The following is a 44,466-nucleotide window of genomic DNA, read 5'->3' on the forward strand; positions in this document are numbered from 1 at the left end:
CACGCAGCCAGTCGGGGCTCGATCAGTGCCCAGCGGGCGTCGGAGAGGTCGGAGGGGTAGCTGCGGCGTTCGGTCATGCCTCCGGCGTACGCTGGTACAACGGGGCCTGGTGGACGTGGTGTCCGTCGATTTCGTGATGAAAGTGAATCAGACACGATCGAGGGGCGATAAGCGCTCATAGTCGGGCAGGTGCGGGTGGCGGCGTCTCCGGCATTTCACCTGGATCGGACAGCGCCAGCTATCACCGTCATTATGCGAAACGCCCGTCCCGCCATCTATCTGAACGAGACGTCCAGTCAGCCGCTATCCAATCCAACTCGGGTACTGCCTGGTGGCCCCGAAACGACACCTCGAAAGCTGGATCCACGACATGACCGAGCCCGAGTTCCTCCGCTTCCAGAGTGTGGTCCGCAGGGTGGCGCTCGCCGTGGCCGCCACCGTGCCGACCGAACGGATGTACTCGCTGAGCCTGGGCAGTCAGCAGGGCAACGCGCATCTGCACTGGCATCTCGCCGCGTTGCCACCCGGCGTGCCGTACGACCGGCAACAGTTCCATGCCGTCATGGCGGAGAACGGCGTCCTGCCGGTCGACGACGCGTCCCAGAGGGAGCTGGCGCAACGCGTTCGACGACATCGGTAGTCCGCGCGCTATCCGATCATCAGGGCCGGTGGGATCTCGGTGGAGCTGCTGTGGTTGCTGACCGCGTACCGGCCGGGCAGCAGGCGCAGGTCGGTGTGCAGTGGATAGCTGATCCAGCCGTCGACCGGGACGTCGCTGACGATCGTCCCGTCCACCGGGTTCAGGGTGTGCAGCACGCCGAGGTAGGTCAACGCCACGAACCGGCCGGCGTCGGCGGCCGCGCCGATGACCTGGTCCGGTAGTTCGGTGTCCCACAGGCGGCGACCGTCGGCCAGGGCGAACGCCGCCACCCGGTTCTCCTCGGAGCCGCCCGCGGGCCGGACCGGGATGATCAGGGTGTCGCCGACGACGGCCAGGGCGCGGACTCGGGCGCCCGGGCTGGGGATGAAACCGGGATAGGGGCCGGGAACCTGGGCGGGGCCGACGTCCAGGTCCGGCTGGGACAGTGGGATGGCGGCCCGCCGGTTGCCCTGCGCGTCGAAGGACAGCACCGCGTCGGCGGTCCGGGTGCCGTCGTCGGTGGTCCGCACGACCAGGGGTGTCGTGGACAGCACCACGGTGGTCTTGGTGTTGCCGGCCCGGCTCACCAGGGCGTCGTCGGGGTGCATCCGCAGCGGCGCCTGGAACCGCACCCGCCCGGACGCCGGCTCGGCCATCACGAGCCGGGCGGCGTCCGCGGCGCAGGCGGAGATCAGCACCGCGTCGTTGCCGGCGGCGGTCACCGAATAGGCCGCACAGGTGGCCGGGGCCGCCTTGCGCCACCGGAGCCGGTTGTCGCGCAGGCTGACCGCCGTGAACCCGGTCCCCTCCTTGAACACGACGGTGTTCCCGGCGATGCCGACCTCGTCGTCGACGGCTCCCGCCGAGGTTCCGCTGTCGCCGACGGACCGGGTCCGCCGCCACAGGGTCTTGCCGGTGGCCAGGTCGACGGCGACGAGGGTGTTGCAGATCAGCCCGTTCTCGTCGGCGCCGAGCCCGATGACGCCGACGCCGTCGGAGACGCCGCGGCTCATCGTGCACACCTCCTGCCGGTCGGGCGCCGGGAAAGTCCACCGTTCCCGGCCGGTGGCCACGTCGTAGGCGGTGGCCTGGTCCTCGCGGACGCGGATCAGCGTGTCGCCGTGCACCCAGGTTCCGGCGGCGTACACGTCGGACGGCCGGTCCGGGCCGGCTTGCCACTGGACGGCCAGGTTGCGGCCCGGCGGAGGAGGGCCGGGCGCACGCGCGATCAGCACGGTGGCGGTCACCACCAGGGTGACCGTCGCGACGGCCGCGAGGAGTTTCCAGGGCCGCCGTCGGCGAGCCGGTGCGGCCGAGGCGAGGGCCACGTCGGCCGGGAGCGGTCGCGGGCCGGCGCGCCGCCCGGCCACGGTACGTGCGGCGAGGCCGGCCGAGATCGCGTCGAGGTCCCCGTACCGGGAAACGCCGGTGACCGCGAGTGTCAGCTCGGCGTGGTCGCCGCCGCCGATCAGCCCGGCAGCGAGATCGCGGTCCAGGCGGGCGGCGAGCCGGGCCCGGTCCGCCTCGGTGACGAACAGCCGCTCCCGCTCGAACGGCGGCCCGGCGACGCCGTCCATCGCCTTCTTCAGCTGCCGGTAGGTGACCGCCTCGGCGACCTTGGTGAGGCGTCGCTCGTGCTCGCCGGCGGTCAGCACGCCGTCGGCGAGGGCGTCGCCGAGCCAGGTGACCGCGTCGCGGCGGTCCGCGGCCCGCACGCGCAGCCGGTTGGTCCAGTCCCGGACGCCGGGCCGGTCCGGCAGATCGGCCACCAGCCCGGCCAGGATCTGCGGATCCTCGGCGCGCTCCGCCGTGCCGGTGCGGGTCTCGTGGTCGGCGGCGTCGAGGCGGCCCTCGGCCAGGGCGAGGTCGAGCAGATCGGTGGTGTGCTGCCGGTCGGCGTGCGAGGCGCGCGGGAGGTCGGTCACGGCCGTCGATGCTAGAAGATCCACACCAGCGGGGTACGGGGTCAGGTCCGCTGGTTGCGGCGGTACACCACCCGCCACGTCTCGGTGTCGTCGGCGGGGCCGTCGGACCAGGGCGGGATCTCGCCGCCGGCGGCCGCGGTGAGGAAGCTGTCCGGCTGGAGCAGGCCGTCCTGCCAGGTGGCGAGCTGCCGGGTGAGGGTCTGGTGGGTGAGGGGGTGCCACTCCCACAGCCAGGAGATCATGTCGTCGGCGCGTTGCTGTTCGCGGCCCGGCGCGACCTTGGCGAACAGGTGGGTGAACTCGGCGAACGCCTCCGGGTCGCCGAACTGGGCGGTCATGGCGACGGCCTGGGCGCCGAGGACGACGGCGGTCCGTTCGGCGAGGCGGGACCGGTTGACCGTGGTTTCCGGGACGCCGGCGCGGGACAGCAGCGTCGCGTACAGGTCGGGGTGCAGGGCCGGGATGGTGCGCGGCCGGTGGGCGACGATCAGCTGGTTGATCCGTTTGGCGAGGGCCTCGGCCTCGGACCGGTTCTCGAAGTGCAGCCGCAGGCTCATCCGGTCGAGCACCAGCACCGAGTAGTGCTTGCCGTGCTCGACGGCGGCGCCGGGGACCTCGGCGATCGGGGTCTCCCGGACCAGGATCTCGCCGCCGCGGGTCATGGTGAGCAGCCGGTCCTCGGTGACCACGATGGTCCAGAGGCATTCGAGGTCGTCGACGGTCACGGCCACGATCCGCTCCCCCGGCCGTACTGCTTTGTGGACGCCGTCCTGACCTTTGGCGAGGGCTCTGCGGGCGCGGCGGTGGCTGGTGGCGAGCACGTCGGCGAGGGCCGGATCCAGCTCGGCGGTTCGGAACAGTCCCACGAGGCCTCCAGTACGTGAGTGGCATTCCTCGTGTACTGGCGGACGGGCGTGTCTGCTCACCGGAGAATCGGCGGGCCGGGCGCGGACGCGACTCTAGGGTGGGCCGATGGGGATCGCCCATGTGTTGATGCACAGTCCGTCGGTGGGGCCGCTGACCTGGGCTCCGGTCGCTGAGCGGCTGCCCGGGGCGATCGTTCCGTCGCTGCTGCACGTCGGTGGGGAGGGGCCGCCGTTCTGGCCCGCCGTCGTGAGCGCTGTGGCGGACGCGGTGCGGCGGCTGCCCGAGGACGACGAGGTGGTTCTGGTCGCGCACAGCAACGCCGGGCTGTTCGTGCCGGTGGTCGTGGGCGCGCTCACCCGTACCGTGAGGGGTTGTGTCTTCGTCGACGCGGCGCTGCCCGCCCGGTCAAGCGTGACCGAGGTCGCCTCGCCGGAGTTCCTGGAGGTCTTGCGAAGCAAGGCCGACGCGGAGGGCGTGCTGCCGGCGTGGACCGGCTGGTGGGACGAGGCGGACGTGGCGCCGCTGTTCCCCGATCCGGTGACCCGGCGCATGGTGGAGAAAGAGCAGCCGCGGTTGCCGTTGAGCTACTACGAGCAGCGGATCCCGGTTCCCGACGGGTGGGATCGGCGGCCGTGCGGGTATGTGCTGTTCGACGAGGCCTACGAGGACGCCGCGGCGGACGCTCGTGAGCGGGGCTGGCCGGTCGAGCATCTGCCCGGGCTGCACCTGCACCAGCTGGTGGATCCGGACGGGGTGGTGGCGGCGATCGGCCGGCTGTCACATTCGGCGTAGCGGTGGTGCTTCCCTGATGTGAAGCAGTTGTCGATCGAGCGGGAGGGCGCGGTGCCGGCCTCCGTGCGTACCGATCTCGAACACGTGTTCCGCACCGCGTACCCCAAGGTGGTCGGGGTGGCGGCCCGGGTGCTGGGGTCGCGGGACGAGGCCGAGGATGTCGCCCAGGAGGCGTTCCTGGCGTTCGGGCGCAGCAGCGTCCCGGCGGGTGAGGCGGTGGGCTGGCTGTGTGTGGCGGCCGCCCACACCGCGCTGAATCATCTGCGTTCCGGGCGCCGGCGGGCCTCCCGGGAGGAGGCCGCCGCTGACGGTGGCCACTCCGCCGCGCCGGATGTCGCCGACGCGGTGGTCACCCTCGACGAGCGCCGGAGGGTACGCGCGGCGCTGTCCCGCCTTCCCCGTAAGCAGGCGATCGCCCTGGTGTTGCGGCACAGCGGCCTGAGTTACGCCGAGGTCGCGGCCGCTCTCGAACTCTCCCCCGGCAGCGTGGGCACCACCGTGCGGCGCGCCGAATCCGCTCTTCGTAAGGAGTTGGGTCATGCCTCACCCGAGTGACGGTCTGCTGCGCCGTCTCGCCGACGAGCCGGACGGGGTCGCCGACGCCGACCGCGAGCATGTGACGTCGTGTGAACGGTGCCGGTCCCGTCTCGTCGAGGCGGAGGCCGACGCTCTGCTGGTCGAGTCTGCGCTGCGGTTCGATGTGGAGCCGGACGTGGACGCGGCCTGGGATCGCCTGGTCACCGCGGCGCCGGTGGCCGCGCCGGTACGTGACCGGCGCAGGTTCGCGGTGCGCAGCCCGTTCGTCGCCGTGGTCGGGGTGGTGGCGCTGCTGGGCGGGGCTTCGGCGGCCGCGGCCGGGGACTGGTTCCAGATCTTCAGGACTGAGCAGATCGCGCCGGTGACCGTGGAGCAGGCTGATCTTGTCGCGTTGCCGGATTTGTCAGACTATGGCGTTACGACCGTGGCGGAACGGCCGAATGTCCGAAACGTCGAAGGAGCCGGCGAGGCACGCCGGATCACCGGACTTCCCACTCCTCTGGTCAAGGAACTGCCGCGCGGCGTGACCGGGCAGCCGAGGTTCGTGGTGGGCGATCGGATAAAAGGGATTTTCACCTTCGACCGGGACAAGGCGGAGGCAGCTCTCGGCCAACCGCTCCCCGAACCGCCCGCCGGACTGGAGAACAGTCAGTTCAGCCTCACCGCCGGCCCCGGCATCGCCGCCGTCTGGTCCGAGGCCCGCGGCGTACCGGCCTTGATCGTCGGCCGGGTGAAAGCGCCGACCGGCTACTCGACCGGGGTGCCGTTCGAGACCGGCCTCGACTACCTGCTCACCCTGCCCGGCCTGCCCGCGACGGTCGCCGACCAGTTGCGCGGTTTCCAGAACGCCACCACCCTGCCGCTGCTGGTGAGGTCGGCGACGCAGGTCAGCTTCACCACCGACGTCAACGGCACCCCGGCGACCGTGCTGGCCAGCCGGGACGGGGCCGTCTCCACGGTGGTCTGGGTGGAGAAGGGGCACGTCAACGCGGTCGGCGGCACGCTCAGCAGCGACGAGGTCCTCGAGGTGGCCCGGAACCTGCGGTGGAAGCAGTGACCGACTCCCCCGCGGTGTGGGCCTCCCACCTGCGCAAACGCTACCGGAAGCGGGTCGCGGTGGACGGTGTGTCGTTCACCGTGGCCCGGGGCGAGGTGCTCGGGCTGCTCGGGCCGAACGGGGCCGGCAAGACCACCGTCATCAAGATGATGCTCGGCCTGGTCCGGCCGGATGCCGGCGAGGTGATGCTGCTCGGCCGTCCGAACACCGATCCACGGTCCCGGGAGCGGGTCGGCTACCTGCCCGAACTGTTCCGCTACCAGCCGTGGCTCACCGCCGGCGAGGTGCTGGCGTTGCACGTACGCCTGGCCGGGGTGGCCGTCTCCGACCGCGACCGTCGTGACGCGCTCGGCCTGGTCGGTCTCGCCGACCGGGCCGGTGACCGGGTGGGCGGCTTCTCCAAGGGCATGCAGCAGCGGCTCGGCCTCGCGGTGGCGCTGGTGGCCCGGCCGGAGCTGGTGGTGCTCGACGAGCCGACCAGCGCGCTCGACCCGCTGGGCCGCGCCGACGTCCGTGACCTGCTGCTGTCGCTGAAACAGCGGCGGGTCGCGGTGCTGCTGAACTCGCATCTGATCGGTGAGGTGGAGCGGGTCTGCGACCGGGTGCTGATCCTCGACCGGGGCCGGGTGGCGGCGTCCGGCACCCTGGCCGAGCTGCTCGGGCGCCGCCAGCTGCGCCTCCGTCTCGACAACGTCCCGGACGGCCTGCTGGGCCCCTGCGAGAGAAACGGTGACCGGTACACCGTCGCGATGCCCGACGACGTGCCCGCACTCGTCGCCGACCTGGTGAAACACGGGGTGCGGGTGCACGCCGTGGAACCGGCCCGCGCCACCCTCGAGGAGCGGCTGCTCGACATCCTGCGCACCCACCCGGAGGAGCACCGGTGACCGTCCTGACCATCGCCACGCTGACCCTGCGGGAGGCGTCCCGGCGCCGGGTGCTGCGGTCGCTGGCCGTCCTGACCGTGCTGCTGCTGGCGCTCAGCGCGTGGGGCTTCTCCCGGATCGACGCCGAGTTCGGTGGCCTGACCAGCGGCGAGGCCAAGGTCGCCGGGTCCACGGTGCTGAACCTGGTGATGTTCGGCTACAGCCTGATCGCCGCGCTGGGCACCGCCTTCCTGGCCGGGCCCAGCCTGGCCGGGGAGGTGGAGTCCGGGATCGCGCTGGCGATGATGACGCGGCCGATCCGCCGCTGGTCGGTGCTGCTCGGCAAGTGGCTGGGCCTGGTCGCGTTCGGGTCCGGGTTCGTCACGGTCGCCGGGGTGTCGCAGTTCCTGATCGTCCACCTGACCGTCGGCTACTGGCCGCCGCATCCGGTGACCGGCCTGCTGCTGCTCGCCGGGCAGACGGCCGCGCTGCTCACCCTGGGTCTGCTGTTCGCCACCGCGATCTCGCCGATGGCGTCCGGAATCGTGGCGGTCGGCCTGTTCGGCGCCACCTGGATCGCCGGGGTGGTCGGGTCGGTCGGCGAGGCCCTCGGCAACCCGAGCGTCGCCCAGATCGGCGTGGTGTCGCGGATGCTGCTGCCCACCGACGGGCTGTGGCGCGGTGCGATGAACGCGTTCCAGGATCCGGCGCTGCTCGCCCAGATCGGCACCGGCGTGGAGGAGTCACCGTTCCTGAGCATGGCGCCGCTCACCCCCGCCTACCTGACGTGGGCGGCGATCTGGACGCTGCTGGTGCTGGGCCTGGCCGCGCTCGGTTTCCACCGCCGTGACCTGTGACGGCGCGCCGATTTCGCCGCGGGGGACGAATAGGGCAGGATCACCAGGTGCTCGACGAGGACCTGCCCGCGCTGCCCGACCGCCTCCAGCGGATCCTCCTGGCGATCCGGGACGCGGTGGTCAAACACGGCTACGCCCCGTCGACCCGGGAGATCGCGGACGGGCTGGGCATGTCGGCGTCCACGGTCAGCCGGCACCTGCGCACGCTGGAGGAGTTCGGCTACCTGCGGCGCGGGCGCGGCGTGGCGCGACCGGTCGACGTCCGCATGTTCCTGGAGACCACGCCGCCACCGTCCGACGACACGGTCGGGGTCCCGCTGGTCGGCACGATCGCTGCGGGCACCCCGATTCTCGCCACCGACGACGACACCGGGGAACTGCTGAACCTGCCGCGCGACCTGGTCGGCCGGGGCACCCTGTTCAGCCTGCGGGTCCAGGGCGACTCGATGGTCGACGCGGCCATCTGCGACGGCGACATCGTCGTGGTACGCCAGCAGAGCGAAGCGTGGAACGGCGACATCGTCGCCGCGATGATCGACGACGAGGCGACGGTCAAGGTCTTCCGGCGGCGCGGCGGCCACGTCCTGCTCGAGCCCCGAAACCCGGCTTACCAGCCGATCCCCGGCGACGACGCGGTCATTCTCGGCAAGGTCGTCACGGTCCTGCGCCGCGTCTGACCCCTCCCCGGTACGCCCACCGCCCGCGCCCGTTTGACGGCTTCCCGACTGTCCGGCCTCGCCTCGGCGCCCACTGGTGTATCGATGGTGACCGCCGGACAAGCTGGATCACTGCCCGGTGCCGGCTCAACCGAGGCGAAGAGGTGACCGGGACATGGACGGCCTTGAACCTTACCGACCGCGATCCCGGGTCGACGGCATGGCAACGGTGGACATCGGCCGGCAGATGGAGGTCCATCGCCTCGCGGTCGCCGGCGGCGAAACGCGGATCGCCCGTGACACCGGTCATCGGCTGGGCCGGGTGCTGCTGCCATTGTCCCGGTTCGCCGAGGTGCAGGCCATCGCTACCGCGACGTTGACCCTGGGCCCGGATGCCGGCGCCTTTTACCAACGTGGCTGGGCCCGCCATGCAACCGGCCGGCCCCGGCCAGCACTGGAGGACTTCCAGTCGGCCCTCAACCTGTTCCGGCAAGCCGACAATCGCGGCGACGAAGCCCCCACCCTCAACAACATCGGCCTCGTGTACAACGGGCTGGGCGACCGACGGCAGGCACTGGACCACTACCAACAGGCCCTGCCCATCGCCCGGGAGATCGGCAACCGGTCCGGCGAAGCCGCCGCCCTCAACAACATCGGCGGCGTGTACTTCGGGCTGGGCGATCGACGGCGGGCACTGGACTACTACCAACTGGCCCTGCCCATCCAGCGCGAGGTCGGCGACCGGGTCACCGAAGCCGTCACCCGGTACAACATCGCGATGATTCACCGCGACGGCGGCAAGCTCAACCTGGCCGTCGCTGAGCTCGAACGCGTCGTCGACCTGGACCGCCAGGTGGAGCACCCCGACCTGGCGGACGACACCGCGATGCTGGAGCAAGTGCGTCAAGAGCTGGCACAAACCCACACCGAGACCTGATCAACGCGTCTGCCCGAGCCGCTGAAAGGAGATCAGGTTCGGGTGGTGCTGGTGAGGTAGCCGGGGAGGCGGATGTGGTCGCCGTTCCAGAATGCGGCCACGTCGGCCGGTGTGACCTGGGTGTTCGTCCAGTCCGGGGCGGTGAAGACCGAGCGCAGGTACTCCTCGGTGACGCCCCAGCCCTGGTCGGCCTCCACGCCGATGGCCAGCACGAACAGGCTTCCGCCCGGGACCAGGAGGGTGGGCAGCAGGGCGAGGTAGCCTTCCACGCCGCCCCAGCGGTGCAGGCTGTGCAGCAGGCCGGAGTCGAACACGATGTCGAACGGATCCATGGCCAGCTCGATGACGTCGCAGACCCGGAAGTCGACGGTCACGGCGGCGGCGAACGCCTTGGTGCGGGCGCGTTCGATCGCGACCGACGAGATGTCGACAGCGGTCACCCGGTGGCCGCGGCGGGCGAGGGAGATGGCCAGTTCGCCGGTGCCGCAGCCGAGGTCGAGCACGGACGCCCCGCGCGTCACCACCGCGGCGAGCGCGGGCTGCGGTCCGCCGATCTCCCAGGGTGTGGCGCCCTCCTGATAGATCTCGTCGTAGTCGGGCATCACGGCTCCTCGACGCCGCTGATGTCGGCGGCGGTGATCGGCGGCTCGCGCGGTTCACCCGCGATGATGATCGATACCGCTCCCGGGCCGGAAACCGGCCTCTCTCCGACTTTATCCGGGTCGATGGGCCGGGCGCCCGGGCCGCCCCCCCCGGGCCCGGGGGGGGCCGCGCGCGCGGCCGGCCCTTCGACGTGGTCAGTACCGGTATCGGGCCACGAGGCCCTGCAACTCGGTGCCCATGCGGGCCAGGTCCGCGCTGGCCTGCCGGGTGTCCTCGACACCGGTCGCGGCCAGCTGTGAGGCCTGGGCGACACCGGCGACGGTGGTGGCGATCTCGGTAGCGCCCGCCGCGGCGTCGGCGACGCTGCGGCTGATCTCGCTGGTGGTGGCGGCCTGCTCCTCGACGGCGCTGGCGATGGTGGTCTGGTAGTCGTTGATGCGGGCGATCACGTGGGTGATCTCGCCGATGGCCTCGACCGCGCCCTTCGCGTCGGTCTGGATGGCCTGCACCCGGCGGGAGATCTCCTCGGTGGCGCGGGCCGTCTCCTGGGCCAGGTCCTTGACCTCGGTGGCGACGACCGCGAAGCCCTTGCCCGCGGCGCCGGCACGGGCGGATTCGATGGTGGCGTTCAGCGCGAGCAGGTTGGTCTGCTCGGCGATCGCGGTGATCACCTTGATCACGTCGCCGATCTCGGACGACGACACGCCGAGTTTCTCCACGGTGGCGTTGGTGGTGCCGGCCAGGATGACCGCGTTCTCGCCGACGCGGGCCGCCTCGGTGGTGTTCTGGGAGATCTCGTTGATGGACGCGCCCATCTCCTCGGTGCCGGCCGCGACGATCTGCACGTTGTGTGACACCTGGTCCGCGGTGTCGGCGACCTGGCTCGCCATCCGGCTCGCGTCCCCGGAACCGGCCGCGACCTGGTCGCTGGTGACGGACAGTTCCTCGGATGCCGCGGCCAGCGTGTCCGCGTTGCCGGCCACGGCGCGGACCAGGATCAGGCTGCGTTCGAGTTCCTCGTTGAACGCGTCGGCCAGTTGTCCCATCTCGCGGCTGCCCGCCGGCTCGAGGCGGAAGGACAGGTCGTAGACGTCGCGGTCGCGGAGCGCGCCGGTGTAGCGCACCACGATCCGCCCGACCTTGGACTGGAGCAGGTACACCACGCCGCCCATGACCAGCGGCAGCAGGACGGCCAGCGCGACGAGCAGGCGGATGGCGTTGCGGATCGACTGGTCGGCGTCGTCGACGACGGCCGCGGACCGCTCGTGCAGCAGCTGCTGGAAGTGCTGGAGCGGCTCGGTGATCACCGCCTTGTCCGCGAGGTACTGTTCGTCGAACATGATCGTCCGGGCGACCGCGAGTTTCTTGGCGTCGCTGAGGGCCGCGTCGGCCGCGGAGAGCGCGAATCCCGCGATCGCCGGCGGCATCTTCGCCTGCGGGACGCCGGTCGCCTCGAGGACGAGCCGCTGCGATCGTGACTCGGTCGCGACGAGCGCGTCGGAGTTGGCCTTGGCCTCGTCGACCAGTGCCAGCTCGTCCGCGGTGGCGCCGAGTTCCTTCAGCCGGCTCACCACCTGGTCGCGGGTCTCGGTGGTGTCGATCTCGTGCCAGTACGCGTCGAGGTGTGCCGGGTCGGCGGTGACGGCGTATTGGCGGGCCTTGTCGGTCAGCAGGTCGGAGGCGCCGAGAAGTCGCACTCCCAGCGCGTCGAACGTGGCCTGCCGGTCGGCGGCCGTCCGTTGGTCGTCGACGGCCTCGCCGGTCAGGCTGACGCCCAGGACCAGAAGGCCGGTGATCAGGCCAAGGCTGCCGACGGCCACCTTGCTGACGGTGGACTGCCGTAGTGCGGCCCGCTTCGAGATCGACAAGGGGCTTCTCCTCGCTGTCGCTTCGGGTACGTCTCCCGCAGCGTTCGGTCGCCGTGGCGGCCGAATGAGGCGCGTCTCACGTAGTGAAACCTGTTTGGTGATCAGGTGGCCGTGCGGCGCAGCAGGGTTTCGACGCCGTCGAGAAGGCGGTCGAGGCCGAAGCGGAAGGAGCGGGCCGGGTCGCCGACGGCGTTGTACTCCTGACCGGCGACGGTGCCGACCCGGCCGGCGAGCGGGTAGGCGCCGGGCGGCATCACCCTCTCCAGGACGGGCGCGTTGGCCTCCCACCATTCGAGGTCGGTGATGCCGGACTCCTCGGTGGTGCGGCGGGCCAGGATCGACGTGCGGGCGGAGCCGGCCGTGAAGTCGCAGACCATGGTGATCACCTGGTCCATCTCCAGGTCGGTGAGCCCGTAGCCCTCGATGGCTTGGAGCTGCCACTCGTAGCGGTCGCAGCCGTGGGGGCCGATCCACGGGCGGCTGGACTCGACCTGGAGCAGCCACGGGTGGCGGTGGAGCTCGTCCCACTGGTGCCGGGCCACCCCCGCCAGGCGGTCGCGGAGTGGGCCGTCCGGATGCGGCGGGTGCGGGATCTCGCCGATGACCTCGTCGACCATGAGGCCGATCAGTTCGGAGCGGCCCGGCACGTAGGTGTAGATCGACATCAGTTTGAGGCCGAGCCGGTCGGCGACCTTGCGCATGGAGAAGGCGGGCAGGCCGTCGTCGTCGGCGACCGCGATCCCGGCGCGGATCACCTCGTCGACGCTGACCCGCTGTTTGGGGCCGCGGGTGCCCTGCGGGGTGCCGAGCTTCGAGCGCCACAGCAGGTTCAAAGTCCGATCCGGTTCCACGTGGCACAGACTACCCCGTGAGGTGTACGGTGTTCCGCGCTACGATTTTCCGTAAGGCATACGGAGTTAAGGAGCGTTCCTGTGGACACCCTGTTCGCCGAGGGATTGCGCAAGAGATATGGCGACCTCGACGCCCTGGACGGCTTCGACCTGCACGTGCCGGCCGGGGTCATCCACGGCCTGCTCGGGCCCAACGGCGCCGGCAAGACCACCGCGGTGAAGGCCCTGACCACCCTGATCGACCTGGACGCCGGCACCGCCCGGGTCGCCGGCTTCGACGTCCGCGGCCAGGCCAGGCAGGTGCGCGCCAGCATCGGCCTGGTCGGGCAGAACCCGGCGGTCGACGAGATCCTCGGCGGCCGGCAGAACCTGGTGATGTTCGGCCGGCTCTACGGGCTCGGCAAGGCCGCCGCCCAGGCCCGCGCCGACGAGCTGCTCGACCTGTTCGAGCTGACCGGGGCGGCCGAGCGGGCCGTCTCCACGTACAGCGGGGGCATGCGCCGCCGCCTCGACATCGCCGCCGGCCTGGTGCTCACCCCGGCCGTGCTGTTCCTCGACGAACCGACCACCGGCCTGGACCCGCGCGCCCGCAACGAGGTGTGGACGAGCATCCGGGAGACCGCGGCCCGCGGCACCACGGTCCTGCTCACCACGCAGTACCTGGACGAGGCCGACCAGCTGGCGTCGGAGATCTCGGTGATGAACCACGGCCGGGTGATCGCCGAGGGCAGCCCGGAGGCTTTGAAACGCCGGATCGGCGGCGACCGGGTCACCGTCACCCTGCGCGGGCCGCTCGACGAGGCCGCCCGCGCGCTCGGCGGGGTCACCGACGAGGAGACCCGGTCGGTGACGGTCGAGGTCACCGAGGGCCTGGCCGCGATCGTGCGCACCCTGGACGCCCTCGACGCCGGCATCGAGGACCTCCAGCTGCGCCGCCCCACCCTCGACGAGGTGTTCCTGACCCTGACCGAGAAGGAGCCGGTGACATGACGACCCTGCGCGCGGGCTGGATCATCACGCAACGGGACCTGGCCCACTGGGTGCGCCAGCCCTGGGGGCCGATCTTCGGCCTGATGTTCTCGATCATGCTGCTGCTGGTGTTCGGGTTCCTGTTCGGCGGGGCGATCAACGTGCCCGGCGGCGGGGACTACATCGCCTACCTGCTGCCCGGCATGATGGCCCTGAGCATGCTGTTCGGCGTCGAGTCGACGGCCACCGCCATGGGCAACGACGCCCGCAAGGGCATCACCGACCGGTTCCGGGCCATGCCGATCGGCAGCGCCTCGGTGGCGCTCGGGCGGGTCGGCGCCGACATGACCAACTCGACGGTGGAGCTGCTGGTCATGCTGGTCGGCGGGCTGGCGGTCGGGTGGCGGATCACCGGGGACGCGACTGCGGCGGCTCTGGCCGTACTCCTGCTGTTGCTCCTGAGGTTTTCGATGCTGTGGATCGGGATCTTCATCGGGCTGCGGTTCCGCGGCGAGGGCGCCACGTCGGCGGTGCAGGTGCTGGTGTGGCCGATCGGGTTCCTGTCGACGGCGATCGTGTCGGCCGAGACGATGCCGGGCTGGCTGGGTGCGATCGCCGCGTGGAATCCGCTGTCCGCGACGGCGACCGCGGCCCGTGAGCTGTTCGGCAATCCGACCGGCGTGACCGGCGGGGTGCTCGCCGACCACGCCGTGCTGCTGGCGGTGGCCTGGCCGGTGCTGCTCACGGCGATCTTCGCGCCGCTGTCGGCCCGGGCCTACCGGCGACTACGGGCGTAGTCGGGTCAGCCGAGGGTGCGGCGCAGGCCGCGCCGCACCCCACCGGCCCGGCTGCGGATCCGGGCCATGATCGTCGGCTCCGGTACGGGCACCTGCTGCCGTAGCTCGTCGGCGTGCCCGAGCATGCCCACGATGGTCTCGACGGCGGCGTCCAGGATCTGCCGTTCGTCCAGCTCGTCCGGGGTGGGCGTCCGCGTCATCCCGGCCGGTCGCAGCTCGGACAGGTCGCCGACGATGTGACACGGATAGTCCTGGAGTTCCTTGATCTGCTGCTCGGCCAGGTCGGCGATCCACTCGGCGCGGTCCAGGCCGACACCGAACCGCATGTCGTTGTCCCGCCGTTGCAGCACCGCCCGGACCAGATGCTGGTGCACCACCCGCTGATAGGGCATCCGATGCGGGAACCGGTCGCCGAGCGCCAGGTTGACCCGCCGCAGCAGCTCGATCTCCGGCGCGCCGAGCGACGGATTCGCGCTGGGCACGGTCGTCTCGCAGACGCCGTCCGGAATGCCGATGATCCCGGCGAACCGCTGCCACAGCAGCTCCCGCGGCGCGCCCGGCGGCGGGACGGTGACGATGTGCCGGCGCTCCGGCGGCACCAGGTCACCCCAGCGCAGGAACATCCGGTTGGCGGTGTGGTGCTCCCAGAACCCCTCGAACCTGCCGGTCTCGACGGCCGCGACGAACTCCTCGAACCGCCAGGTGCTGCGGGCCCGGATGCTCTGCTGCCACATCGACGGGAAGGTCCGCCACAGGTCACGGGCGGCGACGATGACGTGCACCTCGGAAGGCTGGAGGCTCTCCACGGCCCGTTTCGCCTGCTCGGCGCCGGCGGCCCCGAATCCCTCGTTGGTGAGCACGACGTCGCCCGGCCACCGGGCGAACGTCTCGACCAGCCGGTCCCACGTCCAGTACGCCTGCGGGTCACGCCACGGCACCTGCCGCAGGTCGGTCATCGCCTGGTCGTGCGCCGTGAACGAGACCGGCATCAGCAGACCGGCCCGTTTCAGCCGCCCGCTGTTGTTCCAGAGCACGTCCTGCATGAACGTGCTACCGGTCTTGGGCGCACCGATGTGCACGAAAACGCGCCGTGGCATCCGGCCTCCACCTCATCCGTCCCGAACCCGTTGAATGATCAACAACCTTGGTGAAAGGTTGATGACACAGTCCCGTATCAAGTGTTTACGTCAGGTGACTGTCATCCCCGGGCCGAGCTGGGCGCCGACGTCTACGGTCTCGATTCGATCTTCGATGAGGCGGCGGGGCGGTCGCCGCCGAGCCGGCCCTCGTTGACCCGTTGGTTCCAGGGCCGGTGGGACCTACTGTGACGGCATGGCGGGTGACCTCTACGTCCTCCTGGTAGGTGTGAACGACTACGGCGGCCGCATGACCAGGCTGGACGGCTGCCTCAACGACATCGACGCGTTCCGGGAGCTGCTGCGCGACCAGGTCCCGCGGCCCATGCTGTGGATCCGGGAGCTGCGCGACGCCGACGCGACCCGGCAGGCCGTCATGGACGGATTCACCGGGCACCTCGCACGGGCCGGCGCCGGAGACACCGCGGTCTTCTACTTCTGCGGGTACGGGTCGGTGGAACCGGAAAGCGAGCACCGGACCATCGTGTGCGCCGACAGCCGGACGCCCGGTGTCCCGGACCTGGCCGAGGCGGAGATCAACGCCCTGATCGCCGAGGTCACCGCCGACGGCGCGCACATGCTGGTCATCCTGGACTGCGGCCACACCCACCGCTACACGAGCCCGGGCAGACGATCACGCGCCCTCCCGCCCGACCCGCGGTCGCGCCGGATCGCGGACACTCCGGAGCTCGACCCGCCACGTGTCGTCCTGGCCGCCTGCCGACCCGACCAACCGGCCTGCGAACTGGTGATGGACAGCCGTTCCCAGGGCGCCTTCTCGGCGATGCTGCGGCAGGGGCTGGCCACACCGGGGACCTTCCCCTACTACGCGCAGCACAACTGGGCGTACCACTGGGTCACCCAGCTGGTCGGCGGCGATCAGGAACCGGTCGGGTACGCCGTGCCGCCCGCCTCCATGGACGAGCCGATGTTCGGCGGCGTCGTGCAGCCGCGCCCGCCCGGGGTCAGGCTGGAACGCTACCGGGACCACTGGTGGATCGACGTGGGCCCGGCACACCGCGTCCCGCCGCCGGCGGAGGACGGCCGGACCACGGTCGTGGCCGTCCATCCTCCGCAGCCGGACGGCGCGCCACCGCTGGGCCGGGCCCGGGTGACCGAGGTGGAGGCCCGCCACTGCCGGGTGACCCTCGACCCCGGCTGGGACCCGGATCCCGGCCTGCGCTATCCGGTCACCGTCGTCGACCTGCCGCTGCCGCCGGGCGGGATCCGGCTGGACGGTGCCCCGGCGGCCACCGACCTGGTCCGCGCCCACATCGCGGACTCGCCGCACATCCGCGAAACCGGCGACGGTGAATTCGTGGTCTACGCCCGGCACGGATGGCTGATCATCGCCGGACCCGACGGCACGCCGCTGGCCGCGCCGGTCCCGGCCACTCCGGAGGGCGCCGCCGCCGTCCGGGAGCTACTTGACCACCTGGGCCGCTGGCAGGCCGTCAAACAGCTGGACAATCCGGTGTCGACGATCACTCCCGGGCAGGTGCGCCTGCACCGGACCAATCACCACCAACCACCTATGCTGGACACTTTCCAGTCATGGCCGACGGGACCGGGAGACATCGATCCCGTCGACCTGGCCTGTCGTCCGACCGGGGACGGCTGGTCCGCGGCTGCCGAGGACCTGTCCCTGGGTAACGCGACCGACCGTCCCCTGTACTGCACGCTGCTTGCCCTGACCGACGATCTCCGGATCCACGACCGGCTGCTCCCCGCCCGGTTGATCCCACCGAGCTCCTGGGCGGACGTCTCCGGGGCCGTCGCGGTGGCCGGCGTCATCCCGGAAGACCGCTGGAACGGTCGTGCCGTCATCGCCGAATGGTGGAAGATCATCGTGTCCGAGCATCCGTTCGACTCGGCCGCGTTCGGCCTCCCCCGCCTCGGCGAGCCCATCCCCGCACCATCCGCGGCCATCCGGAGCAGCCGCGACGTCCTCGACCGGCTCGCCGTTCAGGCCATCACCCGCGACGAGGCGACCGAACCGGACGGCGGGCCGGAGTGGGCGACCGCGCTGCTCCCCGTGCGCTTCCATCGGCGGGTGGACGGCGTCAGATGGTGAAGCCGCCGTCCACGTTGATGTAGCGGGCTTCCGGACTGGCCGGGAACACTCGGCCATGCTGCTGCCGATCGGACCTTCTACACGGTCACCGCACGATGCCGCTCGTGTGCTTGAATGGCGAACCGTTGCATCGATCATCTTGAGCACATCCACGGGGAGATGTCCTTGAAGCGCAGAAATGTTCTGTTGACGGTGGCCGCGGCCGGTATGGGCGTCCTGGCCGGGCCGTCGCCGGCCCGCGCCGCGGCGGTTCCGGTCCTGGTAACGAACCCGGCCGAGGCGGACCGTGAGTTCGTTCGCTGGCTGTCGGTCCACGACCCGCGCGCCTCGGTCCGGTCGGCGGCCGAGACGGCCCTGGCCGGCGGTACCGCGGCGGCGTTCCTCGCCTCCGGCTACCAGACCGCGCTGGACCAGGCGGCCCAGGCCCGGGCGAACGATCTGGCCTTCGCCGACCGGATGGCGTCCGAGCACCCGGCGCCGACGTTCCCGTGGGTGAACGCGGCGGCCCGGCGCGCGATCGAGGGCACCGACGCGGAGCTGGCCGAGTTCGCCCGCACCGGCTATGCGGCGGCCCTCAAAGACGATCAAGCCCATGTTCCGTACGACGACGGCGCGGCCCTGGTGACCGCATCGGACTGGGATTTCCTCGCCGATCTGGCCCGCCTCGACCCGGGCACCAACATCTACCAGCGGGTCCGGTTCATCGACACCGACGCCGACCTGGCCGGATTCCTGCGCTACGGCCTGCTCAGCGCGGCCGCGCTCGACCTGGAGCTGCTCCGCGCGCAGTACGTCGCCGACGAGTGGGCGAAGTGGCCGGAGGCGCGGTTCCGGACCGTGCAGGCCGCCACCATCGACAAGGCCGCCCGGGAGGGCACCACGAGCCCCGCCGTCGCGGTGCAGGCGTGGCAGCAGCTGATCAGCCGGTTCGAGCGGCAGCCCGCGTACTGGTCCGGCGGCGAGCGGCTGGCCCGGACCCGCAGCGAGTCCTGGGGCCGGATCGGGATGCGGGCGGGCATGGCGTCGACCCCGCTGCTGGACCCGGTCGTCAGCGGCGCCGCGGAGGTCCGCTCCCGGTGGGTCGCCGAGACCAACGGCGCCGCCCAGCAGTACGGCTGGTGGAACGGCCTGATCCAGTACGCCCAGAACACCGTCCTCGACTGGATGCACTCCGCGTAGACCGGCCGAACGGATCCGGCCCGGTCACGGGCCGGATCTACGGCGCGAGGATCCGGTCGGCGAGTGAGTCGCCGCGGACGGGTTCGGCCGGCTCCTCGTCGTCGTACTCGTCGGGGTGCAGGATCCGCTCCGCGATCGCCTCGGCCGGGCCGGGCACGCCGACCGCACGCAGGGCGTCGGCGAGACGCGCCACCACGTCGGTGTCCGGCGCCCCGAAGTAGGTGATCATCGGGGCGAGGAGCAGCAGGAGCCGGGCCCCGGTCAGCGGGTCGGCGGACCGGTCGGCCAGCCCGGTCGCCTCGGCCCAGGTGAGGCCACGACCGAACGGGCCGCCCTCGTCGACGCCGAACACGACCGCGTCGGCGCCGTAGGGGACGAGCAGGTAGTCGACGCCCTCGTCCTCGTCGACGTTGCGGTAGACGATCGCCAGCCGGGCGTCCCGGCCGGTGTCGAAGGTGAACACCGGCCAGGTGGCGTGGTCGGTGAGCCGCTGGTAGGCGTCGCGCAGGTCGTCGTACGGGGTGCCGAACAGGGCGGCCACGTCCTCCATCGGGTCCATCAGGTGCGGACCGAGGTGGGCGCCCCAGACGCCCGGCAGGTCCAGCAGCTCCTTGCCCTCGTGGAGTGGGCCTTCGGCGTACCCCGGAATGGTCGTCACGAATTGATCGTCAGGGTGCGCTCGGCGAGCTGGAAGGCCGGCAGCATGGCCGGATGCTCGTCGGCTCCGAACGGGCTGAGCCGCACGACCATGGCGCCTTCGGAGGTGTTCAGCGCGAACGCCGAGTACTTGCTCTTGTGGTCGAGCGACCTGTTGTAGGCCTCCCAGGTGACCTCGGCCGCCTGCGCGCCGCCGATCTGGACGTCGGAGTAGGTGGCTCCGGACACCTCCTGGCCGCGGGAGCTCGCCTTGACGAACATCGCCAGGTGGTCGCGGGGCGCGCCGGACAGCCCGTCGGCGACGTGCACCCGCAGGAAGCCGACGTTCCCGGCCGGCTTGGCGTCGATCTCGCAGCGGACGGTGAAGACGCCCACCCGGGCCAGTTCGGCCAGTTCACCGAGCGCCTCGACGTCGACCGCCTTCGGCTCCCAGTCCGCCGCCAGCTCGAACGAGACCGGCAGTTCGCAGGCGCTGCCCGCGGCTCCGACCCGGACGGCGGCAGCGGCGGCGTTGGCGGGGGCGGACGGCGTCTGCTCCGGCGGGGTGGACGACGAGGCGCTGGAACAACCACCGACGGCCAGAACCGCGGCCACGGCAACCTTGGAGATCTTCACGAGCACGGGAGCTTAGCGGGTGACCCGCCGATGGGCGCCGAGGCCCTCAGAAGGTGAGTTCGTCGAGGGAGCGGACGCGGCGGACGCCGGCATCGGGGTGGGCGTCGGCCCGGTCGAGGAGCACCGCGGGCAGGCCGGCGTTCTGGGCGCCGAGCACGTCCTTGCCGAGCGAGTTGCCGACCATCAGGGTGTCGGCCGGGGCCGTGCCGAGCAGGCCGACCGCGTACGTGAAGGCCCGCGGGTCCGGCTTGCCGGCGGGCAGCACCGACGACGCCACGAGCAGGTCGATCTCGTCGGCCAGGCCGAACCGGTCCACTTTGCGCCGCTGCTGGCTCTCCTCACCGTTGGTGAGGATGCCGACGGCCAGCCCGGCCGCCCGTGCCCGCCGCAGCGCCGGCACCGCGTCACCGAAGATCGACCAGCCGGCCTCGTACCGTTCCAGGTATCCGGCGAACAGCTCGTCCGCGTCGGCGTCGGTCATCTCCCGGCCGAGGAACTCCCGCACCCGGTCGCGCCGCTGCCCGGTGAAGGTGATCTCGCGCCGCTGGTAGCGCCGGTAGTGCCGGTGGGAGATCCCGGCCCAGCGCCCGGCCACCCCGGCATCGGTGACGCCGAACGTGGCGGCCCACGCCACCACCGCGACCGCGGAGGCGCCCTCCTGGTCCAGCAGGGTGTCGTCGAGGTCGAACAGCACGGCGCGCATGATCCGTAGCGTATGGGGGGAAGGCTGAGCCATGACCGACGACAGTCCGATTCTTGTTCTGGGTGGCACCGGCACGGTCGGCAGCCGGGTGGCCGCACGATTGCGCGACGACGGCCGGGAGGTCCGGGTCGCGAGCCGGCACGGTGAGCAGCGGTTCGACTGGGACGATCCGGGGACGTGGGCGGGCGCGCTGTCCGGCGTACCGGTGATGTTCGTGCTTCTGCCGGATCGGTTCGGGATGCCGGAGGCATTCCTTCCGGCGGCGCTGCGCGCCGGGGTCCGCCGGGTGGTCCTGCACTCCGACCGGGGGCTCGACGTGATGCGGCTCGATCATCTGCACCAGGCAGAGCGGGAGGTACGGGAGAGCGGCTGTTCCTGGACGATCGTCCGCCCCGACTGGTTCCATCAGGACTTCGAGACGTTCTTCCGGGACGGTGTCGTGGCGGGACGGTTGTGCCTGCCGGTGCCGTCGGCGCGGCAGGGGTTCATCGACGCCGACGACATCGCGGCGGTCGAGGTGGCCGCGCTGACCGGTGACGACCTGGCCGGGCAGGTGCTGGAGATCACCGGCCCGCGGGCGTTGTCGTTCGGTGAGGCGGCCGGGGAGATCGAGCGGGTCACCGGGCGGCCGCTGGTGTTCGACGGCACGGTCGACGGCTACCGGGAGTCGATGCGCGCGGGTGGCCTGCCGGACGCGGTGATCGACGCGCTGATCGGCGATTTCACGGCCCTGGAGGAGCGCGGCGACACCGCGCCGACCGGTGTGGTGGAGAAGGTGCTGGGCCGTCCGGGCCGCGACTTCGCCGACTACGTGAGCGACGCCGCGGCCCGGGGTGTGTGGTCCTAGGGTGCCTGGAAACCGGCGTCGGTGAGGACCTTCACGCCGTCGGCGGAGAGCACGTAGTCGATGAACGCCTGCCCGCCGGTCGTGTTGGCGGCGTTCTCGAGCAGGGCGATCGGGTAGTCGTTGATCGCCTTGGCGGACTCGGGGAACTCGATGCCGTCCACGTCGGCGGCGGACGCCCTGGCGTCGGTGCGGTAGATCAGGGCGACGTCGACCTCGCCGAGTTTCACCTTGGACAGGGCGGCTTTCACGTCCTGTTCCAGGGTGACCGGCGTGACGGTGACGCCGGCCGCTTCGAGGGCGGTCTTGGCGGCGGCGCCGCACGGGACGGCCTCGGCGCAGAGCGCCACCTTCAGGTCCGGGCCGGTCAGGTCGGCGAGGCCGGCGATGCCTTTCGGGTTGCCGTCGGCGACGGCGATGACGAGCTGATTGCGTACGAACGTGACAGGGTTCTCGGCGCTGGTGACGGCCCGCATGTTCGTCGGGGAGGCGGAGGCGAACACGTCCGCCGGGGCGCCCTCGTTGATCTGGGTGGCCAGCCCCGAACTGCCGCCGAAGTTGAAGGTGACCTTACTGCCGGGGTGGGCGGCCTCGAACTGCTTGCCAAGGGTGGTGAACGACTCGGTGAGCGAGGCGGCGGCGAAGACGGTGACCGCACCGGTCTCGCCTTTCTCGTCGCTGGCCCCACAGCCGGCGAGCCCGAGGGTGAGAAGAACCGTGAGTCCCGCCGCGGCGACGAATCCTTTGATCACCGGCCCACCTTAGCGGCACTCATGTGCGGCCGTATATCGGCGATGTCGAACGCAGATGCCATCCCTTTCGCTGATGGCGGCCGTAGATGCGGCGCTGTCTCCTGCTTGCCGGACATGATCAGCGGTGACCGTAGGCTGGGGGCCGTCACGAGCAGGCCGTACGCAGGGAGACATCGTGGAGACCCCGTGGGATCAGGCGTACGACATCGCACGGGGCGCCGCCGATCCCCTGCCCGGCCGGATCGTGCCCGTGGAGCAGGCGCTCGGTCAGATGCTCGCCGGGCCGGTGCGGTGTGTGCGGCCGGTGCCGGCGTTCGACAACGCGGCGATGGACGGTTACGCGGTCGCCGGCGACGGACCGTGGACCGTTCGGGGACGTGTGCTCGCCGGTCACGCCGCCGGTGAGCCGCTGAATTCCGGTGACGCGGTCGAGATCGCGACCGGGGCGCCGGTGCCGGGCGGGGCCGAGGCGGTGCTGCCGTACGAGGAGTGTGCGGTGACCGCGGGCGTGGTGCACGCGGTGCGCGGGCGGCGGGCGCACATCCGGCGGGCCGGGGACGCGCTCGCCGCCGGGGCGGTGGTCGTTCCGGCCGGGCGGGTGGTGACGGCCACCGTGGTCGCGGCCGCCGTGCAGGCCGGGGCGGAGACGGTGTTCACGCATCGGCCGCCGGCCGTGTCGCTGCTGGTCACCGGCGATGAGGTGATCACCAGTGGGGTGCCGGGGCCGGGTCAGGTGCGGGACAGTTTCACCGGGCCGGTCGCGGCCGTCGCCACCCGGGCCGGTGGCCGATTCGAGGGCGGCCGGCATCTGCCCGACGACCCGGACCGGCTGGCCGCCGCACTCGCCCGGTCCGGCGCGGAGGTGATCGTGGTGAGTGGATCGTCCTCGAAGGGTGCCGCCGATCACCTGCACACGCTGCTGGCCGTGGAGAAGGCGACCTGGCTGGTGCGGGGCGTGCGGTGCCGTCCCGGGCACCCGCAGGGCCTGGCGGTGCTGCCGGACGGGCGGTTCGTGGTCAGCTTGCCGGGGAACCCGTACGCCGGCCTGGTCGCGGCCTTGACCCTGCTCGAACCGCTGGTGGCGACGCTGGCCGGACGCCCGCCCGGCCCGCTGCCGACCGCGGCGGTGACCGGCCGCACCCGGCTGATGCCCGGCGGTGTCCGCGTCGTTCCGGTGGCCGGTGGCCGCATCGCGGGCCCGGGCGGGTCGGCGGGCCTGCACCTGGCCGCCACCGCCGACGCCCTGGCCGTCCTGCCCGACTCCTGGACCGACGGCGCCCGCGCCTCGCTGCTCGCCCTGCCCTGAAAATCCGGGTGAGAATCCGCGCCGGATGCGTTTAGGATCGTCGGCAGCGGTGGGCGGCTCCTCGCGGCGCTTCCTTCTTCACCAGCCATTTAACAAAAAATGCCCCGTAGCATCGCGGCTTCCCGCCCACCGCTTCACCTCAGCCGTGCCAGCGCGGCACCTCCTGACAGGGGTGCAGGTCGCCGTCGTCGGTGGCGTGCGAATTCTGGACGGCCACCTCGGTGCCGAAGTCGAGATAGTCGCGCAGCGCCGTCCGGGTGCGGGAGTCGCCGGGCAGGCCGGTGCGGTCGGCGGCGGCCAGGAAGAGGTCGATGAAACGCTGCCGCTGATCCTCACGGATCTTCTTGCCGCGATGCGCCTCCAACAGCGCCGGAAAACCGCCGAGATCATCGGTGTACGTGGTGGGCCCGCCGAACACCTCGGCCAGGAACGCGGTCAGATGGTCGACGTGTTCCGGGTGCCCGTCACCGAAGAGCGGGTGCAGGAGCGGGTCGGCGAGAACGGTCGGATACCAGTCGGCGACCAGACGGTGCAACACCTCGCGGCCGCCGACATGTTCGTACAATGTGGTCTCAACGCCGGTCATGATTACACCATTACACAACCGTTGAGCGGCGGCAATGCCGTAGGTTGGGTGGCATATACATCATCGATGACCCCCACGTGCCCGCTCGTCTCCAGCGCTTCCTGCGGGCCCGCTCACGCCGCCGTCCACGAACGAGCGAGCCGGCGATCCGGTCCTCGCTCCCGGCCGGCGACCTCCTCGAGGCGATGGTCCGGTTCGAGGACCGTTACGGCGGCCTGACCTACCCCGTCCTGGGCGGCAACGACATGGAGTACGGCCTGGACGGCCCCCCGTCGGTCCATGTCACCCCGTTGGGCCCGGCCTTCCACGGGATCCTGGACGGCGACTGGACCTGCGGCCTGAGCGTCCTCGCCGACGGCCGTACCGGCATGGGTCCGGGGCGGTGGCCGTTCCGTGTCATCGACCGGTCCGTCGACCAGCGCCTGGAACGGCATGCCCTCGCGGTCGAGGTACGCGGCTGGTTCCATCGCACGTTCGAGTGCCGAACTCCCCCGCTCGTCCCGCCGGTGGCCGACGAGAGCATGCTGCCGCCACCGGCGCCCGAGGCCACCGGCCCGGCCGAGTGGTGGTGGCGTTCCGAGGACGTCGCGGTCCAGGCCACCCTGAGCGGATGGCCCCCGGACCGGGACCGATGGACGATCCGCTACTTCGCCCGCACCCCGCGACAGGCCGCCGAGGCGAATCCCACGATCTACGCGGCGACCGCCCACGAGACGGTCCCCGCGGTCCTGTGCACCCTGTGCCGCCAGGCCGTCGAACCGGGCAGGACCTGCCCGGGCTGAGTCAGCCGTCGAAAAGTGGCGCCTCGGCAGGACACGCGCTCCGGCCGGCGTGGTGGGCGCGGATCAGTTCCGGCGCTTCACCGGCAGCCACAAGGCGAACTCCGGGACGAGCACCTCGGTCAGGTCGCTGCCGAACACACAGATCGTCTGCTCCCAAGGATGGCCGAACGTTCCCTGCTCAAGATCCGGTGTGACGAACGCATGGTAGTCGCCGTTGGGGAAGGCCGAGATACGCCACGACTGCCCTTCGGCGGCCTGCCGATGAGGCCGGAACCAGTAGGACGTGTGCTGCCAATCCAGAGCGACCAGAGGAAGGTCGGCAGGGAAGACGGCGGTCATGGCGGAGAGAACCTGTTCGTTCAGCGCGTCCTCGTCGGCGGAGAAGCCGCCGGCACGTGGGAAGACAGAACTGAGGTCGAACGTCACCGAACCGGCCGGCTCCTTGATCGCCGGCCATGTGGCGGGGTCCGTCCCCGGACGGAAGTGGAACCGGTCGTGGAACGGAGTCCAGAACCGTTCATAGTCCCGGATCTGCCGCCACGCATCGTTGTCCCACCCCGGCCCCTTCACGAGACCGATCGTCGCATCCCGGCCCGCTTCGATCACCCGCAACGACGGGCCGCAGTACCCGAAATCATCGCCGCCTGAACAGCTCGGCATCCGGAGACGCGGCATAGCTGAGAATCTTCTCCGGCGTCATCCGGATCCAGGCCGTGGCCCACGCCGGCTCCCGCCCGTACCGGGCCGCAGCGCTCGCCACCTCGGCGGCCGCACTGTCCATCACTTCGGCGGGCCCCTCCAGCATCACCACCGCATGGTCCGATCCGTCACCCCGCATGACCACCAGCGATGCCCATGGATGCACTGCAAGGTTGGCCAGCCGGACCGCACCGCTGATCGTCGGAAACCAGACGGCCTCATCCTGCAGGACCAGACTCGTCGGCGCGGCATGAGGACGGCCATCCACCCTCGTCGTGGCCAACACCCCGTAGGCACCCGGGTGAAGCATGACGGCCAACTGAGCGCCGCTCATGCGGTTCTCTGCCGGGAACGACGAGGTCGTCGCGGGTGTGGCCCGGTCGAAGGAACGCGCCTGTACCTCGGCAAGCCACGCCTCATCAGCAGTCATGTGACGATCGTTGTGGTTGAAGCGGGGTTCAGGTCAAGTCACCGTCACCTCTTCTCGCTTACGATCCGGCGCATGGTTGTACGTGGCACTCAGGACTCGAGTCAGGCATGGCGGGATCTCGCTGCGGACTACGAACGGGCACGTACGCGGGAGGACTCGCTGGACCGGCTGGTGGAGTGGCCGGCCGAGCGAGACGTTCTCGGTGACGTTACGGGATGCTCGATTCTGGACCTGGGCTGCGGCAGCGGAGGCAAGCTCGCCGAACTCGTCGGTGACGGTGCGGGCGCGTCGGTCGGTGTCGACGTCGGGGGGAAGTTCATCGCCACCCCGCCACCGGGCGTCGAATTGATCAAAGGTGACCTGTCCGATCCAGGATCGTTGCCGGAGCTGAGCGGTCGTACGTTCGATCGGATCTTGTTCCTGCAGTCGTTCGGCTACGCGAAGGACCCGGTGCACACCCTGCGTGCGGCCAGGGCGATGCTGAACGAGGGCGGATTCATCCTGCTCACGAGAACTCATCCGATCCGGTACGCCGTCGAACGTGCTGAGCAGAACGGCACCACGCTGGGTGAGGAGTACTACTCCAAGGTCGACTACACCTATCGCACCAGCTGGAACGAGCACATCGCACTGACGAAACGCACCTACACCATGTCTGATCTGCTGAACGTGTTCAGCGCGGCAGGACTGTGGATCGAGACTGCTGCCGAGCCCAACCTCGACGAGGAAGCCGCGCGTCGATACCCGCACAAGCAGGCATGGATGAACAAGCATCTGGGCATCCTGATCTTCAAACTGCGGCCGTTGAACTCGCATTGAGGCAATCTCGGCGGTCCCGTGTCCGCTGTTGATTGATGTTCGTTGTTGCGGCCATGGCACGCGGATCAGCTCGCTCGTCGGCCGGTTGATCACTGCCGGGCAGTGGCAGCCCGGCGACCCCGACATCCTGATCGTGTTCGACGCCGGCTACGAAGCCCCACGTATCGTCTGACTGCTCCGGGATCTGCCGGTCGAGGTCCTGGGCCGGATGCGCTCCGACCGGGTCCCGCGCCGGGCGGCCCCGCCCCGGGTCTACAGCCCCGAGGGCGGTCGGCCGGCCAAGCACGGCGGGAAGTTCACCTTCGGCGACCCGGCCACCTGGGGCGCCGAGGACGCGGTCACCGTGACCGACACCCGCCGCTACGGTAAGGCCCCAGCCCAGGCCTGGGACCGGCTGCACCCGAGGCTGACCCACCGCGCCGACTGGACCGAACACGAGGGCCCGCTGCCGGTCATCACCGGGACCGTCGTCCGGTTCACCGTCGAGCAGTCTCCCGAGCCGGGCGGGCCGAAGCCGGTCTGGCTGTGGTGGTCCAAAACCGACGCCACTCCCCCGATGTCGATCGTTGCCGGCAGACATTCCTGCGCAGATTCGACATCGAACACACGTTCAGAATGATCAAGCAGTCCCTCCGCCGGCCCGTTCCGCAGCTACGGGTCCCAACTGCGGCCGACTTGAACCTGGCCGCGCACACTCAGCAACGCCTGGCTCGGTCCTCGGCCGAGGACCTGCGCCGCCCGTGGGAGCGTCCAGTCGCACGGCAGCGATTGACTCCGGCCCGGGTTCGGCGGGGGTTTCGGAACCTACGCGCGACCAACTCCACGCCAGCGCGTGCACCGACAGCCGGACGACGCGCTGGAGATCTTTACCGACCGCCGGGACCGGTGAACCGAATCTGACTTGCGGCGATTCATAAAGTAAAGGTCCACGACGAGGTGGATGGGCAGCCGCTGCAGTCCGTCCCGGTGGTCCCGAGAACGGGGCGGGTGGCAGATGGGACGGATGGGCCGCACCTCGAACTGGCCACTTACGCGACATATGTCAGACGGGTCCGCCGACATCCGGATCTAGCCGATGTGAGTGCATGCGAAGGCGTTTAATGTGAGCGATTGTCCGTTACTTCTACATCAGTTCGGGCGACATCCGAGTCTGCTGGCGGTTTGAACGACTTCTGACTATCCCGGCGTACATATCGCACCTCCTCTAAGGAGTCGGCGATCCTCATTATGATCGGATAAAAGACCAGCAGCGCCATTGCGGCAACGATAGTTACTCCTGTGAAATTTTCACCCACCGTCCCTACGTAATGCCCTTGCAAGCGGTACACAGCGATGCCCTCCGCAGGGATGCAGGCGAACATCACTGTTGTCCAGATGCCGGCCGCTAGACCTCCGATAAGTCCGCTTCGGCCAGTCCGCCACTTGTCAGATTTTCTGCCATGCTTTCGCAGTAGGAAAGCAAGCATATACCCCCGCCCCTGCTCTGAGGAGGCGCGATACTCAAGCGTTGCGGCGAGCGCCAATACGGGGATTGTCTGGGCGGCGGTGGCGGCAAATGATTCGGACATGGCCATGGAATAATTATGAACGATGGGCGCAAGCCTCAATTCGCCGGATCGGGCATCGTCAACACCTGCAAAATATGCACTCTCATGCCGCGAATCCGCACGCGTCGAGCCTTCGACTTGGACCGGAGCATCTGTCACGGTGCGCCGCGTATGCGAGGATGCGGCGTGATCTCTTGGGCGCAACGCCGAGTCTGCTGGCGTTTCGGGGTCAAGCCGCTTCTCCCAGGCCATGGAACGATGATCGGTGTCGGTTTGAGCCGCAGCTCAGAGCTGCTGCCGCTCAATGCAGTCCGTCACCCTCCGGTCGGGCAGTCCAACGGTTGGTACGTATGGCGAGGCGGGCCGGCACCACAGAACGACGACTTCTTTAGCCCAATCCACGTCGAGCACGCCAAGAGTCACTTTCCCGAGCTGGTGGCCTACCTGGCTCTCCCACCTGGCATCGGCGTCATCCTCGCTCCAGGCCACGAGGATGTTTGGCACGACGAGGCGTTTCTCGAGCCGTGATCCTCTGACCGTGGCGGCTTACTCTCCTGCCGCCGAGCGCTCATCACGCACGGTGATGCCCGGTCGTGCCGATGTGAGTGCGTCTTTCGCCGCAGCACGATCTCACTGAAAAATATGGGTGAAAGCGTCACTCCTCCAACACCAGATTTCGACCTGATTCCCCGGCATCGTTGTCCTGCCGCCTGCCTCGCCAGCACCTGACACCCTTCACCTTGCGTTGCGCCGGTACGAGTACCGCATAATGCAGGCATGCGTCACGGATCGGGAGAGTGGGGCTGGAAGTACGTCCCGAATGGCCCTCACCGAAGTCGCGGAAGAGATCTACCCACATGTGCCGGACAGGTCTACCACTACGTATACCGGCTCCATCCACCCGAGAACAGCAGCTACGAGCGGTGTATGACCACGTCGTGGTGCTCACTGTGCGGCGAGTGAGGTGATCTCAGCAAAAGAAGGGCGTGCCGCCTGACCGACACGGGCATATCGGGATAGGCCGGGCGATGCTGGAAACAGGCGTGGAGCCATCGATAGACATGTTCTTGCGACAGAGACAGGTCTTCGAGAGGGCTCCACGTGATCGGTTATCTTGCCATGCTCGACGTGCCCAGGGAACTCGTGCGTCACCTCGCCCAACTGCTGGCCGTACAGCGGCGCCTACTCGGGACACGCCGCCGGACACGGGCGCTGACCTGCTACTACCAGGCGCTGATGATTCTGATCTGGTTCCGCAAGGCCGAGGACACGACCCTGCTCGGCGCAGGCTTCGGCATCTCCCGGGCGACCGCATACCGCTACATCGCCGAAGGCGTCGCGGTCCTGGCCGCACAACGCCCCGACCTACATGACGCCCTGCAACGGGCCGCCGACGACGGCTGGGCCTTCGTCATCCTGGACGGCAAACTGTTCGACAGCGACCGTCTGGCCGAGACCACCACCAGCGTCAAAGGCAAAACAATCGACGCCTGGTACTCGGGGAAGCACCGCGACTTCGGCGCGAACATTCAGGCGATCATGAATCCGGTCGGCCTTCCCATCTGGACCGCCGAGGCGATGCCCGGTCATCTCCACGACCTGAGCTGCGCCCGGGAACTCGGCGTCACCGCCGCCCTGAACTGGGCAGCCGCCGAACTCGACCTCTCCACGCTTGCCGACGCCGGCTATGAAGGAGCAGGTCACGGCATCAAGACCCCGACCCGGCAACCCGCCGATGGCAAACCCCTCGCCGTCGCTAACCGCGCCGTCAACCGGCTGCTGCGCGGCCTGCGCTGGCAGGGCGAACGGGGCTTCGCGATGCTGACCGGCCGGTGGAAAGCACTACGGCACAGCACCATCAGCCCGACCAGAATCGGCGACGTCGTCACAGCCGCACTCCACCTCACGCACTTCGAATATCGGCATCTATCCGAAAGTCGCTGAGATCACCTCAGTGTACGGATAGTGTCGGATTCGTCAGTCGGAACACCGAACTTTTGGACGCTCTCGCGGGCTTACCAGAACACGAACGCGAACAGGTGGAACGCAGTCCCAGAAAGATCCGCACTTACCTGAACGACCTAGTCCGACGTGGGCTCTGGCCTCCGGCCCCCTCGGCACCACCGACTGAATCAACAAAGAAGACCCGATCCACCCGCAAAGCAGGCCGCCGCCCTTACCCGCCGTCACCTACCGAGTGGAACTAGATCTGCCCCGCTCGGCCCCGTATGTGGGCAAGATTTGAGATTACTCATTTGCCGCAGAGAACGCGTGCTTGGCCCTCTATCTATGCTTGCCGGCCCCGCTGTAGTCACCCGCGATGAGCCACGAGCTCGCCGTGTTCGATCGTGACCGCTACGCCGGTTCTAGCGGTTAGGGCCTGGCTGAGCGCGGTGTCCGCGGCCGCGGTGCCTTCCGCCGGCGGATGAATGTATTGCCCTATCACGGCGACGCCATCGAAGTCGATGCTGAAGGAGGCCGCTCCGCTGATCTTGAAGTTGTGGAACTCGCCGGTGGCCGACTCGATGGCGAAGATCTGGTTGGTGGCCCGTTCGAGGTCAGCCATGCTGTATTTGCGCTGCTGGACGGAGATGGGGATGTGCCGGCGCCTGGCCTCATCGATGATCTGCCGTTGTACCGGGTCGGGCGGCCCGTGCCATACCAGGACGACGGAGCCGTCGACCGGCTCGTTGTTGATACTGGTGACGTAGCCGCTGGTCTTGATACCGGGCAGGCCTTCGGTCCAGCCCCTCAGATCGACGAGCTGGTCCTGGAGGTGCCAGAACGCCGCGTCGAAACTCGTCGCGGCGGCATCAGGCTGCTTGAGAGTCGGCTCGCTGTGCGCGGCCGTCGCAACGTGCGCTGCGATAACACCGATGATGGCCGTGAGGACAACACCTGCGGATATCAGGAATCGGCGGCGCACAGTCAGGCCGGCATCGAGCTTCATGCCGGCCGGTGACTCGTCCGGGCTCGCCGACTCAGGATGTGCCGGGCCGGCATTGTGGAAAGTCATGTCGCTCCTTCGATCGGCCCAGGCGCAGTCGATCGGGATGGTAGCGCGGGTTGCGTTAATCCGTTACGGCGCGTTTAGTGCGCCGATGCCGTAACCGGACGTCAATGCTTATCCGCCGTTGTAGATCCACCGGACTGGTTTGCAGGTGTAGGCGAACAGCCGATAGCGGCAATCGCTCACCCTGCTGCCAAGAAGGCATATCCGACGGAGCGTGTACCTCAAGGCCGCCTCGACTCATTTCCGCGAGTCACACACTACTGAGGGTGACGGAATGGTTACCTGCCAAGTAGGCGGATTCGCCGAATTGCGGACGCTGTTTCGGATGGCGTGGCCGGGTTGTTCAGCTCCGTCGTCGACTGCGTACCGCTGCCGGGTGAGCTGGTGTGTCGTCACCCGGCAGCGGCGGTTACGCCGTCAGCCGCGCCTGGTGCAGGATTGCGGCTAGCTCGATCGGTCGGCTGAGCATCGGCCAATGCCAGGTCGGCAGTTCCTCGTAGCGCCACCCGTCGCCGGCCATGTGGCGGCACAGCGGCAGTGTCGCGGCCATCCCCTGCGCCTGCGCGGCGGTGAAGCTCGACAGCACGCCGAGTCTGGGCAGCTTCTCCCACGCCCCGGTCAGCCGGACCGGGGCGGTGGCGGTCGCCCACGGCTGGTCGACCGACCGCGCCCGCAGCAGCTCGACGATCGAGTCATCCACGTCGGGCACGCCGGCGGCCAAGTCGGCCCAGGGCGGCGGCGGCAGCCGCCATCCGTCACCGTGGTCGGCCACCAATGCCGCGTTGCGTTCGCGCTCGTCCGGCGGGGTGAACTCGACCTGGGCCACCCCGTCGGGCAGCGGGCCGGTGTCGACATAGATCAGCTGGGCGACGCGGTCGGTGACGCGGTCGGCGGCCGCGGTGACGACGATACCGGCGTAGCTGTGCCCGACGAGGACCACGTCGTGGAGGTCCTCGTAGCGCAGGAGGTTGACCACGTCGCTGACGTGGACATCGAGGTCGGTGTCGGGACGGGCCAGGTGAGCGCGCTCCCCGAGGCCGGTCAGGCTGATCGGGTACACGTCGTGGCCGCGCCGGCGTAGTTCAGCGGCCGTCGAATGCCAGGCCCAGGCGCCGAGCCAGAACCCGGGGACCAGTACGAATGTCGTCATGCACGGCACGCTACGGTCAATACCGGACAGCTTCCGCCCGAATGAGGAGAACTTTTTGGCCAGGCCGACAGCGCGGGTACTGGCCCTGCTGGAGATCCTCCAGTCGGGCGGCGCATTCAACGTCGCCGACCTGGCCCGCCGGCTCGGCGTCGACGAGCGCACCGTCCGCCGCTACGCGACCCACCTCCTCGACCTGGGGATCCCGGTCGAGGCGCGCCGCGGCCGCTACGGCGGATACCGGCTCGCGCCCGGATACAAGTTGCCGCCTCTCATGCTCACCGACGAGGAGGCGGTCGCCATCGTCCTCGGCCTTGCCGCCGGGCGCCGCGCGGGACTCGTCACAGCCGACCACGCGGCCACCGAGAGCGCCACCGCCAAGCTGCGCCGGGTATTACCAGCCGCCCTTGCCCGCCGCATCGACGCCCTACTGGCCACCATGGACGTCACCGGACCGGTCCGGCAACAAGCCCCACCCGGCATCGAGGTGCTGCTGGTGCTCGCCGAAGCGGCCCGCCACCGACACCCGGTACAGCTGGCTTACACCACCTGGCATGGTCGCTCCAGCGAGCGCGGCCTCGACCCGTACGGGCTGGTCTTCCACAACGGCCGCTGGTACGTCACCGGTCGCGACCACGCCAGCGGATCCGCGCGGACCTTCCGACTCGACCGCATCGGCGCCATCCGCGCCACCGACGGTACGTTCGAGGTGCCGGCCGGGTTCGATCCCACCGGACACGTCCTTGCCGGCCTGGCCTCGGTGCCCTACGCCCACGACGTCTCGGTCCTGCTGCACACCAGCCTCGCCCAGGCACGGCGGCGGATCCCTCCCTCGGTCGGCACACTCACCGAGGTCGCCAACGGAGTGCGGCTGACCGCCCGAGCCGAACACCTCGACGGCGCCGCCCAGATGCTGGCCGGGCTCGGCTGGCCCTTCACCATCGAACGGCCCGCCGAACTCAAAGCCGAGGTGCGCGCCCTAGCCTCTCGCCTACTCACCCACGCAGACGCAGGCGAGTAGGCGGCCACAGCGGCCCGTCGACGTCGGTAAGCCGGGCAGTTTGAAACATCCGCTCTTGCCGCCGATCGGGCACTCGGCGCGTCGTTCAAGCTGGTCCGGACGCTCGTCCTTATCCACGGGCAAGGCGCGTAAGCGGGCCGCCGTTCCCCCGGCATTCGCCGGAAGAGGTCTACCGGCTGCTCGACGCAGACGCTGAGGCCGCAGAGTCCGACCTCCCATGGCAGCTCCAGTCGATGAGGTGGGACCCGATCAACGACAACGTGACGAGCTACTCATATCTGGACGGCGACGAGTTGGTCATCGTCTTCGGATTCTGGCGCGAAACGCACCCCTTCCCCGACGACCTGGGCAAGGTCTTCGTGGCGAAGATCCCGCCGGACGAGTTCGCCGACGTGGTCGACGGGGCAGCCAATTTCTGAATGCCGACCTCCAGCGGTAGGGCGTAACGACGTGACCGGCAGGAACATCCGGATCTGTCGCTGTCCGCGCTTCGGCTGGCCTCCACGTTGAAACCGACCTTCGGCGCTGCCGATGGTCGCCTCGCCGGGGTATGCGGCATGGTCGTACTCTCAGGAGCCCGATCGTAGGAGGCATGAATGGGATTGTCAGGCCGGGCCTGCCCTGACTGTGGTCGCAGTGTCCGCGAGCCGTTCGAGAAGACGGTCACTGGGCGCGAGGTGTGCCCGGACTGCGCGAACGCCCTGTTCATGGGCTCGGCGACAGGTGTGATCACGGGAGATGCCGGGTCCGGCTACGGGGTCTGGGCGATGCTCATGCGCAAGATTCGGCGCTCCGGCTGAGCGGGACGGGATTTCTGGCGGCACAGCGACAACGTGATCGCGAGATAAGTAGCCGATGAGGGTCCGCGCGAAGACCGAGCTGGCTTTCCCGCGCGCGCGGAGGTATGGCGTGCTCACCGGCGCAGCGGAGTCATACGATAGCGCTGGGGAATTCCAGATTTGATTTCGTTCGCTCGATGAGGTCATCGCCGTGGCAAATATAGAGTTTGGAAAACATGGGCGGATATTGGAGGGATTCTACGAGAATTACTTCGTGCAGCTGCGCAACGATCTGGATGGCACCGGAGGATTTCTCATCCTCATCGTAGATGAGCTATCCGCACCCACGGACGGTGGTGATTACTGGGTCGAGGATATGTCGGCGCTGGAATCGTTCATAGAATCTTCTAAGTGGCAGATCGAGTGGGGCGAGTAATGGCCCTTGGGGTGCATCCACATCCGACACGCTCACGTGCCGCTGTCCGGGCGGCGCGTCCGCTTCTCGTAACGGCGGCCGAATTGGCGGATGTGCCGCATCTGCAAGGCATCCATGCGCGAACACACCCGTGATGTCCAGCCGGGTGCCGAGGGCCGGCTGTCGGCATCGTAGGCCGACATGCGGCGGGCCGGTCGGGGAACGCCTGCTGTTAGTCCGCGGCACGTGCGCCTTCCAACGATCGTTGCCGCTGCGCTGCTCATGTCGGTGAGCCTCGCCGGTTGTGGGCTCTTTCAGAGCGAGGAGGACGAGGAGATCGAACGCCTGCTCGACGAGAGCGCGGAGATCACGGTCTTCGTCCGTAGTGACATCACGCCGCAGCAGAAGACTGACATCGAGGCGCGTCTGCGCGCGGTCCCCGGCATGACCGACGTTGCCTTTGAGGACCACGAAGCGGCCTATGCGAGGATGAAAAAGCTATTCGCCGATGAGCCGGAGGAGACGCCCGACATCGAACCCACCGACCTACCGGAAAGCTTCCTCGTGAAGATGAAGGACCAGGCCGCGGTGCGTAACGTCCGGGATTCCCCGATCCACGGTGCGCTGAATGCCCTGCCCGGGGTCTCTGAACTGGTCATCCGTTGCACCACGGTGGACGAGTGCAAGGAGAACATGCGCCGTAGGGACTCACCTACTCCTTCGGTGTCGTAAGCACGGCCAGCAGATCAGCACCCGAAGAGCGGAATGCGATCAAGCTCGGATGCGCGCCGCGTTCCACGCACGCCAGCTGGATTAGCCGATGTGCAGCACGAGCATCTCGTCGTCGGAAAGCCTCGCGATGCTGTCACGCAGCAACGACAGCGTCTCTTCCATCGTGTGGCGGGCTTCTTCGTCGTCGAGTGCCAACTCGATCGGGCCGTCGAGCAGATCAGCGGGTTCGTAGGCGGTCGGGTCGAGGCGGCGGAGGAAGGCCTTGGCGTCGCTGGTGATCAACGAGGTGTGGTCATGATCCGCGTTGGTGGCCTCGGATATTTCATGCAGACCTGGGCCCCTCGCCACGGTGGCGTCGGCGAGCAGGCAGGTGGGTGGTCCGGTCCGGCTCGGCGAGTTCTTTTCGGGGTTCGGGACGGACGACCTCCAGCACCTCCTCCGAGAGCGGTTCGTCGAGGTGGGGCCGGCAGTCGTGCGGAACGAAAAGTCCGCGGGGACCGAGCGGCATCTCGTCGCGCTGGTGGAAACGCCGCTACTTGATCAACAGCGGTAGAGTGCCCGCCATGCGCGCGCTCGCCGACCTGATCGACACCGAGGATTCCGCCTGGCCGGAGGTCCTGAACGCCGTCGCGGGCGCGCCCTGCCCGGTGACGGTTCTCCCCGCCGACCAGGGCCGGGCGGACGCGGAGCTGGAGCGGCTGCAGGTGACGACCCGGTCGTGGCTGGGCGCGGTCGTGCACCGTACCGGTGGGCTGGTGATCGACCACGGCTGGTTGCGCGTCTTCGGTTCCGGCAGCGCCGGCGACCGGCTGGCGTCGCTCGGCGAGATGAACCCCACCGACGGCCCGCTGCTGGTCGGCGTGGACGTGCTGGGCGGCCGGTTCGCGTGGGGCGCCGACGGCGGAACGCCGTCGATCCGCTATTTCGCGCCGGACAGCCTGCGCTGGGAGGACCTGGAGATCGGGTACGGGCACTGGCTGGCCGCGATGCTCGGCGGCGCGACGGCGCAGTTCTACGCGGACCTGCGCTGGGACGGCTGGGCCGAGGAGGTCGCCGCGTGTGGCCTGGACCAGGCGATCTCGCTGTTCCCGCCACCGTGGACCGTCGAGGGCAAGGACCGGAACGCGGTCTCCCGCCGGCCGGTCCCGATGGCCGAGGCCCTCTCCCTCCAGGATCTCTGATGCGCCGCGTCTGGCTGGTTCTCGCCGCGCTCGTCGCCACGACCGGCCTGGCACTCGGTGCCGCGGTCTGGTTCGGTGTCCCCCTGGACGGCGGCCCGCTACGGCAGATCCCGCTCGGTCAGCCGGTCAGCGTGACCTTGCCGGAACGCGGCGCGATGTTCTGGGTGACGACCGAGGGCGGCCACGTCAGTTGCGATGTCGTGGGCGCCCAGCCGGAGCGGGGCCTGTCCATGCTGGGGCTTCCCGATCAGAGCCTTTCGGTACGGGCGGACGGCCGGACCTGGCACGCCGCCATGCTGCTGACCGCTTCCCCGCCCGGCGACTACCTGCTCACCTGCACCTCGAACGAGACGGCTCTGGCCGCCGCCGAGGCCCCACTGGTTCGCGACCTCTCGACCAGGGCCGTCGCGCTGCTGGCAGCGGCGGTGCTGACCGTCGCCGGCCTGGCGGCAGCCGCGATCGTGGCCCTGCGCCGCGGCGTGTCCGGCCGCGGCTGGCCGTCAGCGCTGCCCGAAGCGGCCCGCGACAGCTCTCCCGACCAGCCGCGTTGATCAGCGGCCGGTGGGGCCGTCGACGAGTTCGCGCGGGACGCCGGCGTGCCGGACGGTTTCACCGGTCATGAGGGCGATCACCCGGCGGAGCGCACGGGGCCCGTCGTTCACCGGAGGTCACGCTGGTGAGCGCGCCGAAGGGCACCGCAGCCGCACGGTGCGTGGCGTGTTGTCCTCGGGCTTGAGCGGCTCCGTGAACTCGGCGAAGGCGACCCGTGTCGCGGTGCTCCGGTCGACGACGGACACCTGGAGCAGGTGCTCGTCGACGAACTCGTTCAGGCCCTCGCCGATCTCGACGTTGGCGAGGACGTAGAACGGCTTGGCCGGATCGCGTACCGAGATGGTGAAATCGGTATTCTTGCGGGCCGGGTAGAGCGAGTTGATCGGGGCGTCGAAGGCGTGGGGAGCGGCCATGGTGCTTCTCCTCGTCCGGAGACTGTGGTCGACCGGCAGACCACACCCGGCGGCGCTCACCGGGCTCTTGATCGGCGTGTCGCCCCTCGCGTGTCGGTTGGGCGACAGACCCTGGTGCGGGCCCCTCGGGGCCGGTTACGCAGAGGCGACCGAAGGAGACCCCGATGGAGCCGAACGAGACGGCCGCGCTGGTGCAGCGGGCGGCCGCCGGTGACAGTCGCGCCTGGGAGGAGCTGGTCAGGGCGTACGCGGGGCTGGTCTGGTCGGTCGCGCGGGCGCACCGGCTCGGTTCCGCCGACGCCGAGGACGTGGCGCAGACGACGTGGGAGCGGTTCGCCCGGTCGCTGGACGCGATCAAGGAGCCGGAGCACGCGGGCGCCTGGCTGGCGACGACGGCGCGGCGGGAGTCGCTGCGGGTGCTGACCGCCCGCAACCGGGTGACGCCGACCGGGGATCTGGCGTGGACCGGGGCGTCGCCGGCGGCCGAGGACGTGGTGGTCGCCGGCGACGAGGAGGTGCGCCGGGCGGAGCTGGCCGGCCGGGTGTGGCGGGCGCTGGACCGGCTCGGTGACGCCTGCCAGCAATTGTTGCGGGTGCTGATGGCCGAGCCGCCTCCCTCGTACGCGGAGGCCGCCGCCGCCCTGGACATGCCGATCGGGTCGCTGGGCCCGACCCGTCACCGCTGTCTGGAGAAACTTCGCCGGCTCGTGGATGTATCAGAGGCGCGGGGGCGTGCTCATGAGTGACATGGAACTCGACACCGTGCTACGGGGGCTGATCGCCCGGGCGGATCCGATGCCCGAAGCGGTGGAGCGGTACGCGCTCGCGGCGTTCGCGTTCCGTACGGCCGACGAGGACTTCGCCGATCTGGAGTGGGACTCGTTGATCGACGCCGAGACGCTGACCCGGGGACCGGACGACACCAGGATGCTGGTGTTCGGTCCGGCCGGCCCGGACGGCGTTCGCATCCATCTGGGGGTGACCCGCACCGCGGGCGGGTTCGAACTGGACGGGTCGGTCGAGCCGGCCGGTCACACCGAGGCCGAACTGCTCCACCATGGGGGCACCGTACGCCGGCCGATCGACAGCGCGGGCAGGTTCGATGTGGACCTGCCCGCGGTGAGGTCGTTCCGGGTACGGCTGCGGGGCGCCGCCACACCGGTCGTCACCGGATGGGTGGCGATCGGCTGACGCCGAGAGAGCGAGAGAACAATGCCCGAGCCGACCGAATTCCCGAATCCGTGGCAATTCGATCCACGTATCCGACAGAGCGGCAACGTCTACTACATGGCCGACGAGATTCTCGTCGCGACCCCCGACGTGGGGGTGGTCCAGGGGGAACTGGAGAACGAGCTGGGAGCCCGCCGCCCTGGGGTGGCGGGCCGCAGCATGTCCCGGGTGACCCGGTTCGTCCTGCCCGGCGCCGGTGACGGCCGCGGGCGGCGTTCCTCGCTGGACGCGCCGGCGATCGTGCGGCGGCTGCGGAACCGTCCGGACCGTCCGCGGGTCGGTCTGAACCACGTCTTCGCCGGCAACGGGATCTTCACCGGCCAGCCGAAGCTGCACGGGGGCGCCGGCACGGACCCGCGGCCCACCCCTCACCCGCTTCCCGCGCCGGAGGCCCCGGTGGAGGGCAGCCGTCCGGTGAAGGTGGCGATTCTGGACACCGGCATGGATCCGGCATCGCTGGCGCTGCCGATCTTCGCCCAGCATCCGTTGCACGGCACGCACGAGCCGGACACCGTCTACGAGAACCCGGCGACGCGGGCGATCAGCCTGATGGGCGGGCACGGCACCGCGGTGGCCGGGATCGTGGCCCGGTACGCGCCCAACGCCGAGCTGACGTCGATCCAGGTGCTGAACCAGTTCGGTATCACCGACGAGCTGAACCTCACCGCCGCGATCGGGCGGGCGGCGGCGGCCGGGGCCGAGATCATCGTCATGTCGCTGGGCGGCGCCCTGCTGCCCGAGGAGAGCGTCGACGAGCTCGCCACCATGTTCGACGTTCTGCCGCCCGGGACGGTGCTGGTCGCCGCGGCCGGCAACACCGAGACGGAGATCGAGGACTACTTCCCGGCCCGGGCCGGCCGGGTGACCTCGGTGGCCGCCATCGACACCACCGGCGGTCAGAAGGTTCCGGCGTCGTTCAGCAACTCCGGGGACTGGATCACGGCGTGCGCGCCCGGCGTGGGGGTGCACTGCGCGTACCCGGCGGGCACCTGGAACTACACGGCCGGCGGGGTGCCGGTCGTGTCGAACGGTTACATCGCCTGGAGCGGCACCTCATTCGCGGCGCCCTATCTGGCGGCCCGGATCGCGGCCGGCACCATGGAGAACGGGACGGCCGCGGACGCCGCGGAGAAGCTGAAGGCCGGGCTGACCGGCGGGTTCCGGCGGTACGGCGGCTTCCTGGACGCGCCGCCGGACTTCCTGGCGCCCTAGCCCGCGCCGTAACACACGAAGGCCGCCGCGGCCGGATCGTCGGCCGCGGCGGCGTCCTGTGCGGCGGCCAGCGCGGCCGCCGGACCCCGCCCGGCCCGGAGCTGTTCGTGCAGGCGGAGCATCACCTCGAGGGTGGCGCCGTCGCGGACCGGCGCGACCGTGGCGATCACCGACCGGGCGCCCATCGCGAGCAGCGCCGCCGCGAACCCCATCAGCTCGTCGCCGCGGTGCACGGTGGACAGGCCGGAGTCGCAGGCGGACAGCACCACCAGACCGGGTGGGCGGCGCAGTGTCTCCAGGTCGTAGGCGGTGAGCGGCCCGTCGCCGAGCCGCAGCGCCGAGAACTGCGGATTGTCGGCGCGGAAGGTGCCGTGCGCGGCGATGTGCACCCGGCCGGCGCCGTCGATGGCCCGCAGCACCCGGGTCACGGCGGCGTCCGGGCCGGTCAGTGCCGGAACTCCGGGATAGCTGGTGGACAGCGACCCGATCTCGTCGGCGGCGCCCGGCAGGCCCGGCCCGGCGACCAGCACGGTCCGGTCGCCGGCCGGAACCGTGGTGACGGCGCGTTGCCAGGCCGCCGCGCTGGGCGCGACCGTGATGGCGCGATCCCGGCAGCCGGGCAGCATCCGCCACGGCACGCCGTGCAGCCGCCCGGACGGCACGATCACCAGACCGGCGTCGCCGATCCGCGCCCGCAGCGGCCCGAACAGCATCCGGTCCAGCCGTTTCGCACCGGACCGCACCGGCAGGTCACGCACCGCCATCCGGTGCAGCGCGAACCGCAGCGCGCGAACCTCGGCGTTGATCTGTTCGACCGGCCCCAGCTCGTGCCGGCTCAGCCGCCCGCCGGCCAGCACCACGGCGTGCAGCGTGCCGGCCACGGTGATCAGTTCGATCAACGCCCGGCCGGCCAGGTGGGTGGTCAGGGCGGCGGGGCCGGTTCCGGCCGTGGGCGCCACGCTTCCTCCGGGCCGGGTACGCCGTACGCGCTCGCGAATCGACCGTTCCAGCTGGGTCTGGCGCTGGCTGTGCCGGCGCGCGTCGCGTCCTTCGGCGAGCGCCTGTTCCCGAACGGCTACGACCGCCCGCAGTTCGGCGATCTCGGCGGCCAGCCGTGGGTCGGCGGGCGGCCGGGCGGGGCGCAGTTGCTGGGCGGCGGCCCGGCCGCGTTCGGCCCAGGTGAGCACGTCCCGCGCCGACCCGTCCGCCACCGCCAGCGACAGGGCGGTGGCGACCAGGTCGAGGCCGTGTTCGGCGGCCCGCACCCGCAGTTCGGTGGCGCCGAGGGTGAGCCGGTGCTCGTCGAGCGCCCGCAACCCGGCCCGCAGTGCCGCCTGGGCGCCGCGCCGGTCACCGGCGGCGATCCGCAGCAGCGCCTCGGCGTGCCAGGCGCTGACCCGCTGGGCGGCCGGACCGCCGGACCGGGCCCGCCCGGCCTGGCGCAGCAGTTCGGTGGCCTGCTCGGTGCGGCCGGCGGCGAGCGCGCAGCGGGCGGCGATCAGGGTGGCGTCGGCGGCCGGGGTGGCCCACCCGGCGGTACGCAGTTCGGCGGCGGCGGCCAGCGCGGCCCGCAGCACGGCCGGCCCGCGCTGGCCGGCCGCCCAGTCGGTGCGCAGCAGCATGTAGCGGGCCACCGCCGCCCAGCCGGGCCGGTCCTGCTGGTCGAAGGCGCGCCCGGCCAGGCGGGCGGCGTGCCGGGCGGACTCCAGGTCGTCGCAGGCCAGCGCGGCGGCGGCCAGCAGCAGGCGGGCCTCGGCCAGGTCGGCGGTCATCCGGCGGCGGGCGAGTTCGGCGACGGCGGCGGCCGCCACGTCCCGCGCCTCGTCGTGCAGTCCCGCCGAGAGCAGCACGTCACACCGGTCCATCATGATCATCGCTGGGGACAGGTGGTGGGCGGTGTAGTGCTCCTCGGCGGCGTCCAGGTGGGTGAGCGCCGTGACGATCCGGCCGGCGCGCCCGGCCGCGAAGCCCCGGTTCCAGCGCACGTCGGCGACCGCCAGATCCTGCTCCAGCTCGCGGTAGAGCTGTTCGGCGCGAACCAGGTCGGCCTCGGCGGCGTCCGGCCGGCCCCGGTACGCCTGGAGCACGCCCCGGTTGTTCAGCAGCTTCGCCTCCCACAGCAGGTCGCCCTCCCGCCGGAAGACGGTCAGGGCGCCGCCGTACTCGCGCAGGGCGGTCTCCAGCAGGCCCTGCCGCTGGGCGACCAGTGCCAGCTGGTGGCGCAGCCGGGCCGCTTCGAGTCCTTCCAGGTGCGCCGCGGCGGCCTCGCCCAGGCGTACCGCTTCGAGAATGTCGCCCTGGTCGGCCCGCACCAGGGCGAGCGTCATCCGCGCCCGGGCCGCGTAGACCGGAAGCCCGGCGCCGTCGGCGACGGCGACCGCCCGCCGCAGATGCCGGGCCGCCGAGCGCACGCTGTGGGTCTCCCGGCCGGCCAGGCCGAGGACCCGTTCGGCGGCCGACTCGGCCGCGGCGTCCCCGGCCCGGCGCGCGGCGGCCCGGACCCGCAGCGCCGTGGCCCGCGCCCGCCAGGGGTCGGTGGGTACCAACCGCATGGCGGTGCCCGCCTCGTCTTCCAGATCACGTTCCCGCACTGTGGACTCCCGCCGCTCGGTCCTTACCAGACACTTAAGTAGGCGGCGGACGCAAGGACATTTAGGGTAGCCTCCCGATGATCATTTCAGCGCTGTAGAGGAGTCGTCCGTGCCCGTGCCCGCCCTGGTGGCCGCGGCTTGGCGCCGTGCCGCCGAGCTGGACTTCCCGATGTCCTGCGAGGATCCGGCCGGCCCGCTGCTCGCCACCCTCGCCGCCGCGGTCCCGTCCGGCGGCCGGATCCTGGAGCTGGGCACCGGTGCCGGCGTGGGCACGGCCTGGCTGGTCAGCGGCCTGACCGGCCGCACCGACGCCACGGTGACCACGGTGGAGCTGGACGCCGGCCTGGCCGCCGCGGTCCGGGCCGCGGACTGGCCGCCGTTCGTGGAGATCCGGACCGGCGACGCCGGAGCTCTGCTGCCCACCCTGGGCGCCTTCGACCTGATCTTCGCGGACGCGCTGGCCGGCAAATGGGAGGGCCTCGACCTGACCCTGGCCGCCCTGTCCCCCGGCGGCGTCCTGATCGTCGACGACATGGACCTGGCCCGCTACCCCGAACCGGAACACCGGGTCGCCGTCACCCGGGTGGAGGAGGCCCTGGCCAACCACCCGGACCTGGTGTCGGTCCAGCTGCCGGCCGGCTCCGGCTTCACCCTCGCCACCCGCCGCCACCCGGGACAGTAGATCAACCGCTGAGCGGCTGATCTTCTCAGCCGGCGACCAGCTCGTCGATCAGACTGTCGGCAAGCCTCTGGGTACGGGCCTCCGTATGATCCAACGCGATCACGACCATACCGGCACGCTGCGCGGGCAACCGGGCGATCTGGGCGCTCAGACCCGCCCACAAACCTCCGTGGCGGTGCAGCGGGAAACCGGCCCGGGTCAGCACGTCGACACCCCAGCCGTACGGGATGGGCGTGCCGTCGTCGAGCCGGCCCGCCGTGTGCAACAGGCCGGAAACGCCGAGCTCGTCGTTCGCCAGGGCCTCGTTCCAGCGCATCAGGTCGGCCGCCGTCGACCAGACGCCGCAGTCGCCCAGCGACAGCGGCGCCGGGGAGCCAACCTCGGTCGGCGTGCTGCCGGGCGGGAACGGATCCGGGCCGGGCCAGTATCGGGTGGCGGCCATGCCGATCGGCTCGAACAGGCGCGAGCGCGCGAAGTCGGGGAACGGTACGCCGGCGATACGCTCGACGATGACCGACAGGCAGGTGTAGCCGGGGTTGCGGTAGCTGAACACGGTTCCCGGCGTGCTCTCCAGGGTCTCGTGCCCGCCCAGTTCGGCCAGCATGCCGGGGACGGTCCGGTCCCGCCCGGCCTTCTTGAGCGCGAAGAACTCGCCGGCCTCGGGCAGTCCGCCGGTGTGGTGAATCAGATGCCGCACGCGGACGGTGGCCGCCCACGCCGGAAGCTCGGGGATCCATTCGGCCAGGGCCGACTCCACATCGAGCTTTCCCTGCCGCACGAGCAGCGCCACGCACGCGGCCGTGATCTGCTTCGACACCGATGCGACGCAGGCCGTCGTGAACGGCTCGCCGTGGCTCACGTACACCGGCGGCGCGTCCCCGTGCCGCAGGCCGACCACGACCCGGTCGCCGGCGCCGTACCCCGCCGACTCGATGAGCGCGGCGGCCCGCTCCGGAAGCCCTCGATCCACCGGCCCAGTATTGGAAGCGGCCGCGACCCTGTACACCGAATTACTGAGCCTTTGAGGTCAGGGTCAGGGTGGTGCCAGTCCGCTGGTGGCGAGGAATCCGAAGGCGAGGGTGGGCCGATACTGCATGCGTTTGAGTCGGTTCTTGGCGATGCGGAGTAGGTCGTCGATACCGCCGGG

General features: G+C 70.4%; 48 protein-coding genes and 1 pseudogene. 29 read left to right on the forward strand and 20 right to left on the reverse strand.

Features of this window, described 5'->3' with window-relative positions:
* The first annotated feature begins 310 nt into the window (after positions 1–310).
* Positions 311–640: an HIT family protein gene (locus J5X75_RS41305; protein ID WP_372451040.1), complete on the forward strand. Its 330-nt coding sequence runs from the start codon at positions 311–313 to the stop codon at positions 638–640.
* Positions 641–648: 8 nt separating this feature from the next.
* Here J5X75_RS41305 and J5X75_RS41310 read toward each other — a convergent pair whose 3' ends face one another.
* Entirely contained in the window at positions 649–2,565 is a 1,917-nt protein-coding gene (locus J5X75_RS41310) for a DUF1707 domain-containing protein (protein ID WP_208473187.1), read from the reverse strand.
* A gap of 41 nt (positions 2,566–2,606) precedes the next feature.
* On the reverse strand, positions 2,607–3,431 hold the full coding sequence (locus tag J5X75_RS41315) for a hypothetical protein (RefSeq protein WP_208473188.1): 825 nt from the start codon (positions 3,429–3,431) through the stop codon (positions 2,607–2,609).
* A 106-nt stretch (positions 3,432–3,537) separates the two neighbouring features.
* On the opposite strand from J5X75_RS41315, the gene J5X75_RS41320 reads away from it, so the two are divergent.
* The 7 genes from J5X75_RS41320 (at position 3,538) to J5X75_RS41350 (ending at position 9,134) form a co-directional block, all read left to right on the forward strand.
* A complete protein-coding gene (locus J5X75_RS41320) occupies positions 3,538–4,224 on the forward strand; it encodes an alpha/beta hydrolase (RefSeq protein WP_208473189.1) in 687 nt (228 codons plus the stop codon).
* 18 nt (positions 4,225–4,242) lie between these two features.
* Positions 4,243–4,779, forward strand: a complete 537-nt coding sequence (locus J5X75_RS41325) for a sigma-70 family RNA polymerase sigma factor (protein WP_208473190.1) — start codon at positions 4,243–4,245, stop codon at positions 4,777–4,779.
* Positions 4,763–5,818: a hypothetical protein gene (locus J5X75_RS41330; RefSeq protein WP_208473191.1), complete on the forward strand. Its 1,056-nt coding sequence runs from the start codon at positions 4,763–4,765 to the stop codon at positions 5,816–5,818. The genes J5X75_RS41325 and J5X75_RS41330 overlap by 17 nt, the downstream gene beginning before the upstream one ends.
* Positions 5,815–6,705 (forward strand): ABC transporter ATP-binding protein, encoded by an 891-nt coding sequence (locus J5X75_RS41335; protein ID WP_307798611.1) that lies wholly within the window; start codon positions 5,815–5,817, stop codon positions 6,703–6,705. Before J5X75_RS41330 ends, J5X75_RS41335 begins: the two co-directional genes overlap by 4 nt.
* A complete protein-coding gene (locus tag J5X75_RS41340; RefSeq protein ID WP_208473192.1) occupies positions 6,702–7,541 on the forward strand; it encodes an ABC transporter permease in 840 nt (279 codons plus the stop codon). The genes J5X75_RS41335 and J5X75_RS41340 overlap by 4 nt, the downstream gene beginning before the upstream one ends.
* A gap of 47 nt (positions 7,542–7,588) precedes the next feature.
* Entirely contained in the window at positions 7,589–8,218 is a 630-nt protein-coding gene (gene lexA, locus J5X75_RS41345; RefSeq protein ID WP_208473193.1) for a transcriptional repressor LexA, read from the forward strand.
* Between the two features lie 154 nt (positions 8,219–8,372).
* On the forward strand, positions 8,373–9,134 hold the full coding sequence (locus J5X75_RS41350) for a tetratricopeptide repeat protein (RefSeq protein ID WP_238490892.1): 762 nt from the start codon (positions 8,373–8,375) through the stop codon (positions 9,132–9,134).
* Positions 9,135–9,166: 32 nt separating this feature from the next.
* Here the strand turns inward: J5X75_RS41350 and J5X75_RS41355 are convergent, their stop codons facing one another.
* The 3 genes from J5X75_RS41355 to J5X75_RS41365 all read right to left on the reverse strand — a co-directional run bounded on the left by J5X75_RS41355 (position 9,167) and on the right by J5X75_RS41365 (position 12,456).
* A complete protein-coding gene (locus J5X75_RS41355; RefSeq protein ID WP_208473194.1) occupies positions 9,167–9,736 on the reverse strand; it encodes a class I SAM-dependent methyltransferase in 570 nt (189 codons plus the stop codon).
* A 195-nt stretch (positions 9,737–9,931) separates the two neighbouring features.
* Entirely contained in the window at positions 9,932–11,605 is a 1,674-nt protein-coding gene (locus J5X75_RS45785) for a methyl-accepting chemotaxis protein (protein WP_274383837.1), read from the reverse strand.
* A gap of 101 nt (positions 11,606–11,706) precedes the next feature.
* Entirely contained in the window at positions 11,707–12,456 is a 750-nt protein-coding gene (locus J5X75_RS41365) for a TetR/AcrR family transcriptional regulator C-terminal domain-containing protein (RefSeq protein WP_307798612.1), read from the reverse strand.
* Positions 12,457–12,537: 81 nt separating this feature from the next.
* Here J5X75_RS41365 and J5X75_RS41370 point away from each other — a divergent pair, with 81 nt between their 5' ends.
* Together J5X75_RS41370 and J5X75_RS41375 are read left to right on the forward strand one after the other, a co-directional pair.
* Entirely contained in the window at positions 12,538–13,446 is a 909-nt protein-coding gene (locus J5X75_RS41370) for an ATP-binding cassette domain-containing protein (protein ID WP_208473195.1), read from the forward strand.
* Entirely contained in the window at positions 13,443–14,222 is a 780-nt protein-coding gene (locus tag J5X75_RS41375; RefSeq protein ID WP_208473196.1) for an ABC transporter permease, read from the forward strand. The genes J5X75_RS41370 and J5X75_RS41375 overlap by 4 nt, the downstream gene beginning before the upstream one ends.
* Before the next feature lie 5 nt (positions 14,223–14,227).
* On the opposite strand, the gene J5X75_RS41380 is transcribed toward J5X75_RS41375, so the two are convergent.
* Entirely contained in the window at positions 14,228–15,319 is a 1,092-nt protein-coding gene (locus J5X75_RS41380; RefSeq protein WP_208473197.1) for a hypothetical protein, read from the reverse strand.
* 235 nt (positions 15,320–15,554) lie between these two features.
* On the opposite strand from J5X75_RS41380, the gene J5X75_RS41385 reads away from it, so the two are divergent.
* Together J5X75_RS41385 and J5X75_RS41390 are read left to right on the forward strand one after the other, a co-directional pair.
* Complete coding sequence (locus tag J5X75_RS41385; RefSeq protein ID WP_208473198.1) at positions 15,555–17,432, forward strand: caspase family protein; 1,878 nt, start codon at positions 15,555–15,557, stop codon at positions 17,430–17,432.
* 165 nt (positions 17,433–17,597) lie between these two features.
* The gene (locus J5X75_RS41390) at positions 17,598–18,611 is read left to right on the forward strand and encodes an ALF repeat-containing protein (protein WP_208473199.1); all 1,014 of its coding nucleotides are present in this window, start codon (positions 17,598–17,600) and stop codon (positions 18,609–18,611) included.
* Between the two features lie 37 nt (positions 18,612–18,648).
* Here J5X75_RS41390 and J5X75_RS41395 read toward each other — a convergent pair whose 3' ends face one another.
* Genes J5X75_RS41395 through J5X75_RS41405 form a run of 3 tightly spaced genes read right to left on the reverse strand, consistent with a single transcriptional unit; the run spans position 18,649 to position 20,586 of the window.
* Entirely contained in the window at positions 18,649–19,269 is a 621-nt protein-coding gene (locus tag J5X75_RS41395) for a hypothetical protein (RefSeq protein WP_208473200.1), read from the reverse strand.
* Positions 19,266–19,883, reverse strand: coding sequence for a lipoprotein (locus J5X75_RS41400; protein WP_208473201.1), 618 nt, complete (start codon positions 19,881–19,883; stop codon positions 19,266–19,268). Before J5X75_RS41400 ends, J5X75_RS41395 begins: the two co-directional genes overlap by 4 nt.
* 46 nt (positions 19,884–19,929) lie before the next feature.
* Positions 19,930–20,586, reverse strand: a complete 657-nt coding sequence (locus J5X75_RS41405) for an HAD family hydrolase (RefSeq protein ID WP_238490893.1) — start codon at positions 20,584–20,586, stop codon at positions 19,930–19,932.
* A gap of 31 nt (positions 20,587–20,617) precedes the next feature.
* On the opposite strand from J5X75_RS41405, the gene J5X75_RS41410 reads away from it, so the two are divergent.
* Positions 20,618–21,433 carry an NAD(P)H-binding protein gene (locus J5X75_RS41410; RefSeq protein WP_208473202.1) on the forward strand — a complete coding sequence of 272 codons (816 nt, stop codon included), beginning with the start codon at positions 20,618–20,620 and terminating at the stop codon, positions 21,431–21,433.
* On the opposite strand, the gene modA is transcribed toward J5X75_RS41410, so the two are convergent.
* Positions 21,430–22,182, reverse strand: coding sequence for a molybdate ABC transporter substrate-binding protein (gene modA, locus J5X75_RS41415; protein ID WP_307798613.1), 753 nt, complete (start codon positions 22,180–22,182; stop codon positions 21,430–21,432). The genes J5X75_RS41410 and modA overlap by 4 nt on opposite strands.
* Before the next feature lie 175 nt (positions 22,183–22,357).
* On the opposite strand from modA, the gene J5X75_RS46300 reads away from it, so the two are divergent.
* Entirely contained in the window at positions 22,358–23,488 is a 1,131-nt protein-coding gene (locus J5X75_RS46300) for a molybdopterin molybdotransferase MoeA (RefSeq protein ID WP_208473203.1), read from the forward strand.
* 139 nt (positions 23,489–23,627) lie between these two features.
* Here the strand turns inward: J5X75_RS46300 and J5X75_RS41425 are convergent, their stop codons facing one another.
* A complete protein-coding gene (locus J5X75_RS41425) occupies positions 23,628–24,074 on the reverse strand; it encodes a group II truncated hemoglobin (RefSeq protein ID WP_208473204.1) in 447 nt (148 codons plus the stop codon).
* A gap of 77 nt (positions 24,075–24,151) precedes the next feature.
* On the opposite strand from J5X75_RS41425, the gene J5X75_RS41430 reads away from it, so the two are divergent.
* Positions 24,152–24,856, forward strand: a complete 705-nt coding sequence (locus J5X75_RS41430) for a hypothetical protein (RefSeq protein WP_208473205.1) — start codon at positions 24,152–24,154, stop codon at positions 24,854–24,856.
* Positions 24,857–24,919: 63 nt separating this feature from the next.
* Here the strand turns inward: J5X75_RS41430 and J5X75_RS41435 are convergent, their stop codons facing one another.
* Positions 24,920–25,531 (reverse strand): DUF2716 domain-containing protein, encoded by a 612-nt coding sequence (locus J5X75_RS41435; RefSeq protein WP_208473206.1) that lies wholly within the window; start codon positions 25,529–25,531, stop codon positions 24,920–24,922.
* Entirely contained in the window at positions 25,491–25,985 is a 495-nt protein-coding gene (locus J5X75_RS41440; protein WP_208473207.1) for a pyridoxamine 5'-phosphate oxidase family protein, read from the reverse strand. Before J5X75_RS41440 ends, J5X75_RS41435 begins: the two co-directional genes overlap by 41 nt.
* Between J5X75_RS41440 and J5X75_RS41445 the strand changes: the two genes are divergently transcribed.
* Both J5X75_RS41445 and J5X75_RS46305 read left to right on the forward strand, forming a co-directional pair.
* Complete coding sequence (locus tag J5X75_RS41445; RefSeq protein WP_208473208.1) at positions 25,986–26,804, forward strand: class I SAM-dependent methyltransferase; 819 nt, start codon at positions 25,986–25,988, stop codon at positions 26,802–26,804. It begins immediately after the preceding gene.
* A 61-nt stretch (positions 26,805–26,865) separates the two neighbouring features.
* Positions 26,866–27,698 (forward strand): annotated as a pseudogene (locus J5X75_RS46305) (transposase); the annotation flags it as partial.
* Positions 27,699–27,901: 203 nt separating this feature from the next.
* Here J5X75_RS46305 and J5X75_RS41455 read toward each other — a convergent pair.
* Positions 27,902–28,603 (reverse strand): hypothetical protein, encoded by a 702-nt coding sequence (locus J5X75_RS41455; RefSeq protein WP_208473209.1) that lies wholly within the window; start codon positions 28,601–28,603, stop codon positions 27,902–27,904.
* A 6-nt stretch (positions 28,604–28,609) separates the two neighbouring features.
* Between J5X75_RS41455 and J5X75_RS41460 the strand changes: the two genes are divergently transcribed.
* Both J5X75_RS41460 and J5X75_RS41465 read left to right on the forward strand, forming a co-directional pair.
* Positions 28,610–28,879: an immunity protein Imm33 domain-containing protein gene (locus tag J5X75_RS41460; protein WP_208473210.1), complete on the forward strand. Its 270-nt coding sequence runs from the start codon at positions 28,610–28,612 to the stop codon at positions 28,877–28,879.
* 573 nt (positions 28,880–29,452) lie between these two features.
* Positions 29,453–30,295: a transposase family protein gene (locus J5X75_RS41465; protein WP_208473211.1), complete on the forward strand. Its 843-nt coding sequence runs from the start codon at positions 29,453–29,455 to the stop codon at positions 30,293–30,295.
* A 367-nt stretch (positions 30,296–30,662) separates the two neighbouring features.
* On the opposite strand, the gene J5X75_RS41470 is transcribed toward J5X75_RS41465, so the two are convergent.
* Together J5X75_RS41470 and J5X75_RS41475 are read right to left on the reverse strand one after the other, a co-directional pair.
* Complete coding sequence (locus J5X75_RS41470) at positions 30,663–31,367, reverse strand: hypothetical protein (protein ID WP_208473212.1); 705 nt, start codon at positions 31,365–31,367, stop codon at positions 30,663–30,665.
* A gap of 406 nt (positions 31,368–31,773) precedes the next feature.
* A complete protein-coding gene (locus J5X75_RS41475) occupies positions 31,774–32,514 on the reverse strand; it encodes an alpha/beta fold hydrolase (RefSeq protein ID WP_208473213.1) in 741 nt (246 codons plus the stop codon).
* Between the two features lie 55 nt (positions 32,515–32,569).
* On the opposite strand from J5X75_RS41475, the gene J5X75_RS41480 reads away from it, so the two are divergent.
* The 4 genes from J5X75_RS41480 (at position 32,570) to J5X75_RS41495 (ending at position 35,458) form a co-directional block, all read left to right on the forward strand.
* Entirely contained in the window at positions 32,570–33,532 is a 963-nt protein-coding gene (locus J5X75_RS41480; protein ID WP_208473214.1) for a helix-turn-helix transcriptional regulator, read from the forward strand.
* A gap of 233 nt (positions 33,533–33,765) precedes the next feature.
* Positions 33,766–33,951 (forward strand): hypothetical protein, encoded by a 186-nt coding sequence (locus J5X75_RS41485; protein WP_208473215.1) that lies wholly within the window; start codon positions 33,766–33,768, stop codon positions 33,949–33,951.
* A gap of 634 nt (positions 33,952–34,585) precedes the next feature.
* Positions 34,586–34,747 (forward strand): hypothetical protein, encoded by a 162-nt coding sequence (locus J5X75_RS41490; RefSeq protein WP_208473216.1) that lies wholly within the window; start codon positions 34,586–34,588, stop codon positions 34,745–34,747.
* 225 nt (positions 34,748–34,972) lie between these two features.
* The gene (locus tag J5X75_RS41495; RefSeq protein WP_208473217.1) at positions 34,973–35,458 is read left to right on the forward strand and encodes a permease-like cell division protein FtsX; all 486 of its coding nucleotides are present in this window, start codon (positions 34,973–34,975) and stop codon (positions 35,456–35,458) included.
* 81 nt (positions 35,459–35,539) lie between these two features.
* On the opposite strand, the gene J5X75_RS41500 is transcribed toward J5X75_RS41495, so the two are convergent.
* On the reverse strand, positions 35,540–35,740 hold the full coding sequence (locus J5X75_RS41500) for a hypothetical protein (protein WP_208473218.1): 201 nt from the start codon (positions 35,738–35,740) through the stop codon (positions 35,540–35,542).
* 281 nt (positions 35,741–36,021) lie between these two features.
* On the opposite strand from J5X75_RS41500, the gene J5X75_RS41505 reads away from it, so the two are divergent.
* Together J5X75_RS41505 and J5X75_RS41510 are read left to right on the forward strand one after the other, a co-directional pair.
* Complete coding sequence (locus tag J5X75_RS41505; RefSeq protein ID WP_208473219.1) at positions 36,022–36,639, forward strand: DUF2625 family protein; 618 nt, start codon at positions 36,022–36,024, stop codon at positions 36,637–36,639.
* On the forward strand, positions 36,639–37,190 hold the full coding sequence (locus tag J5X75_RS41510; protein WP_208473220.1) for a hypothetical protein: 552 nt from the start codon (positions 36,639–36,641) through the stop codon (positions 37,188–37,190). Before J5X75_RS41505 ends, J5X75_RS41510 begins: the two co-directional genes overlap by 1 nt.
* A gap of 117 nt (positions 37,191–37,307) precedes the next feature.
* On the opposite strand, the gene J5X75_RS41515 is transcribed toward J5X75_RS41510, so the two are convergent.
* Complete coding sequence (locus J5X75_RS41515; RefSeq protein WP_208473221.1) at positions 37,308–37,604, reverse strand: hypothetical protein; 297 nt, start codon at positions 37,602–37,604, stop codon at positions 37,308–37,310.
* A gap of 164 nt (positions 37,605–37,768) precedes the next feature.
* On the opposite strand from J5X75_RS41515, the gene J5X75_RS41520 reads away from it, so the two are divergent.
* The 3 genes from J5X75_RS41520 to J5X75_RS41530 all read left to right on the forward strand — a co-directional run bounded on the left by J5X75_RS41520 (position 37,769) and on the right by J5X75_RS41530 (position 40,046).
* Positions 37,769–38,350 carry an RNA polymerase sigma factor gene (locus tag J5X75_RS41520; RefSeq protein WP_208473222.1) on the forward strand — a complete coding sequence of 194 codons (582 nt, stop codon included), beginning with the start codon at positions 37,769–37,771 and terminating at the stop codon, positions 38,348–38,350.
* On the forward strand, positions 38,343–38,795 hold the full coding sequence (locus tag J5X75_RS41525) for a hypothetical protein (protein WP_208473223.1): 453 nt from the start codon (positions 38,343–38,345) through the stop codon (positions 38,793–38,795). Before J5X75_RS41520 ends, J5X75_RS41525 begins: the two co-directional genes overlap by 8 nt.
* A gap of 96 nt (positions 38,796–38,891) precedes the next feature.
* Positions 38,892–40,046 (forward strand): S8 family serine peptidase, encoded by a 1,155-nt coding sequence (locus tag J5X75_RS41530; RefSeq protein ID WP_208473224.1) that lies wholly within the window; start codon positions 38,892–38,894, stop codon positions 40,044–40,046.
* On the opposite strand, the gene J5X75_RS41535 is transcribed toward J5X75_RS41530, so the two are convergent.
* Positions 40,043–42,637, reverse strand: coding sequence for a CHAT domain-containing protein (locus J5X75_RS41535; RefSeq protein ID WP_208473225.1), 2,595 nt, complete (start codon positions 42,635–42,637; stop codon positions 40,043–40,045). The genes J5X75_RS41530 and J5X75_RS41535 overlap by 4 nt on opposite strands.
* A 109-nt stretch (positions 42,638–42,746) precedes the next feature.
* Between J5X75_RS41535 and J5X75_RS41540 the strand changes: the two genes are divergently transcribed.
* On the forward strand, positions 42,747–43,319 hold the full coding sequence (locus J5X75_RS41540) for an O-methyltransferase (protein WP_208473226.1): 573 nt from the start codon (positions 42,747–42,749) through the stop codon (positions 43,317–43,319).
* A 25-nt stretch (positions 43,320–43,344) separates the two neighbouring features.
* On the opposite strand, the gene J5X75_RS41545 is transcribed toward J5X75_RS41540, so the two are convergent.
* On the reverse strand, positions 43,345–44,289 hold the full coding sequence (locus J5X75_RS41545) for a serine hydrolase domain-containing protein (protein ID WP_208473227.1): 945 nt from the start codon (positions 44,287–44,289) through the stop codon (positions 43,345–43,347).
* Positions 44,290–44,466 lie beyond the last annotated feature (177 nt).

Origin of the sequence: Actinoplanes flavus (assembly GCF_017592555.1) — a bacterium.
GTDB lineage: Bacteria > Actinomycetota > Actinomycetes > Mycobacteriales > Micromonosporaceae > Actinoplanes > Actinoplanes flavus.

Coding starts and splice junctions, on each gene's coding strand:
- J5X75_RS41355 (WP_208473194.1), bottom strand. CDS start 9,736: ATGCCCGACTACGACGAGATCTATCAGGAGGGCGCCACACCCTGGGAG.
- J5X75_RS41470 (WP_208473212.1), bottom strand. CDS start 31,367: ATGACTTTCCACAATGCCGGCCCGGCACATCCTGAGTCGGCGAGCCCG.
- J5X75_RS41385 (WP_208473198.1), top strand. CDS start 15,555: ATGGCGGGTGACCTCTACGTCCTCCTGGTAGGTGTGAACGACTACGGC.
- J5X75_RS41515 (WP_208473221.1), bottom strand. CDS start 37,604: ATGGCCGCTCCCCACGCCTTCGACGCCCCGATCAACTCGCTCTACCCG.
- J5X75_RS41505 (WP_208473219.1), top strand. CDS start 36,022: ATGCGCGCGCTCGCCGACCTGATCGACACCGAGGATTCCGCCTGGCCG.
- J5X75_RS41510 (WP_208473220.1), top strand. CDS start 36,639: ATGCGCCGCGTCTGGCTGGTTCTCGCCGCGCTCGTCGCCACGACCGGC.
- J5X75_RS41380 (WP_208473197.1), bottom strand. CDS start 15,319: ATGCCACGGCGCGTTTTCGTGCACATCGGTGCGCCCAAGACCGGTAGC.
- J5X75_RS41460 (WP_208473210.1), top strand. CDS start 28,610: ATGATCGGTGTCGGTTTGAGCCGCAGCTCAGAGCTGCTGCCGCTCAAT.
- J5X75_RS41330 (WP_208473191.1), top strand. CDS start 4,763: ATGCCTCACCCGAGTGACGGTCTGCTGCGCCGTCTCGCCGACGAGCCG.
- J5X75_RS41520 (WP_208473222.1), top strand. CDS start 37,769: ATGGAGCCGAACGAGACGGCCGCGCTGGTGCAGCGGGCGGCCGCCGGT.
- J5X75_RS41485 (WP_208473215.1), top strand. CDS start 33,766: ATGAGGTGGGACCCGATCAACGACAACGTGACGAGCTACTCATATCTG.
- J5X75_RS41455 (WP_208473209.1), bottom strand. CDS start 28,603: ATGGCCTGGGAGAAGCGGCTTGACCCCGAAACGCCAGCAGACTCGGCG.
- J5X75_RS41405 (WP_238490893.1), bottom strand. CDS start 20,586: ATGCGCGCCGTGCTGTTCGACCTCGACGACACCCTGCTGGACCAGGAG.
- J5X75_RS41350 (WP_238490892.1), top strand. CDS start 8,373: ATGGACGGCCTTGAACCTTACCGACCGCGATCCCGGGTCGACGGCATG.
- J5X75_RS41530 (WP_208473224.1), top strand. CDS start 38,892: ATGGCCGACGAGATTCTCGTCGCGACCCCCGACGTGGGGGTGGTCCAG.
- J5X75_RS41435 (WP_208473206.1), bottom strand. CDS start 25,531: ATGCCGCGTCTCCGGATGCCGAGCTGTTCAGGCGGCGATGATTTCGGG.
- J5X75_RS41525 (WP_208473223.1), top strand. CDS start 38,343: ATGAGTGACATGGAACTCGACACCGTGCTACGGGGGCTGATCGCCCGG.
- J5X75_RS41320 (WP_208473189.1), top strand. CDS start 3,538: ATGGGGATCGCCCATGTGTTGATGCACAGTCCGTCGGTGGGGCCGCTG.
- J5X75_RS41475 (WP_208473213.1), bottom strand. CDS start 32,514: ATGACGACATTCGTACTGGTCCCCGGGTTCTGGCTCGGCGCCTGGGCC.
- J5X75_RS41410 (WP_208473202.1), top strand. CDS start 20,618: ATGACCGACGACAGTCCGATTCTTGTTCTGGGTGGCACCGGCACGGTC.
- J5X75_RS41375 (WP_208473196.1), top strand. CDS start 13,443: ATGACGACCCTGCGCGCGGGCTGGATCATCACGCAACGGGACCTGGCC.
- J5X75_RS41440 (WP_208473207.1), bottom strand. CDS start 25,985: ATGACTGCTGATGAGGCGTGGCTTGCCGAGGTACAGGCGCGTTCCTTC.
- J5X75_RS41425 (WP_208473204.1), bottom strand. CDS start 24,074: ATGACCGGCGTTGAGACCACATTGTACGAACATGTCGGCGGCCGCGAG.